The sequence below is a fragment of the Thermorhabdus hydrogeniformans genome, assembly GCF_049310025.1.
GTDB lineage: Bacteria > Bacillota > Thermosediminibacteria > Thermosediminibacterales > Tepidanaerobacteraceae > JBJYKD01.
In genome coordinates this window covers 55,211-112,051 of the sequence record NZ_JBJYKD010000007.1, presented here as the reverse complement: position 1 = coordinate 112,051, position 56,841 = coordinate 55,211, and the positions used below count along the sequence as shown (strand labels likewise).

The following is a 56,841-nucleotide window of genomic DNA, read 5'->3' as shown; positions in this document are numbered from 1 at the left end:
TACTTTATAACATCGAGGATGTTGGGAATCATGGTGGTCCTCATTATGCTCTGGTCTTCCCCCAGCGGGTTTAGCAGGGCAATAGCCCGCCTCAACGGGCTGTCTTTGGGAGCGTTAATGCTGTCAAAAACTTTCGGGCTCACAAAGGAATAGGTGTAAATTTCTGAAAACCCGCATCCCATCAAAACCTGTTTGATATCTTCCATTATTTTTTGACGGGTATTCAGTCCCCCTTGAGTAGCATCGCCCCGGGGCAAAGTAGATGGCAGCCTGTCGTAGCCGTATATCCTTGCAATCTCTTCGATCAGATCGGCCTCTTTTGAAATATCAGTCCTGAAGGTGGGTATGTTGACAAAAATGCCTGCCGGTGTTTCTTCAACCCTGAGTTCCAGGCGATTTAAAATATCTACCATTTCATCAGTTGAAAGCCGGGTCCCCAGCACCTGGTTTACTTTTTCCGGGCGCAAGGGTATCCTTCTGGAATTTACCTTCCGGGGATAGACATCGATGGAACCCTTTAATACTTTCCCAACACCCAATTCTTCAATTAACTGACATGCCCGGTCTGCGGCAATATGGCAAAGGTTGGGATCAATTCCTTTTTCGAACCTCATTGAAGCCTCGGACCTAAGTCCCAATTTTCTGGAGGTTTTCCGGATACTTGGTCCGGAAAAGTTGGCGGATTCCAGGAGTATCCATTTGGTAGAATGACTGATTTCCGCGTCGGCGCCGCCCATAACACCCGCAATGGCCACAGGCTTACTTTTATCGGCAATAACCAGCATTTCTTCGGAGACGGCCCTTTCCACACCATCCAGTGTAATTATTTTTTCATGACTTTTGCCTCTCCGGACGATGAGCGAACGCCCATCCAATTTTTCATAATCGAAGGCATGCAGGGGCTGCCCCAGTTCCATCATTACATAATTGGTAATATCCACTATATTGTTAATAGGCCGGACCCCGCAGGCCTGGAGCCTTCTCTGCATCCAGAGAGGTGAGGGGCCTATTTTGACATCCTTAGCCATTCTTGCCACATAGCGGCTGCACAGATCCTCGGCCTCTATTGTGATACCTGCCATTTCATCAATCCGCTCTTCTGCTTCTTCTGTGATGGAAATTCGCGGCAAATGTAAATCCGATTTTAACGTAGCGGCCGCTTCCCTGGCCATGCCTATAATGCTCAGGCAATCGGGCCTGTTGGGTGTAATTTCAAAGTCTATGACCGTATCTTCCAGACTCAAGTAATCTTTTATATCCGCGCCAACGGGAGCATTTTCAGGCAGTATTAAAATCCCATCCCGCATGTCCTCCGGCAAGCCGTGGTCGTCTAAACCCAATTCCCGGGCGGAGCACAGCATGCCTTCGGACTCTACACCCCTGAATTTTGCGCTGTGTATTTTCTGTCCGCCGTGGATGGTAGACCCGGGCAAGGCTACGGGTACTTTATCGTTTTCTTTTATATTGGTGGCGCCGGTTACTATCTGAAGGACCTGAGTACCTGTACTAACCTGCGTTACCAGTAATTTGTCAGCATTGGGATGTTTTTCTACTTTTTTAATCTCGCCTATAACGACTTTATCGATATCTCTACCCAGGATTTCAACTCCCTCCACATTGGATCCCGACATGGTCAGCTTTGCGGTAAGTTCTTCAATCCCGATATTTACATCCACATATTCTTTTAACCAGCTTATTGGCACCAGCATTAGTTATTCCCCCTCCTAAAACTGCTTCAAAAACCGCAGGTCATTTTCGTAGAAAAGGCGCATATCGTTAATGCCGTATTTCAACATGGCTATCCTTTCGACACCCATGCCGAAGGCAAATCCTCCAACTTTTTCCGGGTCATACCCAACGTTTTCCAGTACATTAGGGTGGACCATGCCGCACCCCAGGATTTCCAGCCATCCGGTGTAAGAACATATCCGGCAGCCTTTGCCCTGGCATTCTATACAGGATATGTCCATTTCCGCACTGGGCTCTGTAAAGGGGAAGTAGTGAGGCCTGAATCTCGCCTTCCTTTCTTTTCCAAACATTTTGCGGGCAAAAGTAACCAGCGTTCCTTTGAGATCGGCCATGGTTATATTATTTCCGATAGCCAGGCCTTCGACCTGGTGAAACATGGGAGAATGGGTGGCATCTACCGCATCGGAACGGAACACCCGCCCGGGTGCGATGATCTTAAGCGGCGGCTTTCGCCTCTCCATCGTCCTCACCTGAACGGGGGATGTTTGTGTTCTTAACAATATCTCATTAGTGATATAAAACGTGTCCTGGACATCCCTTGCCGGGTGGTCTTTTGGCGTGTTCAACGCTTCAAAGTTGTAGTAATCCAGCTCTATCTCGGGGCCTTCCACCACTTCATAGCCCAGGCCTATGAATATGTCCCGGATTTCATCCATTATTAAGGTAAGCGGGTGCTTATGACCGAGTGTAATGTCGGATGGTATTGTTACGTCAATACGTTCCTCTTCCAGCATTTTTTCTTTTAATTTTTGCTTTATTTGAACGGTTTTTTCCGAGAATTTTTGCTCCAGGTCCTCTTTGATATCATTGGCCAGCTTGCCTATGACAGGCCTCTCATCCGGGGCCAGATTTGCCATACCCCTCAAGATCGAAGTTAATTCACCTTTTTTTCCAAGGATTTTTATCCTGAGTTCGTTAATTTCTTCAAGACTTTTGGCTTCCGCGAGAATTTTTAATGCTTTTTCCTTCAGCCTCGTAAGCTCTTCTCTCAATTGATAAACCTCCCTTCATACTAAAAAAGCTTTCGCTCCCCTCAGGGACGAAAGCTTCGACTTCCGTGGTACCACCCTTCTTCAGTTTAAATAATTAAACCCTCTTGCTTCTTTTAACGGAGAAAACCGTGGGGGCCTACTCAAACGTTCAGCCCCCCGACTCCGGAGTGAACTTTGGCGGCTTTGCCTTAAGAGAGCTTTCAGTCCGCGGCTCTCTCTCCCTGCAAGGCTCCCCCGCTTACTCTCTCCTTCATTGCCATTTTATTGCAACAGCAATTTTTTATAGATAAGATAAGCTGTTATAGATCCGGTGACTTCAAAAATATTCCAAAAAAAGTCGGCGGTCAGCATTGGAACACGCCCTTTCCGTAGGTTTATAATAATTATAACACAGCAGTGGTTTATTTACAAGCAAAAGGGTGTGCCCTTAGCCGCTGCTTTACCGCTTCAAACAAAACGATTCCATTGGCAACCGACACATTCAGAGATTCCGCTTTGCCCGGCATCGGAATTTTAATTACTTCGTCCGAGATTTCAAGGATCTCCCGGGATACCCCCTCATCCTCTTTCCCCATGACCAAAATCATCGGTTTTGTGTAATCCACATCGTAATAGCATCTTTCCGCCTTCAAGTGTGTAGCCACTACCCTACCGCCCCGCCTTTTAAGGCACATCAAAGTCCCGGTTAAATCCTCCACTTCTACAAACGGCAGGTGAAAAATGGATCCCATCGTCGACCGTATTACCTTGGGATTGAATATGTCGACGCAGCCCTTATTGGTTACAATCGCACTGGCACCGGCGGCATCGGCCGTCCGAATGATGGTCCCCATATTGCCGGGATCTTTTATCCTATCGAGTGCCACCACAAGGAAGTCTCTTTCAGGAATATCTTCTATCTGATACGATTTTATCTTCACAACGGCCAGGATTCCCTGCGGAGACACGGTGTCCGACAGACTTTCGTAGATTTCCTTAGAGGTTTTATAAACTCTAATGCCGCTATTCAGTTTAGCCACCAATTTATTAAAAAAACCATTGTATCTGTGTAAAAAGCCGTCGGAAACAACTATAAAATCCAAGTCATAATCCGACTCAACAGCCTCACAGACTGATCTTGACCCTTCCACGAAAAAAAGTTTGTTGTTCCGCCTGGAATTTCTGGAATCTCTTAAAGACTTTATTAATTTTACTTGTCTTTTGGGAAGGTCATAAAAGTTCATGCTATTTCACCCAGCAGCTTTATACAGCTTCCCGGCCCTATTACCAGAAGACTGTCATCCTCATGTAAGATTTCATCAGGGGATAAAACGACTTTAACCTGGTTCTGCCGCTTAATGGCTACCAGATTCAGTTTGTACTTTCTTGTCAGATCCAGATCCTTCAAAGATTTCCCCACCATATTTTTGGGGGTATTTATCTCCACCAGGCACGCGTCTCGGGTAATTTCCACCATTTTCAGTATATTATAAGATACAAGACTTTTGGCCACTCGAATAGCCATATCTTTTTCGGGATAAATAACCGTTGTGGCCCCGGTCTTGGCCAGTACCTTCCCATGCAGGTCACTCACGGCTTTTGCTACGATTCTGTTTACACCCATATCTTTAAGGAGCAGTGTCGTAAGAATGCTCGCCTGTATATCGCATCCGAGGCTGACAATTACGGCGTCAAAATTTTTTAAACTCAGGGATTTCAATGCGTCTTCGTTGGTGGCGTCCGCTATAACGGCATGGGTAACAATGCCTGATATTTCTTTTATCCTGTTTTCATTCTTATCTATTGCCAGCACCTCGTGACCCAAAACAACCAAAGTTGAAGCAATACTTGTTCCAAATTTTCCCATGCCAATTACGGCAAATTGTTTCACAAATATCCCCCTCAGATATGCTTTTCTAATTTTTCTATGTCCTTGTTCTGACCCACCACCACCAGAATATCACCCTTTAATATTACATCATCGGCTTTTGGAGAAACCAGGACATCTTCGTTGCGCTTTATGGCCATGACATTTAGTCCGTGCTTCACCCTCATATCCAGTTCTTTTAAAGTTTTATCATACCATTCAGGTATAGCGGTTATCTCCACAATGGAAAAATCAGGTGAAAGTTCAATATAGTCCAGTATGTTGGAAGAGACGAGGTTATGAGCAACACGAATACCCATATCTCTTTCGGGAAATATAACTCTATCCGCTCCTATTTTATATAGCACCTTTCCATGCAACTCATTTTGTGCCTTTGCCACGACAAACTTGATACCCATTTCTTTTAGAATGAGCGTGACCAGGATACTTGCCTGGATATCTTGTCCGATACTCACTATGCCCACATCAAAATTCCTCACACCGAGAGCCTTTAAAGTGTTTTCATCGGTAGCATCGGCCTGAACAGCGTGAGTTATGGAATCAGACATTGACTGTACAATCTCCTCATCACTGTCAATGCCAAGCACATCATATCCGAGGTTGTATAAGGTTTTCGCTATGCTGGCTCCAAATCGCCCCAAGCCTATCACTACAAACTGTTTCAAAAAAAACCGCCTCCCGATTTAACCGACTAATATCCGCTCTTCCGGATACTTTAAGATGGCCTTTTTCTTACGGCTTGCCAGTGCCAATGCCAGGGTTAAAGGCCCTACCCTGCCCGCGAACATTGTTAAAATAATAAATATCTTACCAAGACTTGAAAGGTGGGGAGTTATACCGAGGGATAAACCCACCGTACCAAAAGCTGAGGTGGTTTCAAATAAAATCTCCAAGAAATCTGCCTTTTCCGTAATGGTTAATAGTAATGAAGTGGTAAACACCAGCAACAAAGCTATAATAGCAATGGCAACGGCTTTAAAGATGTTGTCCAGAGGAACTCTCTTCTGATATATTTCTACATCTTCTTTTGATGCTATTACTGTATAAATCATCATGATAATGGTGGCAAATGTGGATGTCTTGATACCTCCACCTGTAGACCCGGGCGAAGCCCCTATGAACATTAATAATATAGTAAAGTATTTGGCCGGCATTGTTAAGTCAGGCAGGTTCAAGGTATTAAACCCCGCAGTCCTGGGAGTTACGGCCTGGAACGCAGCGGCCAAAACCTTTCCAAAGGGCGAAAGCGCTCCCAAAGTCTTGGGATTGGAGTATTCTAAAATGTAGAAGACTAAGAATCCCGCCGAAAGTAAAATAGCTGTTGTCGTGAGAACAACTTTGGAATGTAGGCTTAACTTTTGGAAATTTCTTGTAGTAAAAATATCGTAGAGAACCGAAAAACCCAGACCTCCGAAAATAATGAGGCTCATTACCACAATATTTATTAAAGGATCTTCCACAAAAGGAGTAAGACTCCTGAATTTTCCTATCAGGTCAAAGCCTGCATTGTTGAAGGCTGAAACCGAGTGAAATATCCCATAATAGATACCTCTTGAAAGCCCATAAATTTTTGTAAAGCGAAGAGACAGTAAAAATGCCCCTATGCCTTCAAAAATGATGGTGGTAAGTATTATATACCGGGTAAGCTTAACCACGCCCGCCAGGGTCAACTGATTTAACGCCTCCTGCATCACCAGCCGTTCACGTAAGGTAATTTTCTTACCTATAATCAAAAAAATCAAGGTGGCCATGGTCATTATACCAAGACCGCCCATTTGAATCAAAGCCAGTATCACCAACTGGCCGAAAAGCGAATACTGTGTATAAGTGTCCACTACAACCAGCCCGGTTACACATACCGCTGATGTCGCAGTAAACAGGGCGTTGAGAAAGCCAACGCTTTTACCGTCACGGGACGCTGCTGGTAGGGTCAAAAGAATGGCACCTATTAAGATTAATGAAGCAAATCCAAAAGCCAAAATTTGAGTAGGTTTTAAGTTTAAGCGCAGACCGACTGATATAAGTTTTATTTTAACCGCCCCCAAAAAAGTCCAAAAAAGCGACCGTAGCCGCTTTTTATTGAACATTGGCTTTCGCAATATTAACTAATTGTGTAAAGCCGTTGGCGTCGTGTACCGCCATTTCCGCCAGCATTTTGCGGTTTATTTGAATGCCGGCCTTTTTCAAACCGTTTATAAACTTGCTATAAGATATGCCGTTAGACCTTGCGGCGGCATTTATCCTGGTAATCCACAGCTTTCTAAAGTCTCTTTTCCTGAGTTTTCTACCTACGTAAGCATACGAAAGGGCCTTAAGTACCGCCTGGTTGGCGGGTCTGAACAATTTGCTCTTTGCGCCTCTGTATCCTTTTGCAAGCTTAATGATTTTTTTATGCCTTTGACGGGCAGTAACCCCTTTTTTAACTCTGGCCATAGCAATCCTCCTTTTACTATTTATTACTATTTACATATAAGGTATAAGCTGCTTTATTCTTTTCTGGTCGGCTTTGCTTATAAGACCCGCTTTCCTTAAATGCCTCTTCCGCTTTGATGTTTTCTTTGTAAGAATATGGCTTTTATAAGCTTTGGCCCTTTTAATCTTCCCATTCTTTGTTACTTTAAATCTTTTAGCGGCACCTCTGTGGGTTTTTATTTTTGGCATTTATGTCACTCCTTGAGATTATTTTGTATTTTGTTTTGGAGAAATAATCATTACCATATTTCTGCCTTCAATTTGAGGCGATTTTTCTATAAAGCCCACTTCTTTTACATTTTCGGCCATTTTCTTTAAAACTTCCTCACCCAGTTGGGTATGCGTAATTTCCCGTCCCCTGAACTTTATGGTAACTTTAACTTTATCGCCGTCTTTTAAAAATCTCAGAGCGTTCCTTACCCTCACCTGAAAGTCATGCTCTTCAATGGTAGGATTCATGCGTATTTCCTTGATATTTATGATCTTTTGATTTTTACGGGCTTCTTTTTCCCGCTTGCTCTGCTCGTACTTATACTTGCCATAATCCATTATCTTACAGACAGGCGGCTTGGCGTCGGAAGCAACCTTGACCAAGTCCAGCTGCCTTTCCTGGGCTATACGAAGGGCCTCTTTCAATGACATTATACCCAGCTGCTGCCCATTAGAATCAATAACCCTTACCTCCCGGGCCTTTATCTCATGATTTACCTGTATATCCCGTTCTTTGCTAATACTATTCACCTCCAAAGAATTAATAAAAAAAGACAGGAAGAATTCACCTGTCTGTAAAACCAATCATATACACAACCTTATAGGCTTTCGCCATAAGGTGAGAAGTGAATCCTTCTACTTGGTAAAAACCTATTTTAAATTCCAATGGTTAATATATCACACTAATGCCGCCGCTGTCAATTATAATCTTGATTTTTACCGCTCTTTATTTTTCACTTTCCGCTTTATCTCATCGATAAAATCAGCCAGGCTTTTTGAACCTACATCTCCAGCTTCCCGAACCCTGACGGATACGGTGCCCTCTTTAGCCTCTTTATCCCCGACAATCAACATGTAGGGCAGTTTCTGCACCTGGGCTTCCCTTATCTTATATCCTATCTTTTCATTTCTTTCGTCTAGTTCTACCCTGATATCCGCTTCCTCGAGTTTCGCCTTAACTTCCCTGGCGTAGCCAAGATGTTTCTCGCTTATGGGCAACACTCTCACCTGCACCGGTGAAAGCCAGACGGGGAAAGCACCGGCATAATGCTCAATCAATATGCCTATAAAGCGCTCGATACTGCCGAATATAACCCGGTGGATCATGACGGGGCGGTGTTTTTCACCGTCGGGGCCGATATAAGTTAAATCAAAGCGCTCGGGCATCTGGAAATCCAATTGAATGGTGCCGCACTGCCAGGTGCGCCCTATACTGTCTTTTAAATGAAAATCTATTTTCGGCCCGTAAAAGGCGCCGTCTCCTTCATTTACCTTATAGGGCAGCTCTTTTTTCTCCAGTGCGCTTCTGAGGGCGTTTGTAGCTTTTTCCCAGAGTTCATCGGAACCCATAGAATTTTCCGGTCTTGTTGAAAGTTCAACATGATATTCGAAACCGAATATTTTATAAAAATAGTCCACCAGGTCTATTACCCCTAAAATCTCTTGTTCTATTTGCGATGGCATCATAAAGATATGTGCATCATCCTGCGTGAAGCATCTCACCCGCATGAGCCCGTGCAGCACGCCCGAAAGCTCATGCCGGTGAACCAGCCCCAATTCCCCCAACCGCAAGGGTAGTTCCCTGTAGCTGTGGACTTCGGTTTTATAAAGTAGCATACCTCCCGGACAATTCATTGGCTTTATGGCGTAATCCGCCTCATCGATTTTGGTGAAATACATATTCTCTTTGTAATGATCCCAGTGCCCGGATCTGCGCCACAGCTCTTCGTTTAAAATAATCGGAGTTTTAATCTCCCGGTAACCCCTTTTCTTATGCTCCTCTCGCCAAAAATCCGTCAGTATGTTCCAGAGCACCATACCCTTGGGATGGAAAAATGGAAAGCCGGGCCCTTCCTCGTGCAGGCTGAAAATGCCCAGTTCTCTGCCGAGTTTTCTGTGATCCCGTTTTTTAGCCTCTTCCAGCCTAGTGAGATATTCGTCAAGCATGGATTTTTTTGGAAAAGATATGCCATAAATCCTTTGAAGCATTTTGTTGTGCTCATCGCCCCGCCAGTACGCTCCGGCCAGGCTTGTCAACTTGAAGGCCATGATTTTTCCTGTAGAAGGAATGTGTGGTCCAGCGCAGAGGTCCACGAATTCGCCTTGCTGGTAAAAACTTATATTGGTGTTTTCGGGAAGGTCTTCAACCAGTTGGACTTTATAGGGTTCGTTCATTTGTTTTAACCTTTCTAAAGCCTCTTGTCTGGATATATCAATGCGAGAAAACTGGTAGTCTTCAGCCACTATTTTTTCCATTTCCTTTTCTATCTTTTCCAGGTCATCCGGAGAAAAACTTTCTTCTTTATCAAAATCGTAGTAAAAGCCCTCATCAATGGCTGGCCCTATGGCCAGCTTAACATCCGGGAAAAGCCTCTTTACCGCCTGTGCCATTACATGGGAAGTGCTGTGCCAAAACGCTCGCTTGCCCTCTTCATCTTCAAAGGTGAGAATTTCCACTTCACAATCTTTATCGACCCTGAAACTCAGGTCGACGATAGAACCGTCAACTTTTGCTACCAGTGCGTCTTTAGCCATTTTTTTTCCAAGGCTTTCGGCTATGTTATAAACGGTAGTACCTTTTGGGTAAAACCTTTCTTCCCGACCTTTTAAAGTAACCTTAACTTGATCCATCAGCTATCCCTTCCTCATAATTTCTAAATTTTACATGCAGATACCCAGTGATTTTAGAGTTTTAACTTACTGCCGATAAAATTAAGGCCTCTCATCCCTCAAGGGACGAGAGGCCGCTCCCGTGGTTCCACCCTAATTTTAACTCATTTAGCTTTAAGGCGGCAAACCTTTTCAGCTCGGAGGTGGTCTTCAGCTTACTATTCCCAGGACCTTCGCAGCTTCCAGCCCCTCTCTTTGAGAAATCATAAACTTACTCTTCTCCTCATTGCTTTCTATATAAGATTTTTTAATATTATAATTCTAACATCGGCTGAATGTCAAGCCTGCGGGTATTTTACATGTATTTTACATTAATAAGTTCATATAAAACGAAACGATTGCCTGTATAACACCCACAAAAAAGCCGATGACTCCACCCAGTATTTCTATTTGTTTTAACTCTTTTCTGGATAATTTTATTATCAGGTTTTCCAGCTGTTCCAGATTAAAAGAATTTATTTTTTCTTCCACAATTTCCTTAAGCCTTACCTCGTTTTTGGCCTTTTGAAGTAAAGAGTTTTTTAGTTCATCAAAAACATCTCCACCATGGCGGTCTATAATATCCCCCAGGTATTCTGCAATAGAACTTTTAAACCCGTGAGGAATAAATGAGGGCAACTTCTCGTAGACCTTTTTTATAACAACATCTCTTATATAGGCGAGAAACTGATCTTTATTTTTGTCGGAAATTAAACGGTTTACTATGTCATCCGGAGATAAAATCTCCTCTTCTAAAGCTTCGCCTATATTTCTGGAAATATCCAACCTCCTTTTCGGAATAAGGCCCTGGACTTGTATGCCCAAAAGTGGAATTTTTACCGGTTTTATAGGTCTGAAGAGAAGTTTTATTGCCAAAAGATTAGTCCACCAGCCTATAAGAGCTCCTACTAAAGGCATGGTTAAAAATTGAAAGTAGTTCATATTTCTTCCCTGTCTTCCCTGAAACTAATAACACATTTTTTAATATATCACATCTCCTTGAAAATAACCAGTTCCTTGAAAATAACCAGCAAAAAAGGAGCTAAAATAGCTCCTACTTGGTCTTCAAAGGTTTCAAATTGCGGCAAAGGTCACAATGGTTGCAGAATATAAGCCTGTTTTCAAAAATGTTGTGAAGTGCGTTTACGACTTCACTCTTCTCTTTTCCAAGAAAACCGTGGATCACAATTTTCCTCGGTGCCATATTTATCAGCGTGCTTACCAGGATGTCATCCAAATTTACATCGAGATTTTCTTGTGCGAACAAATCCATGCTCTTATCTTTTTCTATAAGGTTCATCCTGTCATCCAGCAGCCGAAATTCACCGTTCTGAATCACTACATTGACCAGATCCCTTTTGGGTTCTTGTAGGTCCACAAAGAGTTTCAGCAGTTTTATAAACTCCTTGTATTCCTTCTCCATCAGGTATTCATCTATCGCTTTATCTACTGCTTCTTCCAGCTGGTCGATATAGTCCTTTAGCCTGAATTTGATGAAACCGTCAAGGATTATAGTGTTATTACTGCTAATATACTCCAGTATTTTATGTAACACAAAGGTTTTTCGCTTTATTTGATAACACAAATGTTTTTTTCCATGAGCTTCGTTAAAATTTAAGATATCTTCCGTATATTCATAGATTTTCTCCTGCTCGGCCTTATCAAAATAAAAATAATTATCTTTTATTATTTTTTTAATTATCCTGGGCTCCCAGAAATTTATTATAATATCCGACAGGGCATTGGCCACACAGTGAAAAAACATTTTTCTGAGTCCGTTGTAATTGCCTTTCAATAAATTTTCATCGTCTATATGGCAAAAATAATAAAGGACATGCCCTCTGGTATTTTTTTTAAGCGTTATTTGAATGCCTTCCTCTTTTATAAGGTCAAATTCCAGCTTCAATCTATCTTCAAAACCTTCTACAGGTTCGATTACTCCTATAGACAAAAGCTGCACCGGAACCACTCCCTCTTCTTTTGTAAATATTATATGTTTATGGCTCATACCATATACAAAAAATCCGAGGGAGCAATTCCATATATTTACATAAAAATAATCTTAAAAGCAAGTAAAAATAAAATGGTGGGCGCTGTAAGGATTGAACTTACGACCCCTTCCGCGTCAAGGAAGTGCTCTCCCACTGAGCTAAGCGCCCACGTATCTGGTGCCGGGAACCGGAATCGTCCCGAAATCATAAGATTGTCTAACAAGTTCAAAAACTGAACTTGCAAATGATATTATAGCATCAATCCCCATTTTATGCAAGAGTTATCGGCAAATTTTTTTGTAGTTTTTCTGTGATAATGTCACCCTGAAATGTTTCTATGAAAATGTCACTTAGGTTAAGATAATTTATTTTTTCAATATATCATCCACGGTCTTACCCCAGTCAGGCAACACATTATTTTCTATCTTATCTACAGCTTTCACTGCTGTTTTTTCCAGGAAAGCTTGTGTTGCTATAAGACCCAAACTTACTATCGCACCCGCGATAATAAGAACCCCACTTCCCATAATTAAGCCTGTAACGATACTGGTTATACCTATTACAGCAGCAATAGTATGCATCGTCTTATCTTTCGCCGTCTTAGCTGTGGCAGCTTTATATGCACTGTAAGCAGCGACTGTAACATCAATGGAAGTACCTACAACAGTCGTTACAGGAAAACCTGCTGCTTCATCAATAACCGGAAATGCAAAAGTTTCAGCCATAGTCTTTGCTATTTCGCCACCAACGTCTTCACTTTCCTGAACAAACCATACCGGAAGCGAATCCCTTAACTTTTTAAATTTAATATAATTGTTATAAGCCTCTCTAGCTTGTTTCTTTAATTCTTTCTGAAATTCTCCAAATTCCATTGAAGATGTTACTGGACGATTACTAACATCAAGCAAGTCTTTTCCGATTATATCGAGGTAAGGGTTGCCAATAGCTTTTGTATATATTTCTCTTGACATATCTAAAACTATTTTTTCTTCTGGGTTTACTTTATTTATATTTATTTCTTTTAAATATCTATGTAAATTTTCATGACCTACAACCAAAAAATAAAAAAGAGAATCACTCCACGAAACGTATTGATAAGTAGTCATACTAAGGTAATTACCCTTCAGTTCTTTGTCCCATATTGATAAATCAAAATCGTTGTTTATGTCGTTTATAGTAGAATAAATGCTTTTGCATTCCAAATACAAATCATGAACTGTACTGCTCACTTTTCCCGAATTCCATAAAGTATAAAATTTCTCGTCATATGTATCGAGAATACCATCAGCTAAGACGTAAGGAGAAAAAATTATTAATAAAATCAAAAATATTATTGAAGTCATTTTAAACTTCATGAAGGTGCCAAAAAGCACATTTTTCTGTGAACTCGGACAAGAAAGTCTGGATACATAGTATGGGATGCTTAAAGACGGATGGCTTTTCGACTCCAAAGAACGATGTAATAAAAAGCCTAACAAGCCATATCAAAAGGCAGTTTATGTCAAAAGAATTTCGTGGGCCTTTAGCAATAAAAAATAAATTATAAATAAAATATAAATTATAAATTGTAAGTTTAAATGCCATCCGTATTATGGTAATTCCGTTTTCTTGATGCTCAGGCCTTCCCTTGTCGGATGTGCTCTGTATAAGTCCAGGTTATTCGTTTGCTGCATCTATCGTCTGGCCGCGCCTCAATAGCCGGGCTATGCATTGCTCTTTGTTCCAGATGCTCTGCCCTTCGCTGACTCCGCATAGTCTGCAGGCCTTCCCGTTAAGATCGTTGCCTTCCCCTCCCTCTACCCGCCCCATTTACTCTTTGGCCACTCTTTGATAGCAAGGACTTTGCATTGTTTTGTACGCAGTTACCACTAACCTCACCTATGGCTGGGGGGCCTCAGATCAGCGGTTTGCTGCACTCTTGCTTAAGCTAACAGTTACTGCTGCCTTCAGCGTTCGGACCTTTCACCCTATAGACAGCACCCAACCTCTTCCCTACCGGGGCGCCGCCTCACGGCTTGGCTGCCAAAGAAAATCCCGGCAGGGCAAAGGCAAGGGGGTGGGGAGGGATAATTGGAGGGGACCCGGCCCGCTAGGGACGGGGTGGCGGGGCCCCCACCCGAGGGGTGGGAGTTGGCCTTTATGCTCACGGCGGCGAAAGCGAAGCGGAGCCCTGCCCCTTGCCGGAGGCCCGCGCCGGGATGTTATAATGCTTGGGGCCGTGAGGCGAATTAATTCCCGGCCGGAGGCCGGGGTGGTTGTTGTTGCTCATTTATATCGATTTTACAATTAAAAAAGGCACTTCCACTGGAATGTATGCCCGAAAGCGGAGGCGCCCAATATCAGGCCTTGCATGGAGCCCGAAGGTGCTCGATGCAGGGCCGGGGTTTTGAATAATATCTTTTTATATACTAGATACCGGGTAGAAACTAACCAAAAAAGCTTCCGGAAAAAATCTTGGAAGCCTTATGTTCTCTGAAGCTGATGGTGGGATTTGAACCCACGACCTGCACATTACGAGTGCCTGTATAACTTATTCTTATTATAATTTATAGTTCTGTCACGAATATCAAGGGTTCTACCGTAGCGAATATGTGTTCTCTTCATCAATCTTTCCGCCCAAATTTTGATTTTGGGCGGAAAGTTTGTCTAGTTACCGAGCCTCTCCTTATTTTCTACTTCGTATAAAAATTATCGAAGCTCAGTTGAAATTATACCTTAAAATTTTTATAAATAAGATATAATCAGAGGTTAAAAGAATGTCGGCATTTTTTATGTATTACGCTAGAATAAGAAATTTAATTTATTTACTGCATATTCTATGATTTAAATAGTTATTGACCGTTATCTCAAGATATTCACTGTTATTCCCTATTAATAAAAATCTTGCTATTTTTATTTCATAATGTTATAATAAAGACAACAGAGCTCACCACGCCTCTTGACAGAGAAATCTGTCAATGCGGACCAGGGTGAGACATTTTTTTATTAGAGGTTAAAAAATGAGTAGCTTTGTAAAACCTCCATCAACAATCCAACAACAAATTGAGTTATTAAAAAGACGAAATTTAATAATCGAAGATGAAGAATTCGCTAAACACGTTCTGACACATGTAAGTTATTATAGATTAAGCGGCTATAGCTTGACTCTTAGAAGAAATGATATATTTTATCCTGGTGTAACTTTTAATACCATTTATGAGATTTATGAATTTGACAAAAAACTAAGATACTTGTTATTGGATTTAGTTGAAACAGTTGAAATTTCGTTTAGAACACATATAGGATATCATTTAGCTCATAAATATGGTCCCTTATGTTATACTGACAGTAAGTATTTTGAAAAAGAAGTATACCACAAAGAATGTTTATCTGATCTTCAAAAAGAAATTGAGAGGAATAAGCAAGAGTTGTTTGTAAAACACCATATTGAAAAATACGGCGGTAAATTCCCAATATGGGTGGCGGTTGAAATTTTATCTTTTGGTACACTGTCAAGACTGTTTAATAATATGAAAAAAGAGGATAAAAATACTATATCTAAGACGTATTATAACTTTCCCGCTGTCTATATTACAACATGGCTTAGGTCTCTCGTCGTTTTAAGAAATATATGTGCTCACTACGGAAGACTTTACAACAGACGCTTTACTATTACCCCTAAACTAGGAAAAAAAGATAAAAAATTAGGAATACAAAATGATAAGTTATTTGCTCTCGTATTCATACTAAAATATTTAATTAAAGATGATAATAAATGGACATCATTTTTAATAAATCTAGAAGCGCTTTTTGAAACATTTGATAAAGTAGATCCTTCGTTAATGGGATTCCCTGCTAACTGGCTTTCTTTACTCCAAAAACAACCCTAATTCGTCAATTTGAAATAAAAAAGTCCCCGGCTTATTGCCGGGTCATTTCTTTATACTCATTATTGCCTTTATAAATTTGCCAGCACCCTCCGTAAACTCTTTATATTCTTCCCGCAGTGCTCCCAGGTTCCCAGTCCCGTAATATCCTGCCTCCTCGTATGCTCTAAAGACATAACTAAAAAACATCTCGAAGATTTAAATGCTTGGAACGAGGTAAAAGGTTGGTTTGAGAAAATTAATGAGCTTTGTAGCAAGGTATTATAAGATCTTTAAAATGTGAAAGGCGGTTCTGTCTTATGATTCTTTTTACTAAAAATATTCTGAAGAATGGCAGACACAAAAAGAATATGAAAAAACAAATAGAAAAGCTTGTTTAACTTTATCCACGTTTTTCTAGACACCCAGCGGAAAGCTAGCCCTGGCGGGGCGAGGCCATTTATGCTCATCTTAGTGAAAGCTGCCTCTTGCCAAAACCCATCGTCGGGATATAACAATGATTCAGGCCGTGAGGCTCTCCCCCGCCCGCTCGAAAAGGGGCACTTCCGGCTACAGCCGAAGGTATCACCTGAAAATTGGAAATTCGTATAAAAAATACGAATTTTTTTAATACAACTATAGAAAACAAAAAAATTTATTTATTCTTTTCTCTGGCAAAACAGTTCGCAGGATCTTTGAACAATATTCACTGCTCTTTTTATCTTTGTTCGGGAATCTGCTTTTATATGGCAGTATAAAGACATTTTTCCCCCTGGAAGCTTCCATACAGGACATGGCCTCTAGAACAGACTCTTCCCCACAAACAAATGATACACTGGCATTCATCCATGTCCTGGACCTTTCAAAACGAGAAAGCGGCGGCAGAACGGCCAGCATGAGATCAGCATCAGTGCTTAGAAGCTTTTCAGGACTGACTGCACCCAAATCTAAAACGATATATTCATGCCTTCTCATCCGAATCACATCCATATAATTCACATCTCTGCACACATCAAAATAAGCTCGGAATGGCCTGGGTTCCGCCCCCACTTGCATCCCTGTAATAATTTCAATACTCGCTTCCCCGGCCTCAATATATATAGTCTTGTATTTCTGCCCGGCCAGGAAAGCCGCAAGGGAAAGAGAAACGGAAGTTGTCCCGACACCGGGAGCGGTACCGGCCACTGCAATAAGGACCGGTCTTTGAGATATGGCCACCTTTTTCTCGATGATTTTTTCTCTAATTATTATCTTTGATACTTCCTCCCCCTGTTCTAAAGAAAGTGCAGGGTCCAGCCATTTTGCCGCTGCGGAAAGATTTGCCGGCGCCCGGTTCAACACTTCATTCAGGGACGCAACATCGGTAACAACATCATAGACGCCGGCCTGGACCACAGCGGCCACATCGTTGTCACCGGGCTTTTTATCAACGGCAAGCAGTATTACCCTCGTATCCGGCCTTTTGAGTCTGTATCTCAACACGGCAGGCCCCAATCCGGGGCCCGTATCCACATCCAGTATTAAAGTATCCGCAGGGATTCTGGCCGCCTCCTCCAGGGCTTTGGGGCCTTCGCCTTTCGCAACAATTTGTACTGGAGCATCGTTTAATCCTTTATCATTTAACAATCGTGTAACGGGCTGAACGGTATTTTTGCCAAGTATGGCATACATGTAAACTCCTCCCATCTAATAAAAATTCAATGGATTCACATATTTCCCCATAAACTTCACTTCAAAATGCAAATGGGGGCCGGTACTTCTGCCGGTATTCCCCGACCTTGCAATAATCTCTCCTTTTTTAACAGCATCCCCTTCATTCACCAGAACGCCGCTCAAATGAGCGTATCTGATAATATACATCCCGGACTGCAGCGTAATATTTATCCCGTATATGCGGTCTTCCGAAATATTCCTGATAGTACCTTTTCTCACCGCATATACGGCAGTCCCTTCCGGCACCCCGATATCGACGCCGTGATGAAAAGACGGAGTATGATCGATAGGATCCATTCTGTAACCATAAGGGCAGGTGATCCGGGAAGCGACAGAATATTCGGCAGGCACCGGCCAGAGCCATCCGCCCGCAGGGGAAGCAGTCCAGCCATCACGCACAGTAATACCGCCGCTTTTAAGACCCATCAGAAGTCTTCCGGCCTGTTCCTTCTGCCCATCCGTCATGCCGAGATCATCCATGACATCATCAAAGCCGCGCAGAATGTATGTGACTTTCGTATGAGTTTTTCCCTGCTCATCCTTCACTTTTTCCTCCTGTCTTTCCACCCAATGTCCGGCCAATTCCTCAATACCGGCTCTTGACACCCGAGAATAATCCTGGTCATATAATGCCCCCCATACTGCAGCCACTTCCTCCCACGGAATCTCTATCTTATCCTTTCCGTAATCCCGGACCACATCGTAAAACATGCCGAGCCTGTCTTCATCCGCCAGCGGCAGGTATAGCAGTACCGTTGGAAATGCCGTAATAAGGGCGACAAAAAGGGCGATCATGCCCAGAATGATGAACACGACCGCCTTCAATATATTCCTTCCGTCCTCGCCGCTTCCCAGCAGCCCCTTTGCTACGGCTCGTCCCACTCTTATCGCCCATCCCGGAATCATTATTCGATCAGCTCCAATTCATGAGGTGCCGCCTCGATGTGGATATGGACCCTCTGGTTGCCCGCAATCAGCAGTCCTTCACCCCGTTTGGCGTTCGCAAGCAGATCAGTTTCCGCTTCGCTCAAACATAATAGCTCCCGCAGCGCCTCAAGGTCCTTGCCCTCCTGCCTCATCAACAATTTCTGAGCTGCATTGGTAATCACCGGCTGGCCCAATCTTGAAATTTCCGGCGCCAGAAAGTCGATTATATTCTGAGTGACTATAATCAAAGCTCCGTTATACTTTCTTATCCTTTTTGAAAGATTTCGGACGAAGGTAAGAGCCTGGGGAGTGTTGGGGTCCGCCAGAATCCACGCCTCGTCCACCACCAAAAAAGTCTTTTTCCCCGTTGCCCTGCCTTCACGAACGAGGTCCCATACATAACCCAGGATGTTGAAATACTGCGCCCGCCGGACATTATCGCTGGCATCCGTGAGGTCCATGATGTCCAGCACGGAAAAGTCGCTGATCGGCGGGATGGAGGACTGCCCGTTCCACAGAAAGCTGTCCGACCCTTCCACAGCGCTTTTCAAAAGCGCTCTGACTCTCTCATTCTTTAGATTGTCATAAACATTCTCCACCGTAGGCCATGTGGTTATACCGGTGGTATCCGTATCCCAGGTAATCCCGAAATCCGTATATGTCTTCAATATAGCATCGTCCAGCTCCGCCCGTTCAATATCCGAAAGACCCGGCATATACATCTGAAAGAAGGTCTTGAGCCGCTGCAAATGGGGAGCCAGGGGACCCTTTGTGGATTTGACCTCCTCTTCATCCTCCGGATCTATATCCGGAACCGGACGCACCTCCATGGGATTTATCTTCCCTTTCCCGCCGGCGGCGTTTATCCATGCCCCGCCCAGTTTCCGGCACAGCTTTCGATATTCCCGCTCGGGATCCAGAATTAAAATCCTTGCGCCTAAAGCATACTCGCGCAAAAGAATCGTCTTAACGGCAAAGGATTTGCCGCCGCCGGTTGTCCCCAGAATATTCATGTTTGGGTTTGTGATTCCGCTCTCCTGGGGAGCCTTCCAGCGGTCAATGAGTATCAGCCCGCCGGATTCATCACGGCCAACAACGGTTCCCCTACCGTGATTTATGCCGGTGTTAACCCAGGGATATGAAGCTGCAATGGTTTCGGCGGGCATTTCCCTTGAGGCAAAGTCCGCAATATCCTCCGGGAGCACGGCAAAAGGTCCCGCCGACATAAGTCCGTCCTCCTGACGGAAAATCGCCGTCCTCGCCCGCATACCGGCAGCGGCGCAGACCGCCTCCACTTCCCGGGACCTTCGGGCAAGTTCGTCCCGATTCCCGGCGGTTATGAAAATTATCACGGCGGTTTTGTAAACCTTCTGCTGCTCTTTGTCAATCTTGCTTATCAATTCTTTTGAATCATTTAAGGATTGTTCCCATCGGATTTTCGAAAGCGCATCCCCGCCGCCTGCAAGTCTTGAGGTGTATTCCTGGACGCTTCTATTAAGAGCTTTAAGAAGCTCCAGAGGATCGGTGGGGACCATGTGTACACTTACCACCACGCCCGGCATGTTAGCGAGTCTTGAAAGCCAGGCTTTTTCGACCCTGGGCGGATAGTTGAGTATAACCTTCACCTGGCCGATTCTGTCACCAAACACAATATCAGATCGATTAAACCCCAGGGCAGGGGGTGCGATTAAATCAATCAACGCCATCTGAAATCAGCTCCTTTACCGTTTTTATCATGGGTGCAGAACTCACAATACCCGGTCTTTCGAAAGACGCCTGCGCCGGATTGAAGAAACAAAAAAGCAGATCCAGGACCTCTGTTTCGCCGCATTGCTCCGCTTTAAGTTCGGCTTTCGTAAGCATTGCAACGAATTCCCGGACCTTCTTTTGAAGTTCGTCCGCCCGGCTTTTTTCCTCCGGGATGAGTATAAAAAACCTGCGCTCAGTAGCTTCGGCACTTGAAACAATACCACGGACATAATTCAAATACCCCCGAAGGATCGGCCTTCGGCCAGGATCGGTCTCTTTAAGCAGATCTTCCAGGCTGGTTAAATATTTATCCAGATCAATCGGCCGGGGCATGCAGAAAATTTCCGCTCTGGAAGAAAGGGCCTGGAAAGCCTCGTAAAGGGACTTTATCCTCCGGCTCTTTTCAAGCTCCGACAGCAGCGTAAACGGTGTGGGATCTATCTTTATCACCGCCGCCACCCGGCCGTTCTTAAGCTGCAACAGGCCGCCGACTATATCCTCCGTCGGCAGCCACTTCTGCACCGTCTGTTTAGCCTTATCAGCAGAGTTTTTATCCATCTTTTTCTTTTTTCGCTTCCCGAAGAGCAGCGGAAAAACCCGCATTTTCTTTATTCCGGTCATCTGCTTTTTTGCCGATATATTCATCTTTCGGACCTCCCTGTAAAAACATAAAGATACTTTTTCGGCCTTGAATCCCACTTCCTGAAAGCCTTGAGCTGGGTATACAGGCTTGCGCCGAACATGTCCTGTTTCACAAAAATGTAAGGAGCGCCTGTGAATAAAGTCACGGTTACGATCTTGATAAACGGCTTTATCCCCGGCGAAAAAGGCAGAAAAGATAAAAGATACTGCAGCAGAAAACCCATGGCTCCACCTGCCCCCACCACCAGAAGCTCCAGAATCCCGAATCCCGGGAAAAACTCCATCCGGGTCCGGACCGCCCTGGGCACCAGGTATTCTTTATCATCCATTTATCTCCACCCTCCCTCTTAAAATTTAAGCCTTGACATGACATTCCACACCGCGGCCTGTCCCGCGGACCCGATGGCGCTTCTTATGCCTGTGGAATAGGCGTAGTTGCGAACTATCTGAGGCGTCTTGAACGTAACCCACAGACAGGCCAGAAAGTAAAACGGGCGCACCCAGGCGAGGTCCGCGGCTGTTGCCCCCGGTGCGACCAGAAACGCCACCGAAAGATACAGAAGCAGCATCTGAACGGGATGGGCCATGGAAACCACAAACATCTCCCTCCACCATACGTCAAAGGTCCCTCCTCCGCCCATAATGCCCAGAGACATAAACGGAGCGACAATGGCGATAAGGGTGATTTCCACCGTCCTGGCCAGGGCCTGCAGGCAGACAATAAACATAAGCCCGAGTATTACCGCAATTACTATCAGCCCGAAAAAGCCAGCTGCGGCAAACACAGCCGTCCCCCCTCCCGCAAGAAAACCCCCGAGGCTTAAAGCCTCTTCCAGTGTAGTGGCGAAATCCATGGATGATGGATTAAAGCCGAATCCGGAATTCACAACCATCAGCGCCAGGTTATTGCTTATAACTATAATTTTGCTGACCAGAAACGGCCCGGCGAATATGGCTACCACGGAATAGACCGTCCTCTTGAGCAGCCCTCCCGGGTCCGTCGGCGCTCCTTCGGCCCGAAGGCTCATTATTTGAAACGCCTCCCATGTAAGTCGCAAAGCCAGTACAGATACGGCAACCGCCTGGCAGTAGGAAATGAGCTGGGATATGAAGGGCAGATATGTAATGTCCATCGGCGCGCTGATGCTGGAGAACAGGGTTAAAAACTTCTGTATGAGATTCAGCCAGGGGGATATGAAACCGATGAGCAGGTTTTGAATCGCACTCGATACCGCATTTGCGATAGTCTCAAGCATGTAGTTCACCCTCCTTTTTTGGGAAAAGATAAGCGGCAGGCGAAAGCCCGCCGCGATGAAACAGTATCAGAAATACGATACAATGGTCGTCACGAGCACATTGGCTATTATGACGATTACACCATATTTCAACACGTTTCCTATAGCTCTTGAATGCTGCGTAGCTGCCATCTCATCCTGAGCCGTTGATCTCATAAGAGCATGGTAGGATACCATCAGCACCATCGTCACCGCCGCAAGGCCTGATATCCATCCCGTAGCGGCAGTAATTAAATTTTTTAAACCGGTTACAAAACTTGGCATAAAAAAAAGACCTCCTTGAAATATTTTAGATATGCAGTTTGTTTAAAATATTGCCCTTGGAATCATCTCTTTCGCCATGTTCTATGCTTTGGCGCATCACCTCCTTATATTGCGGCCATGAAGATATATTCGGCAGCCATATATTATTTTTGTCTATCGGTTTTGCCTCCGGCATGTCTATTCTGGGGAAGAAAGCCCTGTACGCCGCTTTCCATGCAGATATGTCCTGCAGCGTGAGCCGGGCCGGATACTGCCCGGCCTGCAGCAGGAGGGAATTGCCCTGCTGCCACCTTCCGACTTCATCCGGCGTCAGCAGATATCTCTGGGCGCTGCCCTCAGACTCGGATACATCCATCCTTCTTTTCTGCATTGACTTTGTCCTCACGGTAAAGGTCCCGGCCATCCTGGAAATTTCTTCCTTTGTGCTGGGATCGTTCGTCCGGAGATAGATCCATGTATCACAGTTTCCGGTTACGATTTTTGCCTCCTGCCTTCCGTATATCTTTTCCACCTGGTCTATGCCCTGGACGGCCAGCACAAAGCGGATGTTTCGCCCGGCAGCGACAGTAAGCTTTTCCGCAAGGTTCGGGACCTTGCCGATGTTTCCGAATTCATCCAGAAGGAACCATACCGGCACCGGCAAACTACCGCCATTGTCCCTTGCAAGCTGGGCCAGAGACGAATACGCCTGGTTTATATACATTGCCGCAATATCCCTCCTCGCCCCGGCTTCGTCCGGCATGAGCAAAAATATGGCTGTTGGTTTTAGACCTGCTGTCTTGGGATCATGGTCTGATTCTGCACAGAGCCAGGCAATTCCAGTTTCGGAAAACAATCTAAGATGCGCGGCCGTCCCCGTATATATGCTGCTGCGTGTGCGTTCCTCGGAAAGACCTGCCGTACCGTATGCCATTTTTGCCGGATGGCCGGAAGGAAGCCTGGCGAAGAAATTATCCAGTTCCTCCCCGCCGTTTGCTCCCAGATCCATAAGCAAGCTGTACGCACTGGCGGGATTTTTTTGTCCTTCCGGAGCTTCCATGGCAACGGCTAAAAAAAGCGCGGCAATCAGGGATTCTTCCGCTTGAGGCCATATAGGATCATTGCCGGGACCTTTCGACCATGCCATCTGATTGCCCAGCTCCCATGCCTGCCTAACCGCTTCTTCCTCGTCACCTTCTTTCAATGCTCTGTTTATCACTTCCAGAGGGTTCCACCGGTTCCCCCTGGATGGTCTCAATAAATCTATCAAAATCACATCATAACCCTTCTGCCGAAGCCATGATGATGTATGCTGAAAAAGTTCGCCTTTGGGATCTGAAAATATCATGGACTGAAGTGCATTTCCAATGGTCCAGATCGAAGGCATATATACTCTTCTGGATTTGCCGGACCTTGTAGATCCGATTATGAAGGTATGCGGATTCCCCACATCGGGTTTTGTCACCCATGCCGTGCTTCCCTCGCTGCCGACCACAATCCCCGCTGCTGCGGGCCTTTCCGTATCCACTTTTGCAAGAGTCCTGGATAACTCCCCCGGCTTCCTCCAGCGGCTGGACCCGTGAGTGATTTCCCTGGACATTAAAAGAGCCGGTCGGCGATAGGGCCAACCGGTCCGGTAAAAGATTATCAGGATTATACACAGTATAAAGATGAAAGGTATCTGCGCCAGCCAGAATTCCAGCGGCCTTTCCGCAAATAGCCGCTGGGTGATGACGAAGTGGTTTGTATATCCCGTGCCCGGCGCCAGCGTCTTGGCCGCAAGGTAATTTACCGCCTCCTCAAGCGTCATGGCCGGCTTGATCGGCGGCCAGACGACCTTCGGAACCATGTAGACAAATGCCAGGCCGATATAATCCACCAGGGCAAATACCGGCAGCACGAAGAAAAGGATAATCAACCTCGGTATGGTGACTATTTTCTTAGACCATAAAAAATGCCGTATTTTCGCATCAGTTTTATAAGCAAAGGAGAAGATTTTGCTCAGAATTTTGAATATAAGCATTCCCGCAATAACTTCAAACACAGATGTGACACCTCCTTTTCAAATTGCTCCTTATGCTAAATCCTCATCATTCTCAAGAAAGTTTTTAATATATTTCTTCACATCCCCCCTCCCTTCAAGATAAATACTTCTGCAAATTATAGCCGGCTGCATTTCCATCATGCTTCTTGAATCGCTTTCAAGACACGCCTTTTGAATCATTTGTTATATACCTGTCAAAATTAGCCATATACGTTATTCCCTCCCTATAGATTCCAGCACCCTCAAGAGCTCCTCCAGCTCCTTCCCGCAAATTATGAACTTTCTGTTATAAAATTCCACCGCCTCCTTCAAAGTCTCCACAGCCTCCACATCCTTCCTTTCAATTGCTTTTTTAAGTGCATCGTGAATACCGCACCAGACGATAAACCTCAGCTCGTACTCCATCGGATGCCCTTTTATATTCTTCATTCCTCCATCAGCTTTATTTTTAACATTTCGAAACCCATCTTCTACCGCACACGCCTTCTTCATCGCCGTTCCCCTCCGCTTTTGTTTTTTCAACACCGCCTCACGGCTTAGCTGCCGAACAAAAGCCGGCAGGCGAAGTCAAGGGGCGCCGGGAGGGATAAATGGAGGGGACCCTCCGGGGCGCAGGCCGTTTATGCTCACGGCGGCGAAAGCGAATCCCTTGACGTAAAGCCCTGCCGGCATTTACAATGGCAAGGGCCGTGAGGCGGGAGCCTGCTTTCATAAAATGGCACGATTGACCCGCCCGGGGCAATGGTGCCCCGACCTGAAAAAAAGGTATAATAAAAGCTTTGCATGGTGCCGGAGGCCTCCGACGGCTCGATGCAAAGCTGCCTTGTTCATGATAAAACTGTATTATCTTTTAATCATCATAATTCTCTATCCGGTTTTCTTGACGCTGATTCTTTATACTCGTGAAGTTCCTTTTCCAGCGCTGCTTTTTCCAGTTCAAGCTCCTTTATTTTCCTCAGCGCCCTTCTATAGTTGTCCATCAACCTGCCGTTTTCCTCATAGATTAACTCAATAGTGCCTATCAACACATCTCTGTCTACAAGGTTTGGCGATTGCCTCTCCTTAATAGCCTGCTCCACTTTGTATGCATCAACCAGAATATTGATCCCGTCCAGTTTTCCAAGGTTGGGAACTATCTTTTCCACAACCTCGTCTCTTACTTTTTTTACATTTTCATCGACATTTTTCACAACCGGCTTTATTTCGCTGGTATCAGACTTCACCTCGCCAATTCTTCCGGAATCCCTCTTGAACTGCACGTATTGCGCCCATATCCCGCCTGCCACACCGATCAATGCCACAAAAATCGCTACAATCCCCTGAGTGTCCATTTCAAGCACCCCTTTGACATTCTTTTCAGCATGAATAAATAAAAGGTACGCTTCCGCTATAACTATTCCCATTATAATCATAATTTGGGGGATTGGCAAACTTTTCTCTTTTTCCATTATTCCACCTCTCTGTCTATCGCCGCATCGGTCACAAGATATCGCTTAGCCTTCTTCTCTGCCTTCTTTTCCGTCATCATGCTGGCATACCTGGACTGTGCCTCTGCCTTCGACCTCTCCCGCTCAAGAGTCTTCCATGCGGACTTCCATACACTGGCTGCAATCCTTTCGGAAAGCGGCATGGGTCTTCCAACCTGCCACGGGCATTCAGGAGCGTCTTCCGCCTCAAATCCCAGGTTTTTCATCAATCTGCCCCAGCTTTTTTTGCTAAGCCATATATCTGTGTCGGCTATTGTGGTTCTGTCCAGAACATCCCGCAGCCTGGCCTCCGTGATCTTTACGCCGCTTCTTTGGCACCAGTCCCTGACGATCCTGGCCCGCTCAGGTTCGTCTATGTTCATGGCCTTGAGTGTGGAAGCCATTGTGGTTATGGTCCATCGAAGTTCCTGAGGATCTTCGTTATGAAAGTATGAGTTTTCGAAAGCTTCAATAGCACCGGCTATGCGTTCTTCCATAAGTGTTACGCCTAATTCGTCCCGTAGCTTCTGACTTGCCTCTATTTCGCTTTCGTCTTTTTCCTTTACGCCAAACCATGGCCGGAGGAATTCCTCCTCCTTCAGGCCCAGGTTTTCCATCATTCGCTGCCAGTCGTCCCGGCTGACGATTTCCGGAAGGCCCTTATCTTTGATATATTCAATGCGCTTTATCTCCCTGCCGACCGCATTCTTTAAATCATTATCCGAAATACCGGCTTTTGCGGCAAACCCTTCCGCCGCTTTCCACGCCTCGTCTTCCTTCTCTTTCAGATAAACCATCGTGCGGTATATTGCCCCTGCCGTCCATACGGCTTCCTCATAATCATCCGCCACAAGGTCGGCATCAGCATCACGTATCTTATGCACCACCATATCTCTTCTCCCCTCATGCATTACAAAACGCAAATCCTCAGGGATTTCCCTCGGCAGAAGTCCACAGGCCCTCGAAACAACCTGCTCTGCCATCCTCAATACAATGTCTTCCCTGTCTTTTATACGGCTGAACCTGCCCTGAAGCTCTGGACGGCCCAGCAGCCATTCTGCAGTCTCCCTCGCCTGCTTTTTAAGTTCTTCAGGAAGATATGCATACGACGGTTTCCCCTGCTGATTCGGCATACTCGCAGCCAGATTGTTCAAGCCGCTAAGGAGTTCATCCTTGAGTTCTTTTCCTATCTTCGGTCTGAGAATTTTCGAATCAGGAAACAGCCTGCGGTATTCCCTGCCCAGAGAAAAACAAACGGTCCTCCATAGTCTCTCCGCTGCCTTCTCGGAAATACTTTCGTCTTTATTCTGATGTTTCCCTCCCCCCGCTTCAATATATTCTTTTGTCTCAGAAATTTCATAGTCCGCTTCATCCGGCTTCTGCTCGATGATGTTCTCCACCTTCTGGACATCCACGGCTCCCTTCAGAACAAGCTGTGCAACCCGGTCCCGGATATCCTTAAAAGCTCTGTCGGCAGCTTCCTCAAGCTTTTCATCCTTTTTGACATAGTATTTCGCAAGCTGTTCCGAAAGGTCCTTGTATTTTTCCAATGAATTTAAAAAGCCCGGCTGTGCAAGCAGCCAGGCGGAGATATCCCTCGCCTTTTCCTTTACCGCCGGAGGCATGTACTTCAATGCGATACGCCCGTGGCCCGGCATTATTGCAGCCAGTTCATTGAGCTTGAGCATCAATTCCTTTCTTGTCTCAGGAGCCATTAGCGGCTCAAGTCCGGGTTTTTCTCCGATAAGCGCTCTGGCTTCCTCTCCCCTGTTTAGATTGAGTATACTGCTTCTGGCAGTATCCCTTATGAAATCCCTTAAAGCCGTCTTTTCCGCTTCAAGCCGATTTCTTTCCATCGCATCTATTTCCTGCATGAATATTCTTTTTATGTCCCGGACCTCGCCTTCGGAGAGTTCGCCCTGCTTTCTCTTTGGCTCCTTTTCCCACAAGAGGATATGGACGTGCGGATGCCCTCTTTTCCTGTGAAAGGCCGCCACCCACCGGAGGTTGGATTCCGCTATCCCCATAGCGGCAGCAGCGTCTTTCATGGTGGCGCGAAGGGTTTTCATCCAGGCTTCCCGATTTGTGTATCCCAAATCTACGGCGTCACTCTCTTCCAGGGAAAGGATCCACCGCCAGGATACCCCCTTGTGATTTAAAAGTTCTTTTTGAATCTTGTTCATGTCGGGGATGTCCTCTTCCTGGGAAAAAAGCCCGTGGGACCCTGGCCGCTCGGCCATGTATTTTATATGCCCGGCATCCATGTCGGGAGTGATTTCCATATCTCCCATATCCACGCCCGGCCTTGTCCCTATATACTCGACATGTCCAGCATTCTTCCCCTGGGCATTTATTTCTCTTTCAGGATCTTTAAAACTGTTTATGAATACAAAAGGCGTATTCATTCTTCCTCATCAGCCTTTCCCCTTATGTATGCAACAGCCTTGCTTCTGGCATCGTTATACAGCTCCACTGCGTTGTTCTTACCCAAGTCTGCAATACATTGCACGTTCAAGAACATCGAAGTTGCAGCAGCTATAGTAGCCTTTGTAGCCAGCTTTGCCAGGCGGTCCTCCACCGGCTTTAACACGTCTCTCATGGAACTTCTCACTGCGCTGCAAATTACGTCTCTGCCATTGGCGGCGTTTTCTTCGGCGACATACTGCGTAAGAATGCGACGAATGACAACCGCCATTTTTTCTTTCCTTTGGGCTGCTATTGTCGAAAGTGAATTGTATAAATTATCATCTAGCCACATAGAAAAGTGTTTCATAAAATAATTTCTCCTCTCTTAAATTTAGTTGCAAAAATAAAAAGCGCCTTTATAGCACATCCGAAAAAGCTTATATAATTAGGGTTAAAAGATAATGTAGCACCTAATTAGCATACAATATATATTAAGAGCACCTTTAAAAGCGCCTCTAAAAAATCTTTTACTGCCAGGCTTTGCCTGGCATGTGTGTGCGTATGAAGCACACGCCCTTATCCTGCCTTATGAAAAACATGGACTTCTCACCCAGTATGTGACAAAAGTGGTCAAACCTATCATCGTTTTTAAGCCTCCGCTACTTGCATAAATTAAACTCAACATGGGTATTTATTCATGATGAGTTACCTTTTAATGATCATTTTGAGTTATTTTTTTGAAAAAAAAGAGGGTGGATTTTATTCACCCCGAACACTTTTTTTAAACACATCTTATGACAATAGATTTCAATCAACTTCCGCACTTTGGATTAGTCAATTATATATCCCCGCTTACTGAATACCATTTAAGTTCCTCACTTCTAAAAACATTTGTATTCTTTGGATACCTATATTCGTAAAGCGGAGTACCATCTGTTGAAAAAGCTATCGGCTTTAATTCATCATTTGATCGAATCGCCCTATTCCAAGAAAATATTGTGGGACTCCCTTTTTCAATTTCTTTTCTTACTCTATCATCCTCTGGCCCAGCTTCAATGAAGGCAACTTGAGGATCAGTTGTCTCAACCGCAAATACTGTTGCCTGACCTCTTTTATCAGTATAACTCATCCATCCAACAGTTTTTATAGCATCACTTGATGTCTCGAAGTGTACAGCCGCCGGAGCCCTCCACAAAAATAAAGACTTAATTGAAATTACTGTCCTAGGGCCATTAGCCGTATCGAAAATGTAAACCTTACTCCAACCGAAATCTACATCTCCTAGAGACACCGCATTCTTTCCAACATCGAAATGAGCTTTCGCCGCTGCAAGTGGAGTAAACCTATAATTACCTGCAAAAAAACAAAAAACAAGTACAATAAATATGACTACCGCCACTTTAATCTTAAAATTAAACTTAAGTTTCCCCATTTTATCCCTTCCCGGCTATTTCCGATAACTCTACAATCTCCGACCCTCAGTGGATTTCATGCCCTTTAATAGTTTTTACATCACCGTCGGATAACTTCAATCGCTGTGCAAGCCTTTTTTGTTGTTGCAAGGTCTGGCCGGCTAAGTACTTTGCCGCTTTTTTTCTCAAATATTATCTTGTAAGTCTTTTTCACTAATGCCGGCCTCCTTTAAAACCTCCTCAAAGGATATAAATTCACCTTTTTTTAACGCTTCTTCAGCTTCTTTTGCAAGCTGCAAATCAAACTCGTCAATCTCATCGTTTATAATTTCCTTTAATTCTTTAAGTATGATAAGTACCTTTTTCATCTTATCTTCAGGGATTAGATCGATTATTTTATAAGCCTGTTCTTTCAATATGCTCATCACTATCACCACCTTGACCTTAAATCACATCAACCGTTTCCGGCTGTTCTAAAACATAGTGTAAAAAACCGGCCTTTTTTTCTTTTCTCTCTTCAAATTCTTCAGGTGATAAGGCTAAGGCTTCTATAGGCTCCATCACTTCAGCCAGCGCATCTCCGATAATCTCCCATCGTTTCCAAAATGGCATTCCGGAAAACGTTGGCGACACTATAATTAGGTCTATATCGCTATCTGCCCTTGATGTGCCTCTTGCCTGGGAGCCGTATAAATACACTTTTTCGATCGTTATGCCTTTCGATGTCAATACTTTAATAAACGACAACACGATATCGTTTAATTTACTTGCTGTTTCAGACATTTTTTACCACATCCTTTTAGGGATGGATTTCGCAATTTCAAATTATTTATAAACCTCTCGTCTATGTTTGATTGATTCCACGTATAACTTGTTCTTTTCCCAGTCAACGCTGAAAACTATGCGCCAGTCACCGGAACGAAGCCTGTATTTTATCGGTTTGCCTTTTAGTCTCTTAACTCCCGCTGTTTCAGGAAAATGAATTAATTTTAATATATCATCAGCGATTTGCTGTCTTATTATCCCGTCAAGAGCTTTTAGGGCCTTCTTTGCCTCCTTCTTAATTTCTACTTCCATTTGAAATTTAACTCCCTAGCGACTTTCTCTATTGGCTCCGATGTATCGTTTTCAGCATGCCTTAAAGCTTCAATTTCATCCGGTGATAGTTCCTCATCTTCTTCCGGGACACTTTCAAGAAATTCTTTCAAGTTTTTTTTCCTTTTTTCATACAAATACTCCATGAAATTCAGCGCTTCTTTTTTATCTTCATCAGGCAATTTTTTCAACAGCTCAAAAATTTTTTCCTGCGGTATGCTCATGTTCAAAACCTCCATAAGATTATTTCAAGAATATTATATCACAGTCCATTTAAGAATAAAAACAAAACATGCTTCATCGGATTTACCTCCGCAAGGCTGCAATCATTTTTTTAAATATTCCAGCTCGTTCAAGAGATCCTCCAGCTCCTTCCCGCAAATTATGAACTTCCTGTTATAAAATTCCACCGCCTCCTTCAAAGTCACTGCCGCCTCCACATCCTTCCTTTCAATTGCTTTTTTAAGCGCATCATTAATCCCGCACCAGACGATAAACCTCAGCTCGTACTCCATCGGATGCCCCTTCATGTTTTTCATCTCTCCTTCCAAATAGCAAAATGATGGCGGTACATGGCTGCTATATCTTCCGCATCTTTTCTCGTTGCATCTTCCTTGTACCTTCTTAAATCCTTCAAAACCGCCTCTACAAACTTTTTGTAATTCACCTCATCAATCCCGTCTTTGACCATTCTCACGCTCTTCATTGTCAATCCCCTCCATTGTTGTTTTTTTGCAACCGCCTCACGGCTTAACTGCTAAAGAAATGCCGGCAGGTCGAGTCAAGGGGCGCCGGGAGGGATAAATGGAGGGGACCCGGCCCGCAAGGGCCGGGGAGGAGGCCGTTTATGCTCACGGCGGCGCAAGCTTTACCCCTTGACTCAAAGCCCTGCCGGCGTTTATAATGGTCAGGGCCGTGAGGCTGGAGCCTGCTTCCATAAAAGGGCACGATTGACCCGAAGGGGAAATGGTGCCCGGACCTGAGAAAAAAATATAATCAAAAGCTTTGCATGGTGCCGGAGGCCTCCGACGGCACGATGCAAAGCCACAATTCAGGTGTATTCAGACTCGGGCAAATCTGTTTATACCGCCGTCTTTATTAAGCTTTTAATTTTAAAAAAAAACAACAACCTCAGCGGTAGCTGAGAAAAAAGGTTGTTGTTGTTAATTTTAATATATACTGTTAATTTTAGTACGTGAATTTTTCCGTAACGGGAATTTCCCGTATCGGGTTTTTCCCGTTACGGGAAATTTCACTAACGGTAAAAATCCTTATATATCAAGCTTTTTCAGCTTCGGCGCTGATTTTGCCCTTGCCCTGGCATGTATAACATTGATAAGCTATATTCTTATCAGGATCAAAAATATATCCCAAACCGTCGCATTTAGTGCAAACAACCATGTCGATTTTATTAAAATCCTCATTAGGTTCATAACCATTTTTCAAGGCCTCAAAGATAAAGCCTTCAGGAGATTTTACCTCATGCGTCTTTTTATACTCTTCCAAAAATCTAATCTTGTTGATAATATCCTTTCGATCAAACTTGCTTTTCAAAATCCTTATAAAACTATCCTTTCTCCTTCCGACCACCTTGAAAAACAAATTTTCAATCTCATCATCATCGGAAACTGTTTCAACCGGAGCCGGTTTATCGATAATCGTGTAGACGTTTTTATCAAAAAAACCGTTTTTTCTGTTTTGCTCCACTCTTATGTAACCATACTTTTCAAGCAAATTGCGGTGTTTTTTTAAAAGTGTTATAATCCTTTATTCCAAGGTCTTTACAAATCTTTTCCACACACGGAAAGGCCGTTGTGCCGCTTCCGGCAAAAGAACACATATAGGCATAAATGGCTTTGGCAGATATGGTAAGCCTCGGGTCCTGCATGACAATCTTTGGTATAATTCCATAACCTTTTGCTTTTACTCCTTCTACCTGCAGAATATCTGAAAGCTCATCTATTTTTTCTGAAGAATCATTGTTAATCATTTTAAAAACCTCCTTGTAAGATGTATTTAGATATAAAAGGCTATACAAACCCGAATATTAACTTTCGAGGTACCCCAGGGGGACCTAAAGAGAGCTTTAATGTATAATTACTCATGGAAGAGTGGTATCGATGCACATACCTCCTGGGAGGCCTTCACTGGCTTATTCCCTTGAGTTAGCGTATCTTCCATCCCTTGAGTATATACAATTAGGCTGGTTGGGACCCTCTGGGGTATCCTCGTTTCACCTGCAAGGATGTATCCTCAAGTGGTATATGGATTCCACTCTTTCTAAAACTGTTAAACGAGGTGATGTTTTGTGAAAAACAATATTGTTGTGGGAGTTGACGTTTCAAAGGATTTCAGTTATCTCTGCATGGTAGGGCCTGATGGGAAGAAGTTAGGCAAGCCTTTTAAAGTGCTGCACACTCTGGAGGGCTTAAATTTGGCCTTAAAAAGGTTGAAAGAAGTGGAATACCAGTATGGTTCCAAGTGCATCCTGGTCATGGAGGCCACTGGGTTTTACTCCAGGCTCCTGTTCCACTTCTTTCACCAATCTAACCTTGATGTGTGGATGGTAAATCCTATCCAATCCAATTCTATCAAAAATATCAAGGTTAGAAAAGTGAAAAATGATAAGGTGGATGCTTACAGGATTGCACTTTTGTTTTTGCTGGGTGAGGCTGTGCCCGTTCGCCCTCCCAGAGAGGATTTGGCAGAGATAAATATCCTTTGCCGTCAATATTTCAGGTTGTCAGATGATTTTACGAAGTATAAAAATCACCTCGTTAGTTTGGTAGGTCAGGTTTTCCCCAATTATGATAAGGTGTTTTCTGATATTACTTCTGAGTCTTCTTTATACATACTTGAGAATTTTTCTTCTCCTAATAAGCTTTTAAAGGCTGATAAGAAGACTTTGGTGGAAAATATTGCTAAACTTTCTCGCAAGGGCCGCAATTGGGCTTTGAAGAAGTATGGTGCTTTGATTGATGTGGCAAGAGAGGCTCTGATTTTAGGCTGTGCTCCGCCTGCTGCTGAAATTGCTATTCTGGCTGATATTGCTGTTTTAAGGGCTTTGAATGAGCAGTTGAGGGTTATTGAGTGTAAAATCAGGGATCTTTCTTCGAATGTCAGGGAGATTAAGCTTGTTGGTTCTATTCCGGGGTTTGGAATTTTGTCTGCTGCTTGTTTTGTTTCTGAGATACGGGATTTCTGCAATTTCAAAAGCCCTAAAAAGCTTGTTGCTTTTTGTGGTATAGACCCTGCTGTCGTTCAATCGGGTAAATTTAAGGGCTCTCAGGTTAAGATCTCTAAGCGTGGTTCTCCTTTTCTCAGAAGGGTGCTTTATACGGCCGCTCTTGCGTCTATCAGAAAAAAGAGAAATGGTGATTATTTTAATCCTGTACTGGTTGACTATTATGAGGGTAAAATTCAATCAAAGCCCAAAAATGTTGCCCTTGTGGCTGTTATGCATAAGCTTGTAAGGTATATTTTTGCTGTGTTGAGGGATGAAAAGCCTTTCAGGTTAATTACCCCTGAAGAGCATTTAAAAGCTTTTGAAGAAGCAAGGTTAAGTCCATTAAAGATGTCTGTATAAATTTTTGGTGAAAGTGAATATTGTTGGTTTTTCAAAGGCCAATGTTCGTCTTTTTGTTGGCTTTGGTTTAATATTGTCTTTTTTTGATTGAAATTGTTTTGCTTTGCTACTTGACTTTTTTTAGCTGGTCTAAGGATTTATTTCCCCCAGTTAATGATATCCATAATGCTTTCCCGGATTATTTCCTCCGCATCAATGCCAGGATTTTTCGGTGTTTCTTCGGGACCTTCCGGCGAAGGTCTTTTGCCTTTTTTAGCAGCCGGAAGACTGCCGCTTTCCAGAAGCGCGTGGATTTGTTTTATTTCGGCGGCCATGCTGTCTATTTTTTCTCCGCAGGCGGCATAAAACCTGATGGCCGTCTTGATGTAAAAACTTCTATCCCTTCCCGTCATGGGTTCTAATATCTTTTCAAGATCGCCGTCATTTTCTCCCAGCCTAAAGCCGTAAGTCTTGCTCATTAATTTCATCTCCCGTTAACATGATCAAACCCTTATATGACAAGGATTACATCATGATAAAAAATATATGTGTTAACATGCGCCGTTAACATTGTTAAAACCAGCAGTAATGCGGGTTTATCGTGCATGAATTATAAAAATGTTAACAATATAATAACTCACATGTTAACAAAATTCAGTTATACTGCCTTTTAAGCCTTTAAAATCAAGGCTTTCCGTTGTTAACACAAACGTGTTAACATGGCTGTTGCAGTAACAATGCAGGTTTGAAGCTTCTAAACCGGAAAAGTGTTAACAAGTAAATTTTAAAATTGTTAACAAAAAACAAAAATACTGTCACAAAAGCTTTATATTGCAATGCTTGTAGCTGTTAACAAGAAGCTGTTAACACGCTAAAACCAGAATCCATGCGGATTTAAGAACCCAAATTGCAAAAGATGTTAACAAGATAAATCTAAAATATGTTAACAAAAACCAAAAATATTACCCGCACAGCCTTAAAAACCAAGGCATACGGCTGTTAACGCAAACTTGTTAACACCGTTAATTTCAATAACATTGCGGTTTAGAGACAATAAAAATCGGAAAATGTTAACATTATAAGCTCTGTTTATGTTAACAAAAACCAGAAATTCCACCCTGAAGGCCTTGTATTACCGGGGATGCAGATGTTAACATGATAAAGCCTCAAAGGAAAGAGGCCCTCAATCCTTCTTAAAATCCGGATTGAAGGCCGCATAAACATCAATCCCCCTCTCGCACGTCCTGATGATATACTTAATTTCTCGATTGGTAAGATACTTTTTTTCTTTGGAATACTCGTCCATCATTTGCTTCATCAGATTCCAGGCATTTCTGTAGGGGTCTATACCGTTCACGAAGCGGCCACCTTCCTTTCCTCTATCGCCGCCACCTTTAAAAATCCCCGGGCGTTGGCAAACTGGGGATCTTCCACCAGGATCGTTTTTTCATATATGTCCGAAAGACCGACCTGCAGCTCCTTTGCCCCGCCGCCGGCAAGAAAAACGGTGTTAAAGAAATCCATCTTGCTGCCCCAGGCCGATTTTATCCTGTCCTTTATAACCCTAGATATTTCCGCTTTTACAGTGGCAAGCTCTCGGGAAAAATCCAATTCCCTGCCCTTGTAAAATATCTTTCCGGTGTTAATCAATCTCATCAGCTCGGGTATGTCCAGCTTGGAGCCTGTCTTCTGGGTGAACAACTTATCCGCGGCAGAGTTTACAGCGGCCATGCCGACATTTATGGTGCCGGAGAGATCCTCCCGGATTACCAGCTTGTCTTCTGCAATGAAAGCAATAAAGTCCGTTGTTTTGAATCCCACGTCTATAAGGCCGATGTAGCTGCCCGGAATTAAGTATTTCTGTATGTTGTCCAATATGGCGCCGTATACGGCCCCGGCGGCCTGGGGGAATACAGTCACCCTGGCGAACTTTATGATCTTAACTTTCTGGTCTCCTTTGAAGCTTGCAATAATCTTGAAGTTCTTCAGCATGTCTTCAAATTCAGCCTTTTGATTTACGAACTGTTCCAGCGGCAGACCCGTTACCAGGTGTACCGGCGTGCCCTCCTCCGGGAACAGCAAAATCGAGGCCGCTGCCAGCAGCGCCTTTGTGGACGGGTGATTGATCTTGTCTTCGTCAAAGGCATAAGAAACATTGTGCCCCTCCCGTCGGGCCAGCTCGCCGACGAAGTACTCCTCTTTATCCCCATTGGTAATAACCAGATGCATGTTGCTTATCGGATTTTCCTTTTGCCCGCCGAACAGGGCCGAAAGCGGCCTGTCGTAGGCGGCGGAAACCAGAGAAGGGAAAACAACTCCCTTTCCCGCCTCATTTACCCCTTTTACATAACCGTATCCCAAATCAAGTCCTATCTTAAACATTGCTATACGACCTCCTTTTTCACAAACTGAGAAATAAAAGCATCCGCTATTTCTGGGTCAAATTGACTCCCTGAACTCATTAAAAGTTCTCTAATTGCCGTTTCTTTGTTTACGGGCTTTTTATAATGCCTGCCGCAAGTCATGGCGTCAAAAGCATCGCAAACCGCCAGTATTCGCGAAAGATACGGTATTCTATCGCCCGAAAGACCGTCGGGATACCCGGCCCCGTCAAAACGCTCATGATGATGTTTTATAATTTTCACCAATTCCTCATTAAAATGCTTCTGTTCAAGATAAAAAACTCCAAGCTCCACATGTTTTTTGACATCTTCGTATTCTTCTTCCGTCAATGGACCTTTTTTCATCAACAACTCTTCAGGGATAAAAAATTTACCCACGTCATGTAATAAAGCACACTGAACCAATAAATTGGTTTTCTCCCTGCTTAATCCGAGAAAATCAGCCGCTTTTAAACAAACCTCAGCCACTCTGAACTGATGATTAATAAGGTATTCCTCGAAAAAATCTATTTTATCTTTATCAACAGGTTTGATTATAGTACTGTTCTTACACTTCCCGCATGAGTCACATTTACCGTCGCAGTAGCCCCGCATCACATCAATCATATACAGACTTCTATGAAAACAGAATGTCACAAAGTATTTAAAATGATCTTTCAAGAATCCACCCCCAGTAAAATAGAAATGAAATAAAGATATACGGCGCAAAAGGCACCGAATACCGCAAGCCTTTCTTAGTGATTAAACAATACAGCGTTGTTCCAGCCATAAGTATCGCCATAGGCAAGGCCAAAAGGTATAAATCGTTTCCTAAAAGAAACGCCACAACAGAAAATAGCTTAATATCCCCGCCGCCCACACCGCCGTTGGTTACAACGGCCAGCAGCAGTTGAATGATAAAGATGCTTCCTCCCATGATAAATGAAGCTTTTAAATCTTTTACGATAAAAAGGGAATATAAAAAGAGGGCCAGTACCGCAAGATCCGGCACTTCCCTCTTTTTAATGTCAACATAGCTCAGGCATCCGAGCACTGCTACGACAGGTAGATATACTATAGCAAAACCCCCTTCACAAGATTTATGCTATGCTTTTTTAAATGACATTCGCGACATAATGTTTTTAGATTGTTTTGATGATCTGTTCCCCCTTCACATACAGGTATTATATGATGCACTTCAAGGTCTACTCCTACGGGTATATACATCCCGTACTGGTTTCTATAGGCCAAAAACCGTCCACAATCCTGACAAGTGAAGTTATCTCTGCAAAGTATCCTGTATGGCAAGGGTGCAATACCGCGGTGCCATACAGTTAAGTTTTTAAAACTCACTCTACAGTCCTTTGAACATAAACTGGACTGCCTTTTGTTTTTGAGTGGCCTTCCACACCATTTGCATATACTTGAATCCTTTCTATAGTCGGGTATAGGATAAAAGATAAAATCGTTCGGATACAATTTTCTATATTCTCCAAGAGATAGCCAGTATCGATAACCACGTTTGTTATATGGCATTTTATTCACTTCCTTATACCGTTTTTAGAGCCATACCAAAAAAGAGCGTTCACCTTTCACGCTCTTCTTCATACTCAAGTTCTTTAATCCGCGCTTTGAGTTTATCGTTCTCCTTTTTTAATTCTCTTACTACCTGTTTCAACTCCTGATTTTCTTTAATAAGTTCTTCCCAGTTATTTACAAGTTTTAAGACATGGTTTCTGATTTCCTTCTGGTCCAGATTCAGACTTTCATATCTTCCTTCGTTTTTATTTAGAATTGCATTGATATTTTCCACTTTAACCAAGATTGAGCCCGTCTTTTCACTTAGCACTTCCTTGATGCTATTGTGCCGTTCGTTGATAAGCCCTACAATTTTTTTATGCTGCCCACTCAACGTCGTATTGTCTAGAGCGCCTATTTTGCTGTCTATTTTTTTATACCCTCTCAAGTCTATAAATATATTGCTTAAGAGCGCTACAATAACCCCAAAAATACCTGCTATAATTGCATCCATTAAAATCCTCTCCCAGTTCATATCTTCGCCTCCATTATAATATTTTTTCTGATACTTGTCTATTTTGAAAGATAAGCTTTTCCCCGGCCCGAAGGCCGGGGACTTATTCCGCCTTTCGGCGGGTTGTTGTTGCCTTTTTATTTCCCGATTATCTCCGAGTGACTATAGTCATATATGGTTCCCTTTACCTTGACGTATATGGTGTCTTCGGCAGTTTTTACACTTCCGTCACTCTTTCTTTTGTACGCCGTAAACTTCACCGGATACGTGCCGTCGGCAGTCTTCATGGGGATTATGACGATAATATCCCTGTCTCCCCTTTCCATCCGGCTGTGCCAGGTCATCACATTCTGGGGAGGGTCCGTTAAGGCAGAATCCGGTTTAAGTGTGGTTACATTCGTTGAAGTATATTCATTATGCGGATACCACATTTGAGCTTCAACTTTAAATGCCTTCCCTTCGGTCCTGGCATTAAGCAACAGAGCCTGGCCCGCAGCATATACGTTTTTGCCCGAATCCCCAATAACGATCAGTTTCCCTTCCACCTGGACCGCCACCGTATACGGATCGCTCCACATCGGCGTCAGAGCAGGATGTCTTTTGGTGGGATCGTCCAGCACCCGAAGCTGTATCTTGTATGTTCCATCATCAAAGCCCATTTCTTCAAAAGTGCTTTTCCAATCATTTACCGTTACCCAGCTTCCGTCAGGCTTTTGGACCTTCCATTCCCTGGCCACGATTGGGTCACCGTCGGGATCATAAGATGTATCATTCAGATTATATGGTTCATCGGATATTATTGGATTCGGTCCTATTGTAAAGCGAGCTATAGGTTTGTTATTTTCCGGTATGACCGTTACAGTCTGAGTATAAGGCTCAGACCATAGCGGCGTTCCTACCCTTGGATTATCTCTCACAGTCAGCTCTATTGTATAAGTTCCGATGCCTAAAGAGGTTATATTTGTTGGTTTTGTCCCACCGTAGTTAACCCAGCTTCCATCGGGCTTTTTCACCCGCCATTTCCACTCCGCAATCGGATCACCGTTCGGATCGTAGCTCTGGTCGGTTATGGTTATGGGCTTATATATAACCTGAGTGGATGGATTTACAGTAAACTGGGCCACCGGCGGCAGGTTTTCATTCATTGTAGAAAGAGTTTTTACGTAGGGATCGCTCCAGGCACCTTCCTTGTCTTTTACCCTGAGCCAAACTAAATAGTTTTTATTTAATGCCAGAGTGCTGGGCTTTCCGGTGTTCCAGGAAGTAGCGGTTGCCTCCTTCCATTTCCACTCTTCTTGAACGATTCCCTTAGCCGGTTCAGATTGATGATCCAGGTCATATGAAATACTCGTCAGAGTAACATTATATGACGTTATCCCGCCTGCTGTTGTCGTTATTTTATAGTAAGAGCCGTCCGGACTGCCGGATGCGGAGTCCGATGAGTCATGCATTACGAAGTAAAATTGTATTTGAGTAAACCCCTGACCGGTCACATCAATTACGTCCGATACAGCGCCCGAATAATTTCCATGAATGTCTTGGTAATCCTTTATGACGTACCATGTTCCGTTTTTATATCCCGTAACTTGCTGCTGCTCGTAACGGTCATCATAAGCCGGTGCCGTCTTAAATTCGATCGTCTTTATCTCTTCGCCGGACGGAGCCGTAAACACAGGGTCCCAATATGCGGTGTGGCCGCCTTCGCCTGAAAAATCAATATCCTGCTGTTGATAAGTTTTTGTTACAATGTTATTTACGGGAGTCATTGAAACAACGTATTGAGCTATAGGCTTTCTATGAACGTAAAGAACTAATTTATTAAGCGGCATATAGCTCCAGAGACGGTAGTTGTCAAATCGAATGTCATTTTTGGGATTGTCCCTTGCCTGGAAGATAACATCATATTTACCCACCTTATCAAACACAGTAACAGGCCCTGATATATACTGCCCGGAAAAGGATGCAAGGCCAAGACTGTTTTCGAAGTAGTTCGGGTTATGAGTATATTTCCATCGTTCGGTGTATTTCGGATCGTTTTCAGGGTCGCTGTAATATGTGTTGTATGTTACCTGCTCACCCAGTAACACATACTGGTCTATTGTTTTAGGCATGGCCTGGATTATGCTGATAATATAATCCGCCGTCTGATTGAGAGCTGTATTCATGTTTGCGTTGTAGTAGAACGCCCCTTTACCATCATTCCTTGATATGAAGGTCTGGTATTGGGCTTTATTGGTATCGGTGCCCAGGCCGATGAAATATATGCCGTTCGATAGCATGTTTGAAAGTATATTGGCAAGTTTGGTTGAATCGCTCAGTTCCGGCAGTTCTATATCGCTTATATTCACCACAAATCTAACTGAATTATCCCGCCAGGTGGTGGTTTTAAGGGCCTCATCCAGTGTCTTTATGTTTTCGGTGGTTATTTGTATATCTTTATAATAAGCGCTGGGCTGGTCCCATACATAAAATCCGTAACTTCCCTGGCTGTAGTAATTGGAACCCGTGTCCGTCCATTCAATGTCAAGGCCGCCATCTCTGTATATCTTGATGTTGTTGCCCTTGACCTCTATCCTTACGTTCCACGTCTGCCCGCGATAGAAATACGGGAAAGACTTGCCGGTTTTTATCACCTGGAAGCTTCCGTCGACCACTTTTGCGAGTACGCTTCTCTGATCATAGCGCACATTGCCGCAGGCACTGTGGTTGTCTATAATGTATACGTAGTAGTTGTTTACATCCTTCATCCGGAACATGAATCCCATTTCCCCGTGTGTAAATGCTGTAGCGTCATTGCGTATCCCAAGCTTATAGTTCACAGTCAAGTCTTTCGTAGAAAAAGCATTTGGGTTATACCAGCCAACCGCAGGTCTGCTGCCGATACTGCATACGACGGCATTTAAGCTGCTGTCGTAACTCCATGCGTTTGAAGGTGGTGTTCCGGAACCTCCAACGTAGAAACTCACCCAATTCGAAAAAATCGCGGATGGATCTTGTGTCTGAGTAGAAGTTGTTGCCGTTTCTATCGCCTCTATGCGTGCATCTATATTTTTCGCGGCAAGTTTAGTCTGAATGATGCTGTTTATCTTACTGTTTAAGTTTTGAGTCTTACTCGAATCTGCTTTCCCTACTGTAAACACTATATCTACCTTGGGCTTTTTCAGCACTTCAAAATCTACTACGGGCCGAAGGTTTATGACTTCGCATATCTTATCGTTTATCGTCTTATCCGAAGTATCCCTGGTTTTGTAGTCTGACGGGGATATAAACTCCGGAATGGTCTCTTCTCCGAACCCTTCCTTTACACTCAATTCAAAAAGATATTTCCCTACATTCTTTGTCTTTAGTATCGGTGACAGGTTGTTCCCGCCGTCGAGGATAACCCAGCTTTCGTCGTCGAAACTCCCGTCATTGTCGCTGTCATACTTATACTTCCATATCCGCGAATTTATCGTGTCCCCATCGGGGGAATAGCTTATGTCAAAAAGCTGGATGCCGGCGTAGTTTCCATCGTCGGGGTTGCGTAAAACCGTCTTATATACGTAGAAATCGGCAACCGGCGGCAGGTCGGGATATATGGTGAGGACTTTTTCGTACCACTCCGAGGTATTGTTAGCCGCATTCGTTACCCTAACCCTGACGGTATAGTCCCCGGCTTTCTTGAAAAGTACCGTCCTTTTCTGCATATCAAACGAAGTAACAACCTTAATGTCATCTGTGGACCCTCCGGCAGGGGGTAATATCTGCCATTCAGTCCTGTCCCACAATATCGGGTATCTTTCCGAACTGCTGCTCTGGGATGCGTCCAGGACAATTTTACGGTTTTCTTTCAGTGTGCCGGTATAGTCAAAAAACGCCCTGGGTACGGCGGGTTTGACCGTAATGGTCTTTTCCGCGGTGTCTGAAAGGCCGAATTCATCTTCAACCGTCAGAGTTATCTTATATTCCCCTACTTTATCAAAATATATTGTACTGCTGTCACCTTCCAGTGTTCCCATGACACCATCAGCGGGAGATATATTCCATTCCGTAGAGGCTATTTCACCGTCAGGATCATATGACTTCGAACGTATAGCAACATCATCGCCCTGAATAACCTCATCCGGAGCCGATATGACCGCCTCCGGCGGGTCGTTGGTGACTTCTATCTCTTTTGTAATGCTGTCACTGTCGCCGCGGTCGTCGGTGACCGTCAATGTAACTTCGTATGTCCCCGTCTTGCTGAAAGTGATAGTCCCGCCGTCAAAACCCAGGCTGTCGTCGGCCCCGGTTGAAGGAGATATATCCCATTCAACGTCTATGATCTCACCATCGGGGTCATAAGATCTGTTTTTTACATCCACCGTAGTCCCCTGGCCGGTCCTGGACGGCATTGTAAATCTGGCCACCGGTGGTTTGTTTTCCGGCTCCGGAGGCACAGGCGGCGGGGGAGGCGGTTCATCCGGCGGGGTTTCTCCTTCTTCTAAAACCGTCTTTTGCGTTTCGGCCTCGCTATATTTGTTTATGCTGTAGTCGTATGCTTTTACTTTGGCCCAAATTACATCTCCGGGCTTAGCATTTTTAGCAACAGTGGAGTAATACGGACTTCCGTCACCGGGATTAACGCCGTCCGCCGGTGTAATATACGTTCCGTTTAACTTTACCCACCATCTGTATGCAAAAGGCCCGCTGCCGGATGATGTACAACCTGTCGCATCAAGAGAAACATTTATATCCCCCTTGGTGCCTGTTTGTAATTTAGGAGGATTAAGAGTCATTTTCAAATCGGCATTTATATTCCCCGCGGGCGGCGGCGGTGAAGACCCTGCCTGGACCGTGATGGATTTTGTATACGTCGTGGTCCTGCCCACGCCGTCTGTCACCTTTAACACCAGACTGTGGCTCCCGGCGGTCAGAGCCTTGGATACGGAGTCGCTGAAGGAAGTCTTGGACACTGTGTTTGAGGCAACCTTTTTTCCGTCAATGTAAAATTCATAACCAATCGTTTTTGTTTCAATATTGGCATAGGCCGTGCCCCGCAGCTGGAAGGTAATATTGTCGCCTTCTTTGACCCCCGACGGAAAGGAAATGCCGCCGGTGGGGAATTGCGTTGTCCGGACATAGACCTCCTTTTTGTCTTCGTCGTAAGTTATGCCGGCCACACCCGCCAGATCCCCGAGTTTTCTTATATGAAGCCTCTGAGATGACTTGTTGTTATAAATTATTGTTTTAATATATCCCGAATTATAGCTTTCTAACGCCTTAGAAAATGTTGCACCGGAGTAATACCCAGTGGGGCTGGGGACCGGGGTAAATGCGTCAAGCCATGCGTTTATGGTGTTCTTGTGAAGCATATTCCACAAATTACCTGTACGTGACAGTTCCTGGTGGTCGATAACGCACAGATCGTCGCCGGTTAGTTTGCCGTCCACATATATTTTCCAAAAGCCTGCAGAATACCAATCAGAGCTATTACCAACAGTTAACTTAGCCCCTGCAGGCGGGTTTATGTCTTTGGGGTCGCTGATTGTTGCCGCATAGACCCTGGACTGCTGTACGAATGACGGTGGAAAAATCCCGACAAGCATTAATACTATCAGGATGGCCGTAATTGCTTTCTTCGGCATCTTATCCCTCCCAATAAAAAAAGACCCCTTTTAGAAAGGGTCTTATTTCGTCTTTATTAGATTTATGGTCCCGTCTTCATATGTAACATCAAAACCGGTATTCTCGGCTATAAACCTGAGTGGTATGAGAGTGCGCCCGTTTTTGATTATCACCGGCTGGTCTAAAATGACTTCTTTTCCGTCTATATAAGCCTTTTTGGAATTTACGGGTAATTCAATTTTATGACCGCCGGAAGTTACGGTTACAATATTTTTACTCGAATTAAAGCCGAGGTCGTAGCCGAATTCGTCAATGACGCCGCGTATGGGCACCAGGGTCCGGCCTCCTGGGGCCAGCGGGGCCACCGAGAGCGTGTTGACTTTGGTAATCCCGTTTTTAATGATGGTGACTTTCGGGTTTCCCACTTTCAAAACCGCGCCGTCTTTGAAGTCCGGAACACTTTGTTGCCCGTCGTTTTTGGTTTCTTCCTCGTCCGTCTCTATTTTAACCGGCTTGCCGCCGTTTAGCGGGTTATACATGGAAATCTTATCTTCCCAGAGAACGGGAAAGGATAGAGAGGTTTTGCCCTTAAGTAAAATACTGGCCACTCCGTTGTATTTTGGGTTGCAAAAGTACTTCCACGCCTCGCCGTTTTTGTCGTAGAGCAGGTCTCCCGGATTTAAGTCGTTATGGACCGTTTCTTTTATGTATTCGGCATACTCCGTGAGCTGCCAGGGTTCACCGTTCAGGGATATGATTTCCACTGACGGATACATCCAGAAGCCCGTTGTTTCCCATGACAAAAAATTTTTTATAACAAAATCACGTACTTTTTCATCATCCAAATCGTAAACTACACCGCTTTCAAGTCGCCACTCCAGGAACTCTGAAAGGTAATAAGCATAAATTCCTTCCGTGCCTTGTATGACCAGTACCAGATCATCATATTCCTTGCCGTTGTATGTGAATTTCCTCAACAGAGCTTCTTTATCAAAGGCCTTATCGGGAGTAATCTCCTGCTCTGCCAGCACCGGGGCTGCTACATACAGCACCAGCAAGGCCACGAGTAATAAGACTACAACTTTTCGCATTAAAAATCCTCCTTTAACATTGATTTTTCTGAGTTTAACTTTAAACCACCTTTTTTAAAATCTCCTCAACATATTCATTTACGGTTTTCCCTTCTCTTTTTGCTCTATTTTCCATAGCACGATATAAGTCCCCAGGTATTTTTACAGCTTTTTTAGAGTCTCCCGGTTCCGGAATTTCATCGCCGTCCTCATAGGAAACTTCCAACCATGCGGCTTTGGCTTTCTGCGCATCTTCTATGGCTTCTTCAATTGTATCTCCGGTTCCTATGCAGAAAGGAAGATCCGGGAATTCTACTGCATAACCTACGCCTTCTTCTTCAGTCAAAGGACGGACGATAAAGGGATATTTTAGATTAAGATAGTATTCCAGATCCTTTCTACTCATTCAGATTCTCTCCTTTCTCTATCAAATCTATTATTTCTATAGCTTCTTTTATGTAAACAGGCTTAACAGGGTTTTCTCGCTTTATGACAAGTTTATATGGGCCCATTCTATAAATATAATGACTCGAACCTTTGCGTGGCTGTCTTCTGTCAAAACCTATACCAACCAGTAGGTTATCGAGTTCTTCAAACCTTATTCCTTTTGGATTTTCTCTCATTTTCTTTATTAACTTGTCTCTTTTACTCACAACCTTTCCTCCCTTTATTAGTTTATTATATCACAATTTTATAAAATTTTTTATTGCGGCCTTTTATTACGGCTGAAACTACCTTCATGCACCTGACCTCTTTTCATTGTCCGCACCTCCGAGCCCCGTCCCTGCCGGGAGCCGCCTCACGGCTTAGCTGCCGAACAAAAGCCGGCGGGCGGAGTCAAGGGGCGCCGGGAGGGATAATTGGAGGGGACCCTCCGGGGCGCAGGCCGTTTATGCTCACGGCGGCGAAAGCGAACCCCTTGACGTAAAGCCCTGCCGGCATTTAAAATCTTTCAGGCCGTGAGGCGGTCCAGCTTTCAAAACGAGCACGATTGACCCGCCCGGGGCAATGGTGCTCCGGCCCGAGAAAAAAAGTATAATAAAAGCTTTGCATGGTGCCGGAGGCCTCCGATGGCACGATGCAAAGCTATATTTTTGTGTTCATCTTTGAGTTTATTTGCTATTTTTATTTCTCATATATAATATCCTCATAAAGCCTTAGACTCTTTTTAATATCAGCAATTTCGTTTATATCAAAGAGTTCTTTTATTTCTTTAAAATAATCCCTTATACTATCTTTTAAAATTATTTCGTTTAATTGTTGGTCCGGAGCATGACCTTTTCTTGCTTTTTTCCATGGTTTGTCTTTATGCGTCATCTCTCTTAATAAAATTGCATCAAAAACCCCATATACGTCATAAATTTTATTTAACAATTGTATTTGTTCGGCGTCAAAAACAGAGGAGTAATCAAAATCAACCTTTTCTATCTCGTTATACTTATAATTTTGGTACTTATAATAAACTTCCGGTGAAACCGGACCATGTATCCATGCTTGAAGTTCGGAATCAAATAGAGGTTTATCAAAAAACGCCATATGCCAGCCCTGGGCATAATATATAAGCTTTTGTAACTTTAACGGTGTAATAGAACTACCTGCCTCTACATCCACTTTAGATAGAAAAAAATCAGCAACATTAAATACGTCTACAGTACGTTTTTCTTTAAATTTTAAACACCGCTCTAAAGCCGCTTCAATTTTTCTTCTTGCACTATCAGTTAGAACCTCTTTATTTGACTCATAGACTTTTTTCATATAAGCAGGGTTTTGTAGTTTTTTCAATTCATCGCTGTAAATCTTCAATGGTGTGATACCGTTGAGGTATCTTTCTATCGTAACTTCACCCCAACCTAACAGCCTGGCCAGCGGTTTTTTGCCGATGTTATACGTATTTAATATATTCTCAATTTCTTCCCTGGTAATAAGACCGGCTTTTTTTCTATATTCGGTATTAGCCGTTTTTATATTTTGTTCTTCCAAATCCGGAACATCTATTTCATTTCCGCAGACTTCACAAAAAGCTATTTTAGCCTTATAAGCCACATCAACGCCCTTAATAGAAACAATAACATCTTTTTCTTTTACTTCATATTCCACTTCTTTATCACAGTAGTAGCAGTAATTTTTCATTTTTATCACCTCCGTTTACCCATTTCATAAGTATGGGTATTGTAAATCATATTCCTTTTCATGAAAAGAAAGACATATAACCTTTTGTCTCAGTTTCAGTTTAATATAAACCTCAATACTTCCAAACATTTGGCCAAACACCCATATCATCTCTCCTTTAAATTTAGGATTATCGTCATAATCTGTATATGAATAGTTCGTTATGTCTAATTTGAGCAGCTCCTGATATATTATTTTTCTTGTTACATTATACTCAATCATAAATTTATTGGTTTTATCACCTGGATTATTCTCTTTTACTATGTATAGGCTGGTATTTTCATTACCGTTATTAAGGATGGAAGTCATGTCTGAAAGAAATTTCATTACTTCTTCTTCGCTGCATACCCAAGACATTATATTCCTTATGCTCACGGCGGCGAAGCGAACCCCTTGACGTAAAGCCCTGCCGCCATTTAAAATCTTTCAGGCCGTGAGGCGGTCCAGCTTTCAAAACGAGCACGATTGACCCGCCCGGGGCAATGGTGCTCCGGCCCCGAAAAGGTATAATAAAAGCTTTGCATGGTGCCGAAGGCTCGATGCAAAGCTGCATAATTCCGCTTTGCGGCGGGTTGTTGTTTTTATATGACCGTTACCTGTCAAAGCCTCTGTCAATATCCTTCTTTTTAACCTGGCGGTTTTCATTATGTATTTCCTGCTTTTCTTCTTTTTCAGCAGCCTTTTGCCGGATGGCATTAAGGCAGTAGTCGGTTATTTCTTTCGCATATCCAAGGGCTTTCTCTGCCTGGTTTTTGCTCGGCATTCCACTGGATGATGAACCAATGAAAGCTGTGGGATAGCGTGATGGTATATAAAATTGGTTTAAGAAATCTACCTTTGATAATATATTGGAAAAATTATTATCTATTTTCTGACAGCGTTTTGTTAGATCAATAAGATCATGTTCCTTAGGAGGATTTACTTTATTTTCCTCAAGAAAACCTTTTAAAGCCTTTTCTGTAGCTTGATGGGCAAAAAAGCATGTATGGTTATACAGCTCTTCTCTTAGCATGATATTTGCGGCTTTGATATCATCTAAGAAAAAATTTACCCATTTATTTTGCTTCATAAAGCACCTTACCCTTCTTTATTACTTCCTCTCTAAAAAACATATCGTCCTTTTCTAATTCTTTTGCTTCTTCAGGAGTATATACGATTATATCGGTGCCAACATTTTTTTGTAGTAAATCTACTGTCTCCTCAAGCCTATCATAAAAGTTCTTAGTAGTATTTTTAATTACAACCAAGTCTATATCACTATACTCATGGATGTCGCCCGTTGCAAGGGACCCAAAAAGTATGATTTTTAAAGGATTATATTTTTCAATTAAGGCCGAAACTGTTCTATCTAATTCTTTTTCAAGGAACTTTTTTCTCTCTGCGATCTTATCTTCTTTAGACTGAACAGATGTATTCATAAAGCACCCTCCCTTTCTTTATTACTTCCTCTCTAAAAAACATATCGCTCTCTTCTAATTCTTTGGCCTCTTCAGGAGTATATATAATTATATCGGTATCAACATTTTCCTGGAGTAAATCTACTGTTTCCTCAAGTCGGTCATAGAAATTTTTGGTAGTATTTTTAATTACAACCAAGTCTATATCGCTATATTCATCGGTTTTACCTGTTGCCAGTGATCCAAAAAGTATAATCTTTAATGGATCATATTTTTCAATCAAGATGGAAACAATTCTGTACAGTTCTTTTTCCAGACACTGCTTTCTTTTGGAAATTCTTTCTTCTTTTGATTGAATTGATTCCATATATAACGCCTTCTCGTAATCATTCATTACTCGAGTTTATTGTATCATTTGCAGATAATTTACTCAATATCCTGCGAAGGATATAACTTAAAAAGCACCGAAGCAAGTGCGAGATAAACGATTTAAGTGGTGTTGACGCCAACACCCAAAACGATACACAGTAGTCAGCGGAAGAAGGCCTGCCGGACGTAACGATAGAGCTTCCTCAGCAGGTACCTTTAAAAGCCAAATCTTTGTTTTTTTATGATTTGGTTCGATAAAAACTTCTGACTTCACTGATAATAACTCACGACGTTGAAATATACCTAATCTTTTAGTCATAATAGTCACGGAAACACGATATATAAGCCCCGGAAAAAGCGTAATAAGCTTTTCTTCTGTATCCTGTCTTGCATCAAGCAAGACAGGCGAAAAATCAAACCTGGTAAGCGGAATTCCATGCGGACTGCTCACCCATAAAATGGCTGCTTCCCCCTGGGCTTGCTGACGATTCCCTAAAGTTAACGAATAATGAAACTGAAAGTGCCCCGGATTTCCTTCAGGAGACAACAAAGATTCCATATCTTCTTGAAGGGGCCAAATATAGGCTTCCAAGCTCTCTACTCCAGCCCTCTTCGCCAGACAGACGCGATGTTTGCCTTCAATTACCCAATAACGGCCCCCATGTTCTATGAGCCGTATAGGATCACGCTCATTGAACGGAGTAATCCCTTTTTTAAACATATTCCAAAAAGCCCGGCAGCGGCTGTGCTGCAGACAGATATTTAAATACTCGGAATGCCGTGCACTCTCAGTAAGAGCACTAAAAAGTTCCTCCTCGGTATTCAAGTAAGCGTTTAAGCCAAGCTCATGCAAAAGAAGGCATCTATTCCCTAATTCTGTAGGAAACTCGACAATATCAGCAACCCTGACAGTACGAAGTTCTGGCTCTTTAGAGGAAAAGGAATTATCAAAAGACATAAAGACCTCCATTTATTCAATATATACGCAGATTTTATAATTAATTAATATATTCTCTACCGCCTTGCCTATCCCTGCAAAAATTAAAGCAATTGATTTTTTGATATGATCCCCCGAAAGTATCTTTCCCAGTCATCGTAGTTCTGCTCAAAAAGCCGCATTTTACATCCAGGGTATTTTTCAGCCATTTCCTTTACAGCATCGACGATTCCGGCATCCCATCTTCCACCGATGGGTCTGAGTATCACATCACCTTCTTTGGTCAATACTGCAAGAACCGCAAAGGTGCCTTGCTCAACAAGACTCTTTATACTATTAATTAGTTCTTCTATGTTCATAGCCTTCACTCCTTCCGCTCTTTTCGGCCCATGAAGTCTTCCTCTTTATTCCAATTTAGCTTGATTATATCAGAATGGGGATTGTAAATGCGCCTGTCTGAGTAAAAAATGCTCAAATAAAACGGATACCGGCTCATTGACTGCCTTGGCTTCCAGTTGTGTGGAAGCGGAGCTTTCCTGCTCATAGGCGTGGGATCTATCAGCAATTCAATCGCCTCCTTCTGCATTCATCGCCGCTGCTGAACATTCTTAAATCTTCTTTTCTCCACCAGAAATTTGAAGATTCGACGGACACACTTGCTCATCTGCTGCTTATACGCCTCCAGCGCTCTGCCCTCCGCGCTCTTGCTGTTCCCGTATATGCTTCTCTGTATGCCGCCACCTGCTTCGATATTCTGACGTTAATGTCTTCTTCGCTCATTATTGTTCCTCCCACTCTTTAACTAATTCCGGATACACCTTTCTTAAATCATTTGCAAGATCGGGATATATATCCAGTGCATGAAAGACTTCACATCGTATATCGCAAAAACACATGTTACATACTTTGATAGCTCCTCGCATAATTTCTTTTTCACAATAGTGACATTTCATGTTTTTCGTTCCTTCCAGCCTATACAGTCCGCCATATCGTTCCTATATCGAACTTTTCCGTCCAGCCTGCAGTATGTTTCCTGAAGATTATATTTCCCCGGCCTTGACTCCAGAAATTTGCACGTGCCGCAGCATTTATCTTTTACCGTCTGCATTTTAAAATCCTCCTTCGCATAAAATTAGTACCCCATTAAAAATAGACTTCCCCTGCTTTCCAGGTCCTTGATTGTCACCGCCTGCTCCGGCGTGACTATCAAAGTCACCGCTGCCGGGATGACTGAATCATTATCATATTGGTTATCTTTTTCGCCTTTCGGCCTGTCCGTATCCGCCGCGTTTTTGTTGACGATATTGTAAATCTGGACGCCGGAAGCTATCACCGCCGGCTGCCCGCTCCCTTCTTTCGTCTCCTTCCCGGGGATATAACCCACATCCACATAATCCCCGGCTTTAATCCTCCCTGCCAGGGCCGACACCAGGTTGACTCCGATGGTAACCCTTCTCATACCATCCTTTACGACCGGGACCTTTGATTCTGAAATCATACTCCGGAGAATATATGACCCCTGAGATATATCCACCTTTGCAAAACCGGAAACAGGCCGGTCGGCCCTCAACATGTCTTTAACATACGCCGATGCGGGTATGTCTTTCACGCTCTCCATACCGTCGATTCTGGACCCGGCAGAGATATTTGAACCTGCAACGACGACCCGAACCGTCTGTTCCTTCTTAGCCATACTGCTGAAATATGTATACTCAAAAAAAGTAATACCGGCTGCCAGAATCAGACTCACAGTCAACAATACGATCCTTCTTCTGTTGTAAAAAGGCATTCATCATTCCTCCAACCTATAGAAATTGTCCACATCCCGGTGGATTGTTACGTTCACCGTTTCCCCGAAAAGCCCCGTCAATGCAGGTCTTTTCACCTGGAATCTCACAACCACGTGGATTGCCGTTCGATTTATGGACACTCCCCAGGGGCATGTAGCAGGATAATCACCGGGATTGTATACCCGGAATTCATCAATTCTTACCGTCCCGGCGGCCACACTTCCCGGCAGAGGGTTAAATGCATCGTCCAGCTTCATATTCTTTTTTAAGTATTCATCAAAAGTTATCCTGGCAGCTGAGGGATCAAGCACGTATTCCCCATATGCCGCATCATAGGGGTTGTTGCTTTTCAGAGCCGCCAGACCCGCCGCCACCACAGCATCATCGGCTACAGCCCTGGTCGTATACAGATACTTACTCTCAATCAAAAAAACACTGAAGACAAAAAACGGTATCAAAAAAAGAAGACCCAATATGAGAGAACCGGACCCCCTTTTATCTTTCATACTTCTTACTGACCGAAAACAGAGGGCCGTAGACCATCGTCGCATTTTCATCAATTCGCTTTATTCCCCCCAGGCCGATGATATATCTTTTTTTCGTATAGCCGTAACTTATTTTTATTCTGACCTCATCCCCGTATTCCACCGGATACGGAGTGTAGTCAATATGGACTCTGTCCATATCCAGCCCCTTTGACTGTAGATAACCCTCCAGTGCGTATAATCCGTCTGACGTAAGCCCGCCCTCAATCTCCATCCGTAAAAGCGCATCCCTGGCCGCCTGGCGGATGATGTCATAGTTCACCAGGGAAGATAGCATGTACACAGTATTTGCAATCGGCAGTATCAGAAAAGGCAGCACCAGGATAAAACCTATAATCTCAGCGCCGCCTTTTTTCCAGAAACCTTTCTTAAACATACGGTTCAACCCTCTTTAAACGATATTTACGTATCATCTCCATCCTGAAAAGCCTTTTTAAAGCTTTTATATCCCATATACACCTCACAACAGAATACCAGTCCATGATCTGCACCTTCTCAATTATCTGAGGCGCACGGTATCCGGATATTGTCTCCACCGCCAGCACTCCATTCGTTTGCAAAGGCAAAAGCACGTTCTTATACACGAACTTGTTTGTATTTATATATATAACCGGGTATTCAGCAAGTGATTTCAAGACGAGTTCTTTAAAATCTTTCCTGAAAATATCAGCCACTTTCTTACGGTCCTTCTCGTAGCTCAGCAAAAGGTATTTGACCGTGGCGGCAATATCAGGCCCCTGGCAGATGGTGTTGCGGATTACGTATCCAGTGCCGGACAGCCGTCTGCAAAAAAGAAAAACAATAATGTCTTCCAGTAAAACAGCTAAAAAATATATAGGCAGTAGTACCTTTAAAAAAATAAAAACAACGCCGGTAATATATTGGGCAATGGTCTGTATCCAGTCTATTTTAACCTCCATGAACTTACCTCCAAAAATATCGAAGAGGGGGGCAACCCCACCCCCTCAATTTCACTCGTTTAGAGTATCCTCCATCTGAGTGTTCAAATTACTCACACCGGTGCCGGTAGTCCTGCCCAATGTCTTTATATGCGGTGCCGCCGCAAGAATAATAAATAGCAGGACAAGAGCAATAGCCACAATTTCGGCGCCTTTTCTGCTGGTTATATGTTCTTTTATTTTCTTTACAAAATTTCTAAGCATTAAACCTCACTCCTTATCAAAAAATTGTTTTCATGCCTCCGTTTAAATTTGTGAAATACGGGTAAATATAGAGCATTGCAATGGAAGCCATGAGTATAAACAGTACCGTCAGAGCCTTATATTCCGTCATCTTGTCCTCCCTCGTTATCTTGGCTATTGCAGTATTAAACAGCGACGAAGAAAGGGAAGACAATATCTCCACAGTCCTGCCGGTACGCTCGCCCTGGAGCAGCGCCGTGGAAAGTACGTTCACTTCCGGCAGGCCGACGCTGTCACAAAACTTTTTCAGACACACCTCCTTATCCCGGGTAATGAAATACTCGGCGGAAAGTTTCGCCAGCTCTTTTTTCACCTCCTTTTTCTCGGCGCTATCCGCCGCCAGCAGGAACACGTCTTCCAGGGGCACGTCCACCGCAGCCCCCAGTTCAAACATGTCCACTATCTCGGGCATCTCGTTTCTGAACGCCCGCTCCCGCTCTCTCTTTTTAATTAATAGATACAGGTCCGGCAGACAGAACGAAATGCCTGTGAATAAAACAGCCTGGGCCCATTCCATGTGCACTGCAAAAGCGTAAAAAACCGCAAAAATAAACAGCCCTATATGGGCCAGGATATAAGTTTCGGGAGTAAGTCCCGGTGGATTTCCCGCTTTTCCGATCTTTTCCCGGATTTTCGCCAGGGTCCCTTTTCTGACCCGTTTGCTGACGGCGGCAGTAATACTGTCTTTGAAGCTTATTTGATAAATCTTTTTCCTTAATTGGTAGATATGATACTCGTTAAGGCATGTGTAAAATATCATAACCAGTATAACCAACAAAACCGCAAAAAGGTAAAATATATCATCACCTCCTTTCGTTAATCCAAAGCGTTTATGTTTTTAATCATAAACAATGCAAAGATGATGGCCGCCGCATTGGAAACCAGGATCATCTGCCCCGTGAGGGTGTTTTTGAGGATATACACCGCTTCCGTGTCACCGGAAATATTGACGATCATCATAAGGTTTATAACAATCATTACCAGTATGATCATTGTACTGACGGCTGCGCCGGCCCCTTTCTGGCTTTCTGCACCGGCCAGTTTTTCGCCCTGCTCCCGGAGTTTTGCCAGGGCTTTCTGGAAATTCCCGCCGTATTTTGCATGCAATCCGGCAAACTTAAAAAACTTCCTGAACTCCCTGTCACTTATCTCCGACATTATGCCGTCCAGAAATTCCTCCATACTTTTCATGGATCGTTCATATACCGTCACATGTCTTCTGAGTATGGACCGCAAAGGCTCCCCGACGTACTCAGCAGCGGACTTTATGGAATTTACCATATTGCCTTCGATATTAAAAAACCCCGAAAAAGTATTCAGGAAGTTGAGATACATGCCTTTTATCTTCCTCTGATTCAATACGGTCATAAAAGACAGGACGGCAAACGGCACATATATCGTCGCCGCCGCATACATCAAAGCAGCCAGTATGCCAAGCTTCATAAAAAAGAAAAACGCCAGTATGAATAAACCCATGCACAAACAAATAAAAGCGCCAGCGTCCAGAGGTATATAATTTTTTATTCCCGACCGCAGTATGGCTTTCTGGATGTCTTCATATCTTCTCTTCAAAAAACCATTGTTCCCCAGGACTTTTTTTAAGACCTTCTCGTATTCCCTGAAGTAAAAGCGCTTAACCCGGGAGCCGTTTAACTTTATGTCAAGCAGAAAATATATTGCAATAAAAAGCAGAACAGCATTTGTCACAAAGATTAAACTCAGAACGGCTCACCTCCTTACCTCTTCAATCTCGACAACTTTATAGTCCTTCATAAATACAACAAGATCCAGGGACGAATAAAGCATTTCTCTCAGGTCGTCAAAAGGAATATCCGTTCCGGACCTTTTCATAAGCTGCACAAGCCTGTTTACCACCTCTCCGGCGGAGTTTGCGTGCACGGTCGCCATTGAACCGGTATGTCCGGTATATACGGCATTGAAAAAGTCAAAGGCCTCTCGATCCTTTATCTCGCCTATGAAAATGCGGTCGAGGGACATCAGCAGCCCTATCTTTGTCAGTTCAAAGAGAGTGTAATCCTTCACTTCGGGATTATCCGAAAGCTTCACCAGTTTACACACCACATCCGGATGTTTCGGTTTTATTTCAAAAGTCTCCTGGATTAAAAGCCCTCTCTCATCTTCCGGCATTTCATCAATCAAAGCGCCTAATAGTGTGGTTTTTCCACTGCCGCCCTTACCGGCAATTACTATAGTCTTTCTTTCCTTCACCGCTTCTTCAAAGAACGCCTTTTCTTCAGGTGTCATCATCCCTTTCTCGACCAGTTCCGATAAAGAAAAACCGGTGGTAGGCTTGCGGATGCAGATGGAAGGGGACAAAACATTTACGGGCTTTAAAGATATTACAATTCTCAAATTTCTTTTCCTGTCAGTCAGCACCGCCTCGGCGTTGGAGTTCTCGTCCAGCTTCCCGCCGCACATGGCGGCAACCTTGTAGCAGTATTTCAGAAGATTTTGTTCACTCCCGAAGTCCACCGGCACCCGAATTTTTTTGCCGAACTTCTTAATGAACACTACATTACTTGAATTAACCAATATGTCGGATATATCCGGGTCGGCGACATAAGGCTGAAGGATGCCATATCCGAAAAGAATATCCACGACTTTTTTAGCTAAGGCTGCAATGTCAGGAACATGAATTTTTTTGTTCCGGATGATACTTTTAATTTCTTCCGTGAGCATGACGTTTGATGCCTTTCCTTCCTGGACGGCGGTGATGAGATCGGATTTACTTAGCACCAATTCATCCACGATTTCACCGGCATAATCATCTTCCGGCTTTTCTTTTTTTTCTGCTTCGATGCCATATGGTCGAACCTCAAACGGATTTATCAGCGACATGCGGTATCACCTTCCCACCCGAAAAAACTTTTATGAATCTCCGCCCGAGGTCTTTTCTGCACCCATCCGGTACTTGAAAAACGTGGGCCATATCTTTTAACACCCTTATGATTCCCGGCCGCGACAAATCTTTAAGTCTGCCGTCATACGGCACGGCTTTTGTATTAAAGCC

General features: G+C 43.7%; 68 protein-coding genes, 1 tRNA gene and 1 other annotated feature (2 of these 70 only partly in view). Of the genes, 2 read left to right on the top strand and 67 right to left on the bottom strand.

The features are described 5' to 3' along the window. From pheT to ACKX14_RS05340, 16 genes are all read right to left on the bottom strand, one after another. On the bottom strand, positions 1-1,709 hold the 5' portion of the coding sequence (gene pheT / locus ACKX14_RS05415) for a phenylalanine--tRNA ligase subunit beta (protein WP_422445425.1). The gene continues 688 nt to the left of window position 1, outside the view; only the first 1,709 of its 2,397 coding nucleotides appear in the window; the start codon lies at positions 1,707-1,709; the stop codon falls past the left edge of the window. Positions 1,710-1,724: 15 nt separating this feature from the next. Continuing rightward, positions 1,725-2,741 (bottom strand): phenylalanine--tRNA ligase subunit alpha, encoded by a 1,017-nt coding sequence (gene pheS / locus ACKX14_RS05410; RefSeq protein WP_422445423.1) that lies wholly within the window; start codon positions 2,739-2,741, stop codon positions 1,725-1,727. 40 nt (positions 2,742-2,781) lie between these two features. After that, positions 2,782-3,004, bottom strand: a binding site (T-box leader). Continuing rightward, positions 3,003-3,092, bottom strand: coding sequence for a YqzL family protein (locus ACKX14_RS05405; RefSeq protein WP_422445421.1), 90 nt, complete (start codon positions 3,090-3,092; stop codon positions 3,003-3,005). It overlaps the preceding feature by 2 nt. A gap of 50 nt (positions 3,093-3,142) precedes the next feature. Beyond that, positions 3,143-3,964: a 23S rRNA (guanosine(2251)-2'-O)-methyltransferase RlmB gene (gene rlmB / locus ACKX14_RS05400; RefSeq protein ID WP_422445419.1), complete on the bottom strand. Its 822-nt coding sequence runs from the start codon at positions 3,962-3,964 to the stop codon at positions 3,143-3,145. Further along, positions 3,961-4,611, bottom strand: coding sequence for a potassium channel family protein (locus ACKX14_RS05395; RefSeq protein ID WP_422445417.1), 651 nt, complete (start codon positions 4,609-4,611; stop codon positions 3,961-3,963). The genes rlmB and ACKX14_RS05395 overlap by 4 nt, the downstream gene beginning before the upstream one ends. Before the next feature lie 11 nt (positions 4,612-4,622). Then, positions 4,623-5,273 carry a potassium channel family protein gene (locus tag ACKX14_RS05390; protein ID WP_422445415.1) on the bottom strand — a complete coding sequence of 217 codons (651 nt, stop codon included), beginning with the start codon at positions 5,271-5,273 and terminating at the stop codon, positions 4,623-4,625. An 18-nt stretch (positions 5,274-5,291) separates the two neighbouring features. Next, complete coding sequence (locus tag ACKX14_RS05385) at positions 5,292-6,695, bottom strand: TrkH family potassium uptake protein (protein ID WP_422445413.1); 1,404 nt, start codon at positions 6,693-6,695, stop codon at positions 5,292-5,294. Beyond that, entirely contained in the window at positions 6,685-7,041 is a 357-nt protein-coding gene (gene rplT / locus ACKX14_RS05380; RefSeq protein ID WP_422445411.1) for a 50S ribosomal protein L20, read from the bottom strand. Before rplT ends, ACKX14_RS05385 begins: the two co-directional genes overlap by 11 nt. Before the next feature lie 30 nt (positions 7,042-7,071). Beyond that, entirely contained in the window at positions 7,072-7,269 is a 198-nt protein-coding gene (gene rpmI / locus ACKX14_RS05375; protein WP_422445409.1) for a 50S ribosomal protein L35, read from the bottom strand. Between the two features lie 18 nt (positions 7,270-7,287). Continuing rightward, entirely contained in the window at positions 7,288-7,812 is a 525-nt protein-coding gene (infC, locus tag ACKX14_RS05370) for a translation initiation factor IF-3 (protein ID WP_422445445.1), read from the bottom strand. Between the two features lie 195 nt (positions 7,813-8,007). Continuing rightward, complete coding sequence (thrS, locus tag ACKX14_RS05365) at positions 8,008-9,921, bottom strand: threonine--tRNA ligase (protein WP_422445407.1); 1,914 nt, start codon at positions 9,919-9,921, stop codon at positions 8,008-8,010. Positions 9,922-10,266: 345 nt separating this feature from the next. Then, the gene (locus tag ACKX14_RS05360; RefSeq protein WP_422445405.1) at positions 10,267-10,881 is read right to left on the bottom strand and encodes a DUF445 domain-containing protein; all 615 of its coding nucleotides are present in this window, start codon (positions 10,879-10,881) and stop codon (positions 10,267-10,269) included. Between the two features lie 112 nt (positions 10,882-10,993). Further along, positions 10,994-11,899 (bottom strand): putative sporulation protein YtxC, encoded by a 906-nt coding sequence (gene ytxC / locus ACKX14_RS05355; RefSeq protein ID WP_422445403.1) that lies wholly within the window; start codon positions 11,897-11,899, stop codon positions 10,994-10,996. Between the two features lie 124 nt (positions 11,900-12,023). After that, positions 12,024-12,098, bottom strand: a tRNA-Val gene (locus tag ACKX14_RS05350). 197 nt (positions 12,099-12,295) lie between these two features. After that, positions 12,296-13,273, bottom strand: coding sequence for a hypothetical protein (locus tag ACKX14_RS05345; RefSeq protein WP_422445401.1), 978 nt, complete (start codon positions 13,271-13,273; stop codon positions 12,296-12,298). Between the two features lie 313 nt (positions 13,274-13,586). Further along, positions 13,587-13,739, bottom strand: a complete 153-nt coding sequence (locus ACKX14_RS05340) for a hypothetical protein (protein WP_422445397.1) — start codon at positions 13,737-13,739, stop codon at positions 13,587-13,589. Between the two features lie 1,190 nt (positions 13,740-14,929). On the opposite strand from ACKX14_RS05340, the gene ACKX14_RS05335 reads away from it, so the two are divergent. Then, positions 14,930-15,799 carry an Abi family protein gene (locus ACKX14_RS05335; RefSeq protein ID WP_422445395.1) on the top strand — a complete coding sequence of 290 codons (870 nt, stop codon included), beginning with the start codon at positions 14,930-14,932 and terminating at the stop codon, positions 15,797-15,799. 612 nt (positions 15,800-16,411) lie between these two features. Here ACKX14_RS05335 and ACKX14_RS05330 read toward each other — a convergent pair. From ACKX14_RS05330 to ACKX14_RS05225, 22 genes are all read right to left on the bottom strand, one after another. Beyond that, positions 16,412-17,446: a hypothetical protein gene (locus ACKX14_RS05330; protein ID WP_422445393.1), complete on the bottom strand. Its 1,035-nt coding sequence runs from the start codon at positions 17,444-17,446 to the stop codon at positions 16,412-16,414. 15 nt (positions 17,447-17,461) lie between these two features. Continuing rightward, positions 17,462-18,394, bottom strand: coding sequence for a M23 family metallopeptidase (locus tag ACKX14_RS05325; protein WP_422445391.1), 933 nt, complete (start codon positions 18,392-18,394; stop codon positions 17,462-17,464). Further along, positions 18,394-20,121: a VirB4 family type IV secretion system protein gene (locus ACKX14_RS05320; RefSeq protein ID WP_422445389.1), complete on the bottom strand. Its 1,728-nt coding sequence runs from the start codon at positions 20,119-20,121 to the stop codon at positions 18,394-18,396. Before ACKX14_RS05320 ends, ACKX14_RS05325 begins: the two co-directional genes overlap by 1 nt. Continuing rightward, positions 20,108-20,809, bottom strand: coding sequence for a hypothetical protein (locus ACKX14_RS05315; RefSeq protein ID WP_422445387.1), 702 nt, complete (start codon positions 20,807-20,809; stop codon positions 20,108-20,110). Before ACKX14_RS05315 ends, ACKX14_RS05320 begins: the two co-directional genes overlap by 14 nt. Then, positions 20,806-21,135 (bottom strand): hypothetical protein, encoded by a 330-nt coding sequence (locus ACKX14_RS05310; protein ID WP_422445385.1) that lies wholly within the window; start codon positions 21,133-21,135, stop codon positions 20,806-20,808. Before ACKX14_RS05310 ends, ACKX14_RS05315 begins: the two co-directional genes overlap by 4 nt. 18 nt (positions 21,136-21,153) lie before the next feature. After that, positions 21,154-22,062 (bottom strand): conjugal transfer protein TrbL family protein, encoded by a 909-nt coding sequence (locus ACKX14_RS05305; protein WP_422445443.1) that lies wholly within the window; start codon positions 22,060-22,062, stop codon positions 21,154-21,156. 66 nt (positions 22,063-22,128) lie between these two features. After that, positions 22,129-22,365: a hypothetical protein gene (locus tag ACKX14_RS05300; RefSeq protein ID WP_422445383.1), complete on the bottom strand. Its 237-nt coding sequence runs from the start codon at positions 22,363-22,365 to the stop codon at positions 22,129-22,131. A gap of 25 nt (positions 22,366-22,390) precedes the next feature. Further along, positions 22,391-24,388, bottom strand: a complete 1,998-nt coding sequence (locus ACKX14_RS05295; RefSeq protein WP_422445381.1) for a VirD4-like conjugal transfer protein, CD1115 family — start codon at positions 24,386-24,388, stop codon at positions 22,391-22,393. Positions 24,389-24,418: 30 nt separating this feature from the next. Next, positions 24,419-24,568: a hypothetical protein gene (locus tag ACKX14_RS05290; protein ID WP_422445379.1), complete on the bottom strand. Its 150-nt coding sequence runs from the start codon at positions 24,566-24,568 to the stop codon at positions 24,419-24,421. Positions 24,569-24,601: 33 nt separating this feature from the next. Next, positions 24,602-24,880, bottom strand: coding sequence for a hypothetical protein (locus ACKX14_RS05285; RefSeq protein WP_422445377.1), 279 nt, complete (start codon positions 24,878-24,880; stop codon positions 24,602-24,604). A 365-nt stretch (positions 24,881-25,245) separates the two neighbouring features. After that, on the bottom strand, positions 25,246-25,836 hold the full coding sequence (locus tag ACKX14_RS05280) for a hypothetical protein (protein ID WP_422445375.1): 591 nt from the start codon (positions 25,834-25,836) through the stop codon (positions 25,246-25,248). Beyond that, positions 25,836-28,259, bottom strand: coding sequence for a MobP3 family relaxase (gene mobP3, locus ACKX14_RS05275; RefSeq protein WP_422445373.1), 2,424 nt, complete (start codon positions 28,257-28,259; stop codon positions 25,836-25,838). The genes ACKX14_RS05280 and mobP3 overlap by 1 nt, the downstream gene beginning before the upstream one ends. Then, complete coding sequence (locus ACKX14_RS05270; RefSeq protein ID WP_422445371.1) at positions 28,256-28,627, bottom strand: hypothetical protein; 372 nt, start codon at positions 28,625-28,627, stop codon at positions 28,256-28,258. The genes mobP3 and ACKX14_RS05270 overlap by 4 nt, the downstream gene beginning before the upstream one ends. A 471-nt stretch (positions 28,628-29,098) precedes the next feature. After that, entirely contained in the window at positions 29,099-29,692 is a 594-nt protein-coding gene (locus tag ACKX14_RS05265) for a hypothetical protein (RefSeq protein WP_422445369.1), read from the bottom strand. Between the two features lie 165 nt (positions 29,693-29,857). Continuing rightward, positions 29,858-30,097 (bottom strand): hypothetical protein, encoded by a 240-nt coding sequence (locus ACKX14_RS05260; RefSeq protein ID WP_422445367.1) that lies wholly within the window; start codon positions 30,095-30,097, stop codon positions 29,858-29,860. Between the two features lie 19 nt (positions 30,098-30,116). Then, on the bottom strand, positions 30,117-30,455 hold the full coding sequence (locus ACKX14_RS05255) for a nucleotidyltransferase domain-containing protein (protein WP_422445365.1): 339 nt from the start codon (positions 30,453-30,455) through the stop codon (positions 30,117-30,119). Positions 30,456-30,497: 42 nt separating this feature from the next. After that, entirely contained in the window at positions 30,498-30,749 is a 252-nt protein-coding gene (locus tag ACKX14_RS05250; RefSeq protein WP_422445363.1) for a type II toxin-antitoxin system RelE family toxin, read from the bottom strand. After that, positions 30,740-30,991: a hypothetical protein gene (locus tag ACKX14_RS05245; RefSeq protein WP_422445361.1), complete on the bottom strand. Its 252-nt coding sequence runs from the start codon at positions 30,989-30,991 to the stop codon at positions 30,740-30,742. Before ACKX14_RS05245 ends, ACKX14_RS05250 begins: the two co-directional genes overlap by 10 nt. Before the next feature lie 102 nt (positions 30,992-31,093). Beyond that, positions 31,094-31,282 (bottom strand): hypothetical protein, encoded by a 189-nt coding sequence (locus tag ACKX14_RS05240; protein WP_422445360.1) that lies wholly within the window; start codon positions 31,280-31,282, stop codon positions 31,094-31,096. A gap of 20 nt (positions 31,283-31,302) precedes the next feature. Beyond that, on the bottom strand, positions 31,303-31,473 hold the full coding sequence (locus tag ACKX14_RS05235) for a hypothetical protein (protein ID WP_422445358.1): 171 nt from the start codon (positions 31,471-31,473) through the stop codon (positions 31,303-31,305). A 572-nt stretch (positions 31,474-32,045) separates the two neighbouring features. Further along, on the bottom strand, positions 32,046-32,474 hold the full coding sequence (locus ACKX14_RS05230) for a hypothetical protein (RefSeq protein WP_422445356.1): 429 nt from the start codon (positions 32,472-32,474) through the stop codon (positions 32,046-32,048). Positions 32,475-32,493: 19 nt separating this feature from the next. After that, positions 32,494-32,757, bottom strand: a complete 264-nt coding sequence (locus ACKX14_RS05225; RefSeq protein ID WP_422445354.1) for a helix-turn-helix domain-containing protein — start codon at positions 32,755-32,757, stop codon at positions 32,494-32,496. Between the two features lie 318 nt (positions 32,758-33,075). On the opposite strand from ACKX14_RS05225, the gene ACKX14_RS05220 reads away from it, so the two are divergent. Next, positions 33,076-34,353, top strand: coding sequence for an IS110 family RNA-guided transposase (locus ACKX14_RS05220; RefSeq protein WP_422445352.1), 1,278 nt, complete (start codon positions 33,076-33,078; stop codon positions 34,351-34,353). 137 nt (positions 34,354-34,490) lie between these two features. Here ACKX14_RS05220 and ACKX14_RS05215 read toward each other — a convergent pair whose 3' ends face one another. From ACKX14_RS05215 to ACKX14_RS05075, 29 genes are all read right to left on the bottom strand, one after another. Further along, positions 34,491-34,811: a hypothetical protein gene (locus ACKX14_RS05215; protein ID WP_422445350.1), complete on the bottom strand. Its 321-nt coding sequence runs from the start codon at positions 34,809-34,811 to the stop codon at positions 34,491-34,493. 704 nt (positions 34,812-35,515) lie between these two features. After that, positions 35,516-35,689 carry a hypothetical protein gene (locus ACKX14_RS05210; protein WP_422445447.1) on the bottom strand — a complete coding sequence of 58 codons (174 nt, stop codon included), beginning with the start codon at positions 35,687-35,689 and terminating at the stop codon, positions 35,516-35,518. Further along, a complete protein-coding gene (locus ACKX14_RS05205; protein ID WP_422445348.1) occupies positions 35,686-36,714 on the bottom strand; it encodes a ParM/StbA family protein in 1,029 nt (342 codons plus the stop codon). The genes ACKX14_RS05210 and ACKX14_RS05205 overlap by 4 nt, the downstream gene beginning before the upstream one ends. 2 nt (positions 36,715-36,716) lie before the next feature. Beyond that, positions 36,717-37,394 carry an HD-GYP domain-containing protein gene (locus ACKX14_RS05200; protein WP_422445346.1) on the bottom strand — a complete coding sequence of 226 codons (678 nt, stop codon included), beginning with the start codon at positions 37,392-37,394 and terminating at the stop codon, positions 36,717-36,719. Then, positions 37,378-37,767 (bottom strand): prepilin peptidase, encoded by a 390-nt coding sequence (locus ACKX14_RS05195; RefSeq protein WP_422445344.1) that lies wholly within the window; start codon positions 37,765-37,767, stop codon positions 37,378-37,380. Before ACKX14_RS05195 ends, ACKX14_RS05200 begins: the two co-directional genes overlap by 17 nt. A gap of 20 nt (positions 37,768-37,787) precedes the next feature. Beyond that, positions 37,788-38,249, bottom strand: a complete 462-nt coding sequence (locus ACKX14_RS05190; protein ID WP_422445342.1) for an HNH endonuclease — start codon at positions 38,247-38,249, stop codon at positions 37,788-37,790. A gap of 49 nt (positions 38,250-38,298) precedes the next feature. Beyond that, a complete protein-coding gene (locus ACKX14_RS05185) occupies positions 38,299-38,766 on the bottom strand; it encodes a hypothetical protein (RefSeq protein WP_422445340.1) in 468 nt (155 codons plus the stop codon). Positions 38,767-38,882: 116 nt separating this feature from the next. Continuing rightward, positions 38,883-44,351: a PKD domain-containing protein gene (locus ACKX14_RS05180; RefSeq protein WP_422445338.1), complete on the bottom strand. Its 5,469-nt coding sequence runs from the start codon at positions 44,349-44,351 to the stop codon at positions 38,883-38,885. Between the two features lie 42 nt (positions 44,352-44,393). Continuing rightward, complete coding sequence (locus ACKX14_RS05175; protein ID WP_422445336.1) at positions 44,394-45,422, bottom strand: copper amine oxidase N-terminal domain-containing protein; 1,029 nt, start codon at positions 45,420-45,422, stop codon at positions 44,394-44,396. 40 nt (positions 45,423-45,462) lie between these two features. Next, positions 45,463-45,807 carry a type II toxin-antitoxin system HicB family antitoxin gene (locus tag ACKX14_RS05170; protein WP_422445334.1) on the bottom strand — a complete coding sequence of 115 codons (345 nt, stop codon included), beginning with the start codon at positions 45,805-45,807 and terminating at the stop codon, positions 45,463-45,465. Next, on the bottom strand, positions 45,800-46,054 hold the full coding sequence (locus ACKX14_RS05165) for a toxin HicA (protein WP_422445332.1): 255 nt from the start codon (positions 46,052-46,054) through the stop codon (positions 45,800-45,802). The genes ACKX14_RS05170 and ACKX14_RS05165 overlap by 8 nt, the downstream gene beginning before the upstream one ends. 472 nt (positions 46,055-46,526) lie before the next feature. Then, a complete protein-coding gene (locus tag ACKX14_RS05160; RefSeq protein ID WP_422445330.1) occupies positions 46,527-47,531 on the bottom strand; it encodes a type II TA system antitoxin MqsA family protein in 1,005 nt (334 codons plus the stop codon). A 24-nt stretch (positions 47,532-47,555) separates the two neighbouring features. Beyond that, positions 47,556-47,945 carry a hypothetical protein gene (locus ACKX14_RS05155; RefSeq protein ID WP_422445328.1) on the bottom strand — a complete coding sequence of 130 codons (390 nt, stop codon included), beginning with the start codon at positions 47,943-47,945 and terminating at the stop codon, positions 47,556-47,558. A gap of 217 nt (positions 47,946-48,162) precedes the next feature. Continuing rightward, positions 48,163-48,639: a HEPN domain-containing protein gene (locus ACKX14_RS05150; protein ID WP_422445326.1), complete on the bottom strand. Its 477-nt coding sequence runs from the start codon at positions 48,637-48,639 to the stop codon at positions 48,163-48,165. Then, positions 48,626-48,988, bottom strand: a complete 363-nt coding sequence (locus tag ACKX14_RS05145; RefSeq protein ID WP_422445324.1) for a nucleotidyltransferase domain-containing protein — start codon at positions 48,986-48,988, stop codon at positions 48,626-48,628. Before ACKX14_RS05145 ends, ACKX14_RS05150 begins: the two co-directional genes overlap by 14 nt. Then, positions 48,966-49,334 carry a nucleotidyltransferase domain-containing protein gene (locus tag ACKX14_RS05140; protein ID WP_422445322.1) on the bottom strand — a complete coding sequence of 123 codons (369 nt, stop codon included), beginning with the start codon at positions 49,332-49,334 and terminating at the stop codon, positions 48,966-48,968. The genes ACKX14_RS05145 and ACKX14_RS05140 overlap by 23 nt, the downstream gene beginning before the upstream one ends. 87 nt (positions 49,335-49,421) lie before the next feature. Next, positions 49,422-50,294: a hypothetical protein gene (locus tag ACKX14_RS05135; protein ID WP_422445320.1), complete on the bottom strand. Its 873-nt coding sequence runs from the start codon at positions 50,292-50,294 to the stop codon at positions 49,422-49,424. A gap of 83 nt (positions 50,295-50,377) precedes the next feature. Continuing rightward, positions 50,378-50,632, bottom strand: a complete 255-nt coding sequence (locus ACKX14_RS05130) for a hypothetical protein (protein WP_422445318.1) — start codon at positions 50,630-50,632, stop codon at positions 50,378-50,380. A 5-nt stretch (positions 50,633-50,637) separates the two neighbouring features. Then, positions 50,638-50,838, bottom strand: a complete 201-nt coding sequence (locus ACKX14_RS05125) for a hypothetical protein (RefSeq protein WP_422445316.1) — start codon at positions 50,836-50,838, stop codon at positions 50,638-50,640. A gap of 384 nt (positions 50,839-51,222) precedes the next feature. Beyond that, positions 51,223-51,381, bottom strand: coding sequence for a hypothetical protein (locus ACKX14_RS05120; protein WP_422445314.1), 159 nt, complete (start codon positions 51,379-51,381; stop codon positions 51,223-51,225). 24 nt (positions 51,382-51,405) lie between these two features. Then, entirely contained in the window at positions 51,406-52,062 is a 657-nt protein-coding gene (gene cpaB, locus ACKX14_RS05115; RefSeq protein ID WP_422445312.1) for a Flp pilus assembly protein CpaB, read from the bottom strand. A 3-nt stretch (positions 52,063-52,065) separates the two neighbouring features. Continuing rightward, positions 52,066-52,569 carry a hypothetical protein gene (locus ACKX14_RS05110; RefSeq protein ID WP_422445310.1) on the bottom strand — a complete coding sequence of 168 codons (504 nt, stop codon included), beginning with the start codon at positions 52,567-52,569 and terminating at the stop codon, positions 52,066-52,068. Next, positions 52,559-52,984 (bottom strand): hypothetical protein, encoded by a 426-nt coding sequence (locus ACKX14_RS05105; RefSeq protein ID WP_422445308.1) that lies wholly within the window; start codon positions 52,982-52,984, stop codon positions 52,559-52,561. Before ACKX14_RS05105 ends, ACKX14_RS05110 begins: the two co-directional genes overlap by 11 nt. Then, complete coding sequence (locus ACKX14_RS05100) at positions 52,977-53,528, bottom strand: hypothetical protein (protein ID WP_422445306.1); 552 nt, start codon at positions 53,526-53,528, stop codon at positions 52,977-52,979. Before ACKX14_RS05100 ends, ACKX14_RS05105 begins: the two co-directional genes overlap by 8 nt. A gap of 51 nt (positions 53,529-53,579) precedes the next feature. Next, positions 53,580-53,771, bottom strand: a complete 192-nt coding sequence (locus tag ACKX14_RS05095; RefSeq protein ID WP_422445304.1) for a flagellin — start codon at positions 53,769-53,771, stop codon at positions 53,580-53,582. Positions 53,772-53,787: 16 nt separating this feature from the next. Then, complete coding sequence (locus ACKX14_RS05090; protein WP_422445302.1) at positions 53,788-54,570, bottom strand: type II secretion system F family protein; 783 nt, start codon at positions 54,568-54,570, stop codon at positions 53,788-53,790. Positions 54,571-54,626: 56 nt separating this feature from the next. Next, a complete protein-coding gene (locus ACKX14_RS05085) occupies positions 54,627-55,517 on the bottom strand; it encodes a type II secretion system F family protein (RefSeq protein ID WP_422445300.1) in 891 nt (296 codons plus the stop codon). A 21-nt stretch (positions 55,518-55,538) separates the two neighbouring features. Next, entirely contained in the window at positions 55,539-56,669 is a 1,131-nt protein-coding gene (locus ACKX14_RS05080; RefSeq protein WP_422445298.1) for a TadA family conjugal transfer-associated ATPase, read from the bottom strand. Next, a protein-coding gene (locus tag ACKX14_RS05075) for a CpaE/TadZ family protein (protein ID WP_422445296.1) crosses the window boundary here: on the bottom strand, positions 56,647-56,841 show its end. Its footprint extends 591 nt past the window's final position; the window shows 195 of its 786 coding nt (coding positions 592-786); its start codon lies beyond the right edge, outside the window — the gene reads right to left on this strand; it ends in the stop codon at positions 56,647-56,649. The genes ACKX14_RS05080 and ACKX14_RS05075 overlap by 23 nt, the downstream gene beginning before the upstream one ends.

Coding starts and splice junctions, on each gene's coding strand:
- rlmB (WP_422445419.1), bottom strand. CDS start 3,964: ATGAACTTTTATGACCTTCCCAAAAGACAAGTAAAATTAATAAAGTCT.
- ACKX14_RS05240 (WP_422445360.1), bottom strand. CDS start 31,282: ATGGAGTACGAGCTGAGGTTTATCGTCTGGTGCGGGATTAATGATGCG.
- ACKX14_RS05340 (WP_422445397.1), bottom strand. CDS start 13,739: ATGGGGCGGGTAGAGGGAGGGGAAGGCAACGATCTTAACGGGAAGGCC.
- ACKX14_RS05170 (WP_422445334.1), bottom strand. CDS start 45,807: ATGAGTAGAAAGGATCTGGAATACTATCTTAATCTAAAATATCCCTTT.
- ACKX14_RS05255 (WP_422445365.1), bottom strand. CDS start 30,455: ATGTCTGAAACAGCAAGTAAATTAAACGATATCGTGTTGTCGTTTATT.
- ACKX14_RS05110 (WP_422445310.1), bottom strand. CDS start 52,569: ATGAAAGATAAAAGGGGGTCCGGTTCTCTCATATTGGGTCTTCTTTTT.
- ACKX14_RS05290 (WP_422445379.1), bottom strand. CDS start 24,568: ATGATTCAAAAGGCGTGTCTTGAAAGCGATTCAAGAAGCATGATGGAA.
- rpmI (WP_422445409.1), bottom strand. CDS start 7,269: ATGCCAAAAATAAAAACCCACAGAGGTGCCGCTAAAAGATTTAAAGTA.
- ACKX14_RS05405 (WP_422445421.1), bottom strand. CDS start 3,092: ATGCTGACCGCCGACTTTTTTTGGAATATTTTTGAAGTCACCGGATCT.
- ACKX14_RS05100 (WP_422445306.1), bottom strand. CDS start 53,528: ATGGAGGTTAAAATAGACTGGATACAGACCATTGCCCAATATATTACC.
- ACKX14_RS05140 (WP_422445322.1), bottom strand. CDS start 49,334: ATGGAATCAATTCAATCAAAAGAAGAAAGAATTTCCAAAAGAAAGCAG.
- ACKX14_RS05105 (WP_422445308.1), bottom strand. CDS start 52,984: ATGTTTAAGAAAGGTTTCTGGAAAAAAGGCGGCGCTGAGATTATAGGT.
- ACKX14_RS05270 (WP_422445371.1), bottom strand. CDS start 28,627: ATGAAACACTTTTCTATGTGGCTAGATGATAATTTATACAATTCACTT.
- ACKX14_RS05095 (WP_422445304.1), bottom strand. CDS start 53,771: ATGCTTAGAAATTTTGTAAAGAAAATAAAAGAACATATAACCAGCAGA.
- ACKX14_RS05130 (WP_422445318.1), bottom strand. CDS start 50,632: ATGAACATAGAAGAACTAATTAATAGTATAAAGAGTCTTGTTGAGCAA.
- cpaB (WP_422445312.1), bottom strand. CDS start 52,062: ATGCCTTTTTACAACAGAAGAAGGATCGTATTGTTGACTGTGAGTCTG.
- ACKX14_RS05150 (WP_422445326.1), bottom strand. CDS start 48,639: ATGAAGCAAAATAAATGGGTAAATTTTTTCTTAGATGATATCAAAGCC.
- ACKX14_RS05080 (WP_422445298.1), bottom strand. CDS start 56,669: ATGTCGCTGATAAATCCGTTTGAGGTTCGACCATATGGCATCGAAGCA.
- ACKX14_RS05280 (WP_422445375.1), bottom strand. CDS start 25,836: ATGGAAAAAGAGAAAAGTTTGCCAATCCCCCAAATTATGATTATAATG.
- ACKX14_RS05260 (WP_422445367.1), bottom strand. CDS start 30,097: ATGAGCATATTGAAAGAACAGGCTTATAAAATAATCGATCTAATCCCT.
- ACKX14_RS05285 (WP_422445377.1), bottom strand. CDS start 24,880: ATGAAGAAGGCGTGTGCGGTAGAAGATGGGTTTCGAAATGTTAAAAAT.
- ACKX14_RS05245 (WP_422445361.1), bottom strand. CDS start 30,991: ATGAGCATACCGCAGGAAAAAATTTTTGAGCTGTTGAAAAAATTGCCT.
- mobP3 (WP_422445373.1), bottom strand. CDS start 28,259: ATGAATACGCCTTTTGTATTCATAAACAGTTTTAAAGATCCTGAAAGA.
- ACKX14_RS05190 (WP_422445342.1), bottom strand. CDS start 38,249: ATGCCATATAACAAACGTGGTTATCGATACTGGCTATCTCTTGGAGAA.
- ACKX14_RS05235 (WP_422445358.1), bottom strand. CDS start 31,473: ATGAAGAGCGTGAGAATGGTCAAAGACGGGATTGATGAGGTGAATTAC.
- ACKX14_RS05160 (WP_422445330.1), bottom strand. CDS start 47,531: ATGAAAAATTACTGCTACTACTGTGATAAAGAAGTGGAATATGAAGTA.
- ACKX14_RS05315 (WP_422445387.1), bottom strand. CDS start 20,809: ATGAATATATCGGCAAAAAAGCAGATGACCGGAATAAAGAAAATGCGG.
- ACKX14_RS05385 (WP_422445413.1), bottom strand. CDS start 6,695: ATGTTCAATAAAAAGCGGCTACGGTCGCTTTTTTGGACTTTTTTGGGG.
- ACKX14_RS05145 (WP_422445324.1), bottom strand. CDS start 48,988: ATGAATACATCTGTTCAGTCTAAAGAAGATAAGATCGCAGAGAGAAAA.
- ACKX14_RS05175 (WP_422445336.1), bottom strand. CDS start 45,422: ATGCGAAAAGTTGTAGTCTTATTACTCGTGGCCTTGCTGGTGCTGTAT.
- ACKX14_RS05335 (WP_422445395.1), top strand. CDS start 14,930: ATGAGTAGCTTTGTAAAACCTCCATCAACAATCCAACAACAAATTGAG.
- ACKX14_RS05360 (WP_422445405.1), bottom strand. CDS start 10,881: ATGAACTACTTTCAATTTTTAACCATGCCTTTAGTAGGAGCTCTTATA.
- ACKX14_RS05305 (WP_422445443.1), bottom strand. CDS start 22,062: ATGCTTGAGACTATCGCAAATGCGGTATCGAGTGCGATTCAAAACCTG.
- ACKX14_RS05205 (WP_422445348.1), bottom strand. CDS start 36,714: ATGTTTAAGATAGGACTTGATTTGGGATACGGTTATGTAAAAGGGGTA.
- ACKX14_RS05265 (WP_422445369.1), bottom strand. CDS start 29,692: ATGGGGAAACTTAAGTTTAATTTTAAGATTAAAGTGGCGGTAGTCATA.
- ACKX14_RS05300 (WP_422445383.1), bottom strand. CDS start 22,365: ATGCCAAGTTTTGTAACCGGTTTAAAAAATTTAATTACTGCCGCTACG.
- ACKX14_RS05135 (WP_422445320.1), bottom strand. CDS start 50,294: ATGTCTTTTGATAATTCCTTTTCCTCTAAAGAGCCAGAACTTCGTACT.
- ACKX14_RS05325 (WP_422445391.1), bottom strand. CDS start 18,394: ATGATTCCGGGATGGGCGATAAGAGTGGGACGAGCCGTAGCAAAGGGG.
- ACKX14_RS05330 (WP_422445393.1), bottom strand. CDS start 17,446: ATGTATGCCATACTTGGCAAAAATACCGTTCAGCCCGTTACACGATTG.
- ACKX14_RS05185 (WP_422445340.1), bottom strand. CDS start 38,766: ATGAACTGGGAGAGGATTTTAATGGATGCAATTATAGCAGGTATTTTT.
- ACKX14_RS05215 (WP_422445350.1), bottom strand. CDS start 34,811: ATGAGCAAGACTTACGGCTTTAGGCTGGGAGAAAATGACGGCGATCTT.
- ACKX14_RS05090 (WP_422445302.1), bottom strand. CDS start 54,570: ATGATATTTTACACATGCCTTAACGAGTATCATATCTACCAATTAAGG.
- ACKX14_RS05250 (WP_422445363.1), bottom strand. CDS start 30,749: ATGGAAGTAGAAATTAAGAAGGAGGCAAAGAAGGCCCTAAAAGCTCTT.
- rplT (WP_422445411.1), bottom strand. CDS start 7,041: ATGGCCAGAGTTAAAAAAGGGGTTACTGCCCGTCAAAGGCATAAAAAA.
- ACKX14_RS05345 (WP_422445401.1), bottom strand. CDS start 13,273: ATGACTTCAATAATATTTTTGATTTTATTAATAATTTTTTCTCCTTAC.
- ACKX14_RS05225 (WP_422445354.1), bottom strand. CDS start 32,757: ATGATTAACAATGATTCTTCAGAAAAAATAGATGAGCTTTCAGATATT.
- ACKX14_RS05180 (WP_422445338.1), bottom strand. CDS start 44,351: ATGCCGAAGAAAGCAATTACGGCCATCCTGATAGTATTAATGCTTGTC.
- ACKX14_RS05310 (WP_422445385.1), bottom strand. CDS start 21,135: ATGGATGATAAAGAATACCTGGTGCCCAGGGCGGTCCGGACCCGGATG.
- ACKX14_RS05120 (WP_422445314.1), bottom strand. CDS start 51,381: ATGCAGACGGTAAAAGATAAATGCTGCGGCACGTGCAAATTTCTGGAG.
- thrS (WP_422445407.1), bottom strand. CDS start 9,921: ATGGATCAAGTTAAGGTTACTTTAAAAGGTCGGGAAGAAAGGTTTTAC.
- ACKX14_RS05320 (WP_422445389.1), bottom strand. CDS start 20,121: ATGGCGTTGATTGATTTAATCGCACCCCCTGCCCTGGGGTTTAATCGA.